47 protein-coding genes, 1 tRNA gene and 1 pseudogene (1 of these 49 running past the window's edge) are annotated in these 57671 nt (G+C 44.5%); 24 read left to right on the top strand and 25 right to left on the bottom strand.

The features are described from left to right. Both rnhA and QZT80_RS15230 read right to left on the bottom strand, forming a co-directional pair. Positions 1 to 409, bottom strand: the 5' portion of a protein-coding gene (rnhA, locus tag QZT80_RS15235) for a ribonuclease HI (RefSeq protein WP_295123581.1). It extends 62 nt beyond the left edge of the window; only the first 409 of its 471 coding nucleotides appear in the window; it begins with the start codon at positions 407 to 409; its stop codon lies off the left edge, out of view. Positions 410 to 456: 47 nt separating this feature from the next. Then, positions 457 to 2094 carry an acyl-CoA carboxylase subunit beta gene (locus tag QZT80_RS15230; RefSeq protein WP_295123579.1) on the bottom strand — a complete coding sequence of 546 codons (1638 nt, stop codon included), beginning with the start codon at positions 2092 to 2094 and terminating at the stop codon, positions 457 to 459. Positions 2095 to 2180: 86 nt separating this feature from the next. Between QZT80_RS15230 and QZT80_RS15225 the strand changes: the two genes are divergently transcribed. The 3 genes from QZT80_RS15225 (at position 2181) to QZT80_RS15215 (ending at position 4775) form a co-directional block, all read left to right on the top strand. Next, positions 2181 to 2648: a DinB family protein gene (locus QZT80_RS15225; RefSeq protein WP_295123576.1), complete on the top strand. Its 468-nt coding sequence runs from the start codon at positions 2181 to 2183 to the stop codon at positions 2646 to 2648. A gap of 14 nt (positions 2649 to 2662) precedes the next feature. Continuing rightward, the gene (locus QZT80_RS15220) at positions 2663 to 2893 is read left to right on the top strand and encodes a hypothetical protein (RefSeq protein ID WP_295123573.1); all 231 of its coding nucleotides are present in this window, start codon (positions 2663 to 2665) and stop codon (positions 2891 to 2893) included. A gap of 142 nt (positions 2894 to 3035) precedes the next feature. Further along, positions 3036 to 4775 (top strand): hypothetical protein, encoded by a 1740-nt coding sequence (locus QZT80_RS15215; protein ID WP_295123571.1) that lies wholly within the window; start codon positions 3036 to 3038, stop codon positions 4773 to 4775. Positions 4776 to 4965: 190 nt separating this feature from the next. Here the strand turns inward: QZT80_RS15215 and QZT80_RS15210 are convergent, their stop codons facing one another. Together QZT80_RS15210 and QZT80_RS15205 are read right to left on the bottom strand one after the other, a co-directional pair. Continuing rightward, a complete protein-coding gene (locus tag QZT80_RS15210) occupies positions 4966 to 5430 on the bottom strand; it encodes a hypothetical protein (RefSeq protein ID WP_295123568.1) in 465 nt (154 codons plus the stop codon). Then, positions 5421 to 5945, bottom strand: coding sequence for a sigma-70 family RNA polymerase sigma factor (locus tag QZT80_RS15205; protein ID WP_295123565.1), 525 nt, complete (start codon positions 5943 to 5945; stop codon positions 5421 to 5423). Before QZT80_RS15205 ends, QZT80_RS15210 begins: the two co-directional genes overlap by 10 nt. Before the next feature lie 220 nt (positions 5946 to 6165). On the opposite strand from QZT80_RS15205, the gene QZT80_RS15200 reads away from it, so the two are divergent. The 3 genes from QZT80_RS15200 to QZT80_RS15190 are packed head-to-tail and all read left to right on the top strand — an operon-like array spanning position 6166 to position 8950. Continuing rightward, positions 6166 to 7296 carry a sensor histidine kinase gene (locus QZT80_RS15200; RefSeq protein WP_295123562.1) on the top strand — a complete coding sequence of 377 codons (1131 nt, stop codon included), beginning with the start codon at positions 6166 to 6168 and terminating at the stop codon, positions 7294 to 7296. A 1-nt stretch (position 7297) separates the two neighbouring features. Next, positions 7298 to 7999: a LytTR family DNA-binding domain-containing protein gene (locus QZT80_RS15195; protein WP_295123559.1), complete on the top strand. Its 702-nt coding sequence runs from the start codon at positions 7298 to 7300 to the stop codon at positions 7997 to 7999. An 18-nt stretch (positions 8000 to 8017) separates the two neighbouring features. Next, the gene (locus tag QZT80_RS15190) at positions 8018 to 8950 is read left to right on the top strand and encodes a hypothetical protein (protein WP_295123556.1); all 933 of its coding nucleotides are present in this window, start codon (positions 8018 to 8020) and stop codon (positions 8948 to 8950) included. Here the strand turns inward: QZT80_RS15190 and QZT80_RS15185 are convergent. Further along, positions 8947 to 10023, bottom strand: a complete 1077-nt coding sequence (locus QZT80_RS15185; RefSeq protein WP_295123553.1) for an App1 family protein — start codon at positions 10021 to 10023, stop codon at positions 8947 to 8949. The genes QZT80_RS15190 and QZT80_RS15185 overlap by 4 nt on opposite strands. 15 nt (positions 10024 to 10038) lie before the next feature. On the opposite strand from QZT80_RS15185, the gene QZT80_RS15180 reads away from it, so the two are divergent. Genes QZT80_RS15180 through QZT80_RS15170 form a run of 3 tightly spaced genes read left to right on the top strand, consistent with a single transcriptional unit; the run spans position 10039 to position 13142 of the window. Continuing rightward, positions 10039 to 10938 carry a diacylglycerol kinase family protein gene (locus QZT80_RS15180; protein WP_295123551.1) on the top strand — a complete coding sequence of 300 codons (900 nt, stop codon included), beginning with the start codon at positions 10039 to 10041 and terminating at the stop codon, positions 10936 to 10938. Positions 10939 to 10975: 37 nt separating this feature from the next. Continuing rightward, complete coding sequence (locus QZT80_RS15175; RefSeq protein WP_295123548.1) at positions 10976 to 11959, top strand: DUF2157 domain-containing protein; 984 nt, start codon at positions 10976 to 10978, stop codon at positions 11957 to 11959. Then, positions 11946 to 13142, top strand: a complete 1197-nt coding sequence (locus tag QZT80_RS15170; protein WP_295123545.1) for a hypothetical protein — start codon at positions 11946 to 11948, stop codon at positions 13140 to 13142. The genes QZT80_RS15175 and QZT80_RS15170 overlap by 14 nt, the downstream gene beginning before the upstream one ends. A gap of 66 nt (positions 13143 to 13208) precedes the next feature. Here QZT80_RS15170 and QZT80_RS15165 read toward each other — a convergent pair whose 3' ends face one another. The 4 genes from QZT80_RS15165 to QZT80_RS15150 all read right to left on the bottom strand — a co-directional run bounded on the left by QZT80_RS15165 (position 13209) and on the right by QZT80_RS15150 (position 17900). After that, positions 13209 to 13997, bottom strand: coding sequence for an alpha/beta hydrolase (locus tag QZT80_RS15165; RefSeq protein ID WP_295123542.1), 789 nt, complete (start codon positions 13995 to 13997; stop codon positions 13209 to 13211). A 117-nt stretch (positions 13998 to 14114) separates the two neighbouring features. Further along, complete coding sequence (locus tag QZT80_RS15160) at positions 14115 to 15152, bottom strand: glycoside hydrolase family 43 protein (RefSeq protein WP_295123539.1); 1038 nt, start codon at positions 15150 to 15152, stop codon at positions 14115 to 14117. Positions 15153 to 15170: 18 nt separating this feature from the next. Next, positions 15171 to 16604: an NAD(P)/FAD-dependent oxidoreductase gene (locus tag QZT80_RS15155; protein ID WP_295123536.1), complete on the bottom strand. Its 1434-nt coding sequence runs from the start codon at positions 16602 to 16604 to the stop codon at positions 15171 to 15173. Positions 16605 to 16622: 18 nt separating this feature from the next. Continuing rightward, entirely contained in the window at positions 16623 to 17900 is a 1278-nt protein-coding gene (locus QZT80_RS15150; protein ID WP_295123533.1) for a hypothetical protein, read from the bottom strand. Positions 17901 to 18075: 175 nt separating this feature from the next. On the opposite strand from QZT80_RS15150, the gene QZT80_RS15145 reads away from it, so the two are divergent. After that, on the top strand, positions 18076 to 18891 hold the full coding sequence (locus QZT80_RS15145; protein WP_295123530.1) for an ATP-binding protein: 816 nt from the start codon (positions 18076 to 18078) through the stop codon (positions 18889 to 18891). A 68-nt stretch (positions 18892 to 18959) separates the two neighbouring features. Here the strand turns inward: QZT80_RS15145 and QZT80_RS15140 are convergent, their stop codons facing one another. The 5 genes from QZT80_RS15140 to QZT80_RS15120 all read right to left on the bottom strand — a co-directional run bounded on the left by QZT80_RS15140 (position 18960) and on the right by QZT80_RS15120 (position 27151). Continuing rightward, positions 18960 to 20915: a c-type cytochrome gene (locus tag QZT80_RS15140; protein WP_295123527.1), complete on the bottom strand. Its 1956-nt coding sequence runs from the start codon at positions 20913 to 20915 to the stop codon at positions 18960 to 18962. Between the two features lie 19 nt (positions 20916 to 20934). After that, on the bottom strand, positions 20935 to 22779 hold the full coding sequence (locus QZT80_RS15135; RefSeq protein ID WP_295123524.1) for a DUF1080 domain-containing protein: 1845 nt from the start codon (positions 22777 to 22779) through the stop codon (positions 20935 to 20937). Between the two features lie 185 nt (positions 22780 to 22964). After that, a complete protein-coding gene (locus tag QZT80_RS15130) occupies positions 22965 to 24404 on the bottom strand; it encodes a S41 family peptidase (RefSeq protein ID WP_295123521.1) in 1440 nt (479 codons plus the stop codon). 32 nt (positions 24405 to 24436) lie between these two features. After that, positions 24437 to 24940: a hypothetical protein gene (locus QZT80_RS15125; RefSeq protein WP_295123518.1), complete on the bottom strand. Its 504-nt coding sequence runs from the start codon at positions 24938 to 24940 to the stop codon at positions 24437 to 24439. A gap of 6 nt (positions 24941 to 24946) precedes the next feature. Further along, a complete protein-coding gene (locus QZT80_RS15120) occupies positions 24947 to 27151 on the bottom strand; it encodes a radical SAM protein (protein ID WP_295123516.1) in 2205 nt (734 codons plus the stop codon). A gap of 353 nt (positions 27152 to 27504) precedes the next feature. Between QZT80_RS15120 and QZT80_RS15115 the strand changes: the two genes are divergently transcribed. Continuing rightward, positions 27505 to 27588 (top strand) — tRNA-Leu (locus QZT80_RS15115). A gap of 529 nt (positions 27589 to 28117) precedes the next feature. On the opposite strand, the pseudogene QZT80_RS15110 reads toward QZT80_RS15115, so the two are convergent. Then, positions 28118 to 29173 (bottom strand): annotated as a pseudogene (locus tag QZT80_RS15110) (recombinase family protein); the annotation flags it as partial. On the opposite strand from QZT80_RS15110, the gene QZT80_RS15105 reads away from it, so the two are divergent. Together QZT80_RS15105 and QZT80_RS15100 are read left to right on the top strand one after the other, a co-directional pair. Continuing rightward, positions 29073 to 31355 carry a strawberry notch C-terminal domain-containing protein gene (locus tag QZT80_RS15105; protein ID WP_295123514.1) on the top strand — a complete coding sequence of 761 codons (2283 nt, stop codon included), beginning with the start codon at positions 29073 to 29075 and terminating at the stop codon, positions 31353 to 31355. The pseudogene QZT80_RS15110 and the gene QZT80_RS15105 sit on opposite strands and share 101 nt — an antisense overlap. Before the next feature lie 11 nt (positions 31356 to 31366). Continuing rightward, positions 31367 to 32818 (top strand): hypothetical protein, encoded by a 1452-nt coding sequence (locus tag QZT80_RS15100; RefSeq protein ID WP_295123511.1) that lies wholly within the window; start codon positions 31367 to 31369, stop codon positions 32816 to 32818. 279 nt (positions 32819 to 33097) lie between these two features. Here QZT80_RS15100 and QZT80_RS15095 read toward each other — a convergent pair whose 3' ends face one another. The 4 genes from QZT80_RS15095 to QZT80_RS15080 form a co-directional block, all read right to left on the bottom strand. Continuing rightward, positions 33098 to 35734 carry a TnsA endonuclease N-terminal domain-containing protein gene (locus QZT80_RS15095; RefSeq protein WP_295123509.1) on the bottom strand — a complete coding sequence of 879 codons (2637 nt, stop codon included), beginning with the start codon at positions 35732 to 35734 and terminating at the stop codon, positions 33098 to 33100. Positions 35735 to 35866: 132 nt separating this feature from the next. After that, entirely contained in the window at positions 35867 to 37837 is a 1971-nt protein-coding gene (locus QZT80_RS15090) for a site-specific DNA-methyltransferase (RefSeq protein WP_295123506.1), read from the bottom strand. A gap of 8 nt (positions 37838 to 37845) precedes the next feature. Further along, positions 37846 to 40764, bottom strand: coding sequence for an ATP-dependent DNA helicase (locus QZT80_RS15085; RefSeq protein ID WP_295123504.1), 2919 nt, complete (start codon positions 40762 to 40764; stop codon positions 37846 to 37848). Positions 40765 to 41271: 507 nt separating this feature from the next. Next, the gene (locus QZT80_RS15080) at positions 41272 to 42465 is read right to left on the bottom strand and encodes a putative phage abortive infection protein (protein ID WP_295123501.1); all 1194 of its coding nucleotides are present in this window, start codon (positions 42463 to 42465) and stop codon (positions 41272 to 41274) included. 160 nt (positions 42466 to 42625) lie between these two features. On the opposite strand from QZT80_RS15080, the gene QZT80_RS15075 reads away from it, so the two are divergent. The 8 genes from QZT80_RS15075 (at position 42626) to QZT80_RS15040 (ending at position 50434) form a co-directional block, all read left to right on the top strand. Beyond that, positions 42626 to 43276: a hypothetical protein gene (locus QZT80_RS15075; RefSeq protein WP_295123498.1), complete on the top strand. Its 651-nt coding sequence runs from the start codon at positions 42626 to 42628 to the stop codon at positions 43274 to 43276. A gap of 25 nt (positions 43277 to 43301) precedes the next feature. Beyond that, positions 43302 to 44363: an XRE family transcriptional regulator gene (locus QZT80_RS15070; RefSeq protein WP_295123495.1), complete on the top strand. Its 1062-nt coding sequence runs from the start codon at positions 43302 to 43304 to the stop codon at positions 44361 to 44363. Positions 44364 to 44615: 252 nt separating this feature from the next. Next, complete coding sequence (locus QZT80_RS15065) at positions 44616 to 44846, top strand: hypothetical protein (protein ID WP_295123492.1); 231 nt, start codon at positions 44616 to 44618, stop codon at positions 44844 to 44846. A 69-nt stretch (positions 44847 to 44915) separates the two neighbouring features. Further along, complete coding sequence (locus QZT80_RS15060; protein WP_295123489.1) at positions 44916 to 45854, top strand: hypothetical protein; 939 nt, start codon at positions 44916 to 44918, stop codon at positions 45852 to 45854. 178 nt (positions 45855 to 46032) lie between these two features. Further along, the gene (locus tag QZT80_RS15055) at positions 46033 to 47082 is read left to right on the top strand and encodes a DUF4238 domain-containing protein (RefSeq protein WP_295123486.1); all 1050 of its coding nucleotides are present in this window, start codon (positions 46033 to 46035) and stop codon (positions 47080 to 47082) included. A gap of 332 nt (positions 47083 to 47414) precedes the next feature. After that, on the top strand, positions 47415 to 47708 hold the full coding sequence (locus QZT80_RS15050) for a hypothetical protein (RefSeq protein WP_295123483.1): 294 nt from the start codon (positions 47415 to 47417) through the stop codon (positions 47706 to 47708). A 380-nt stretch (positions 47709 to 48088) separates the two neighbouring features. Next, positions 48089 to 48904 (top strand): HNH endonuclease, encoded by an 816-nt coding sequence (locus tag QZT80_RS15045; RefSeq protein WP_295123480.1) that lies wholly within the window; start codon positions 48089 to 48091, stop codon positions 48902 to 48904. Between the two features lie 492 nt (positions 48905 to 49396). Then, complete coding sequence (locus tag QZT80_RS15040) at positions 49397 to 50434, top strand: hypothetical protein (protein ID WP_295123477.1); 1038 nt, start codon at positions 49397 to 49399, stop codon at positions 50432 to 50434. A gap of 324 nt (positions 50435 to 50758) precedes the next feature. On the opposite strand, the gene QZT80_RS15035 is transcribed toward QZT80_RS15040, so the two are convergent. From QZT80_RS15035 to QZT80_RS15015, 6 genes are all read right to left on the bottom strand, one after another. Then, a complete protein-coding gene (locus QZT80_RS15035) occupies positions 50759 to 51658 on the bottom strand; it encodes an NAD(P)-dependent alcohol dehydrogenase (RefSeq protein ID WP_295123474.1) in 900 nt (299 codons plus the stop codon). Continuing rightward, entirely contained in the window at positions 51639 to 52718 is a 1080-nt protein-coding gene (locus QZT80_RS15030) for an alkene reductase (RefSeq protein WP_295123472.1), read from the bottom strand. Before QZT80_RS15030 ends, QZT80_RS15035 begins: the two co-directional genes overlap by 20 nt. A 79-nt stretch (positions 52719 to 52797) precedes the next feature. Continuing rightward, entirely contained in the window at positions 52798 to 53778 is a 981-nt protein-coding gene (locus QZT80_RS15025) for a helix-turn-helix transcriptional regulator (protein WP_295123469.1), read from the bottom strand. A gap of 161 nt (positions 53779 to 53939) precedes the next feature. Further along, the gene (locus tag QZT80_RS26745; protein WP_367112874.1) at positions 53940 to 54002 is read right to left on the bottom strand and encodes a two-component regulator propeller domain-containing protein; all 63 of its coding nucleotides are present in this window, start codon (positions 54000 to 54002) and stop codon (positions 53940 to 53942) included. 125 nt (positions 54003 to 54127) lie between these two features. Further along, positions 54128 to 54658 (bottom strand): hypothetical protein, encoded by a 531-nt coding sequence (locus QZT80_RS15020; protein WP_295123466.1) that lies wholly within the window; start codon positions 54656 to 54658, stop codon positions 54128 to 54130. Positions 54659 to 54940: 282 nt separating this feature from the next. Beyond that, complete coding sequence (locus QZT80_RS15015) at positions 54941 to 55228, bottom strand: hypothetical protein (RefSeq protein ID WP_295123464.1); 288 nt, start codon at positions 55226 to 55228, stop codon at positions 54941 to 54943. Positions 55229 to 55454: 226 nt separating this feature from the next. Here QZT80_RS15015 and QZT80_RS15010 point away from each other — a divergent pair, with 226 nt between their 5' ends. The 3 genes from QZT80_RS15010 to QZT80_RS15000 all read left to right on the top strand — a co-directional run. Continuing rightward, a complete protein-coding gene (locus QZT80_RS15010) occupies positions 55455 to 56315 on the top strand; it encodes an NEW3 domain-containing protein (protein WP_295123461.1) in 861 nt (286 codons plus the stop codon). A 10-nt stretch (positions 56316 to 56325) separates the two neighbouring features. Next, positions 56326 to 57342 (top strand): ABC transporter ATP-binding protein, encoded by a 1017-nt coding sequence (locus tag QZT80_RS15005; RefSeq protein ID WP_295123458.1) that lies wholly within the window; start codon positions 56326 to 56328, stop codon positions 57340 to 57342. Further along, positions 57287 to 57671, top strand: a 385-nt coding sequence (locus QZT80_RS15000; protein ID WP_295123455.1) for an ABC transporter permease subunit, incomplete at its 3' end; no start/stop codon positions are given. The genes QZT80_RS15005 and QZT80_RS15000, both read left to right, overlap by 56 nt.

Genomic DNA, 57671 nt, shown 5'->3' with positions numbered 1-57671 from the left:
CAGTGGCCAGTATATCGCAGCGATTGTTTTCTGCATTGGTAGCATGTCCTTTCACCCAAACAAAACGGATTTTGTGCTTGCGGTGTAAAGGAATATAGCGCTGCCACAAGTCTTTATTCTTTTTATCCTTAAAGCCAATTTTCACCCAGTTCCATATCCAGCCCTTTTCTACCGAGTTCACCACGTACTGACTGTCGGTATAAATCACAATGTCCTGGCCGTCTTTCTTCAACGCTTCCAGCGCCACGATAACGGCCAGCAATTCCATACGGTTGTTGGTCGTTTTGCGGTATCCCTGCGACATTTCCTTTCTGACGGAGCCCCACAACATCACTACGCCATATCCGCCTGGTCCGGGATTGCCCCTGGAGGAGCCATCTGTATAAATTACTAATTGCTGGTTTGCCAAATTTCCTGAGTTAAGCGGGCAAAAATAATAGAAAAGCGTTAAGAACCTTATACCTGAATTACGCCCGTACGGAAAGGCTCTTCCACAGGTGCCTGGTTAGCCGCTTTTAAAGATTCGGCAATGATCTTACGGGTGTCGCCCGGATCAATGATCGCATCTACCCATAACCTGGCTGCTGCATAATAAGGGGTGGTCTGAGTGTTATATTTATCTGTAATGTCTTTCAGCAGTTTGGCCTCATCTTCCGGCGTAATGATCTCGTTCTTCGCTTTCAATGACGCCACCTGTATCTGCAACAGTGTTTTCGCTGCCTGCTCCCCTCCCATTACCGCAATTTTTGCATTAGGCCATGCGTAAATAAAACGAGGGTCGTATGCCTTACCACACATTGCGTAGTTGCCCGCCCCATAAGAATTACCAACGATTACAGTAATTTTCGGCACTACCGAATTAGCCACTGCATTAACGAGTTTGGCGCCATCCTTAATGATACCCGCATGTTCGCTGCGGCTACCTACCATAAAGCCCGTTACATCCTGCAAAAATACCAGCGGAATTTTTTTCTGATTGCAGTTCATGATAAAGCGGGCGGCCTTATCGGCACTGTCGTTGTAAATCACACCGCCCATTTGCATCTCCCCTTTTTTGTTCTTTACTATTTTACGTTGATTGGCCACAATGCCCACAGCCCAGCCTTCGATACGGGCATAACCACATAAAATACTTTTTCCGTAATCTTCTTTGTATTGATCGAATTCAGAGTTATCGACCAGTCTCTGGATGACTTCCACCATATCATATGGTTTACTACCATCAACAGGTACAATGCCATAAATATCCTCTGGCGATTTTGCTGGCGGTGCGGGTGCTATGCGGTCAAAACCGGCGTCTTCCGGCTTGCCAAGTTTGCCTACTATTTTTTTGATGTGATCGAGGCATTCTTCATCCGTTTTAAAACGGTAATCGGCAATGCCCGAAATTTCTGTATGAGTAACGGCTCCGCCCAGTGTTTCCGCATCTATATCTTCACCAATAGCCGCTTTTACAAGATATGGGCCAGCCAGGAAGATTGATCCGTTGCCTTCTACCATCAGCACTTCATCACTCATGATGGGGAGATAAGCGCCCCCTGCCACGCAACTGCCCATTACCGCCGCAATTTGCGTGATGCCCATAGCGCTCATACGGGCGTTGTTACGGAAGATGCGGCCGAAGTGTTCTTTATCAGGGAATATTTCGTCCTGCATAGGCAGGTACACACCTGCGCTATCCACGAGGTAAATTACCGGCAGTTTATTTTCCATGGCTATTTCCTGCAGGCGCAGGTTCTTTTTTCCGGTTAAAGGAAACCAGGCACCGGCTTTAACGGTCATATCGTTGGCAATGATCATACACTGGCGGCCGGCAATGTAACCTAATCCGGCTACCGTACCAGCTGCGGGACAGCCACCATGTTCAGCATAAAGCTCGTAAGCCGCAAAGGCGCCTATCTCAGTAAACTGGCTTTCTTTGTCGATAAGGTACTTAATGCGTTCGCGGGCATTCAATTTGCCGCGTTGTTTCACTTTTTCGAGGTTCTTTTTCCCACCTCCCTGCTCAATTACGGCGAAGCGCTGTTTCATGGTGCTCACCAATAAACGCATGTTATCTTCGTTTTTGTTAATTTCCAGTTGCTGATGGTCCATAACGTGTTTAATTTTTCTAAAAATACGGGATTATGGCTTAATTGTTGATTTCCCGGAATAATCACCCCTACATAAAAAAACTTTGTATGTCATCACACAACATAGTACTATCTGAAGCCCTCGAACATTTATACAGCGGTCAGCCCTGGCTGGATGTAACGCTGCTCGAACACCTGGCAGACATTACGCCCGAACAGGCCCAGCGAAGGTTTAATGGTTCAAATAATATTTGGGAAATTGTAAATCACCTTATCTTCTGGCATCAGAACGTAATGCGTAAACTGCGCGGCGAAGATCCCGACCAGGAAGGTGATTTACCCGATTTTTACCTGCCCGAAAATACAAATGACGAGAACTGGCAAAATACGCTTAAACGCCTGGAACACTCCGTTCAGTTAATGACCGAAACCGTGCGCGTGTACCCTGAGGAAAAGCTCTACGGACTGGTACCCAATACCCAGCATACCTCCTATTACTATATCCAGGGCATTGTGGAACATGCTGCCTACCACATGGGGCAAATTGTGCTATTGCATAAATACGCCACGGCATAGTATATTTGCCTGCCATGGACGCATTTTTTATTACAATTGATCATAAAGGGAATGAACGCCAGTACGAAGTACAACCCGCTCTCGTAGGTTATACCGCGCATTTTTATGTGTATGTTGATGAGGTGAGAATAACTTTTGAGCCCGATGAAGAAAACAACTTACGCGTGATTGTGCCACCGGAGTATAAACATCCCGACGTTCCCCTATTGCAGAAAATTGCAGCCGGCATAGAAAAATGGCTGTAACACTGGTTATTACCGTTTATTTACACAACTATCTGCCCTGCTAACCGGGCTAAACCTTATTTTTGCATATTGTTACGATCCCCTGAACATTCCCTGTTCTCCGGCCCTTGCCTTTTATTGTTGTACTCCCAAAAATCTGCATATGAAAAAGCTACTGCTGCTTCCTGTTTTTTTATTAGGTTTCATGCTCACGGTTATCGTCGTTAAAAGGAACAAACTCATTGCTGTTCCAACTATGGAAGCCGGTTTACCCAGGACCTTCCTGCGATGTATGCCTGCCGGTAAACTGCCTATGCTGGAAATGGACAGCACCAAACCGTTTGCGCCGAGGTTAGACGGGCTGGGTAACTATCATTTTTCGGTAAGCACCAACAACAAAGATGCTCAATACTTCTTCGACCAGGGCTTGCGCCTCTACTATGGATTTAATCACATGGAAGCATACCGCGCCTTTACCGAAGTAAACCGTTTAGATCCGGGCTGTGCAATGGGTTATTGGGGACAGGCACTTACGCTGGGGCCCAACATCAATGCCCCCATGGATGCGGCCGATGTAAAAAAAGTGATGAGCGCCGTACAGCAGGCCATAGATAAATCCTCTACCGCCAGTCCAAAAGAAAAAGCGCTGATACAGGCTATCGCCCGGCGCTACAGCGACCCCGCCCCAACGGACCGCGCCGCACTGGACGCCGCATATACCGCTGGTATGAAACAGGCCTATGCCCGGTTCCCTAACGACCCCGATATCGCCTCCCTGTATGCAGAAGCTGTGATGGACCAGCACCCCTGGAATTACTGGGCCAAGGATGGCAGTGAACACGAATGGACACCGGATATCGTACTTCCGCTGGAAAAAGTACTGGCCACATTGCCCGATCACCCCGGTGCCAACCACTTTTACATTCATGCTGTAGAAGCTTCCCAAAAACCAGAACGTGGTTTGGCCGCAGCCGAAAAGCTGCAAAAACTGATGCCGGGCGCAGGGCACCTGCTGCACATGCCTTCACATATTTACATCAGGACCGGGCATTACGATAAAGGCTCCGATATGAACGAGGTGTCGATTAAGGCCGACCAGGCCTATCTCACCGCCTGCAATTCACAAGGACTCTACGCCCTTATCTATCACCCTCATAATTATCATTTCCTCTGGGCATGCGCTACCCTCGAAGGGCGCAGTGCTACCGCCATCAAAACGGCGTTTGAGTTGCGCGAAAAAGTACCTGCAGATTTATTGTTAAGTCCGTTCGGGTTTGGATTACAACACTTTTATGCCACCCCGCTGTTCGCCCAGGTACGTTTCGGCCAGTGGAATGAACTGATAAATACCCCTGCCCCGGAAAATAACCTGGTATACGTAACAGCCATGTGGAACTATGCGCGCGGTGTTGCGTTTGCCAAGACGGGCAACCTGCCGGAAGCCAAACGTTCCCTCGCCGCCCTGCAACAATTAGAGAGCGATACCACCCTTAAAAATATTTCCGCCGGTTTCCTGAACACTCCGCAAAGCCTGATGGCAATTGCCGGCAAGGTGTTAAGCGCTGCCATTGCAGAGCAACTCAAACAAACCGACCAGGCCGTTTCCCTGCTTAAGGAAGCCATCGTACTCGAAGATGCCCTGAACTACAACGAACCGGCCGACTGGCACCACCCTGTTCGCCAGGTACTTGGCCAGGTGCTGAACGATGCTGGTCAGCCCGCCGTAGCGGAACGGTACTACCGCGAAGACCTGCACAACTATCCTTCCAACGGGTGGTCGTTAGCTGGCTTATACGCCAGCCTGAAAGCGCAAAAGAAAACGGGTGAAGCCGAAAAGGTAAAGAAGATGTACGAAAAGGCATTTGTGAGGGCGGATATTAATACCGGGCGGTCGGCATTCTAGTATTGGTGAAGCGTTGGTCCCCTATTAATCAAAGGGCATTGAAAGGGCTTTCAAAGGGTATTGAAAGGGGTATGCCTGGGCAGAGAGGTGGCGGTGTAAAAACTACACGTCTCCCAATACTGTTACTGCCGCTGAAATGAGTGACACAACGGCGGCCCAACAATGTATCTGCTGATGATGTAATAAAAGGCTATTTCGTTCGCTCAACCTGTGATGGTACAGGCTGTTGGGCGCGGTGATCGCGTATCTCGCGGTAGTATTTGAGCCCCAGGATAATAGCCCCGATCAGGAAAATTTTAGAGAGGATGAAAATAACGATGAAGGCGTATTTCCAGTTTTTATGCACCGTGATCATATGATCGTCGCGCGGTTGCATGTTGATGAAGGTGTAATTGGCGCGCTCCTCTTCGGTTTTGCTGCGGTTTTCTTCTTCCCAGCGAATACGGTGGGTGATTTTGCTCCACACCTCGGCGGGAGGCATAACAGCATCGTCGAAGGCCATTTTTTCAAGCCTGCGTTCCGTCATCGCTATTTCCGAATTAAGTTCGGGGAATACCCTCCTCAATTGCTGCAATTCTACTTCTTCTTCATGAGAAGCCAACCCCAGCAGGTAACTTTCGATGATCCCACTCTCTATGTATTCCTTTATTTCCAATTACTCTTCATGAATTTTCTTAGTTCCACCATTGCCGTATTCAAAATTCTCGAAACCTCCGTTTCAGTAAGCCCTGTTACGCTGGCAGCTGCGGAATGTGACAGCCCCTTATAGTAACATAATTCAAATATACGACGGGCGTCCGGTTGCAGATTTCTGGTAAACTGCATTAACGAATGATCCTTTGGTCTTAGTATAGGGTTTATTGCATTCACTGACGTTGAACTGATCGCTGGTGGTACGGCTTGCGTTACAAATTCCCGGGTTATTTTCATCAACCAGCCAAATAATGTAAAATGGCCGGATGTTCTAAACATCTGAGTATTTTTAAATACGTGGACAAATAATTTCACCAACACTTCACTCGCCCTTTCCTCCTCCGGAATTACCTGTAGGATAACACCGTATAGAGCTGGGGAGTATTTATCGTACACGTGCTGACGGGCGCTGGTATCGCCCGCGATAAGCTGCGCTACAAGTTGATCTTCACTAATATGTACCGGTTCCTTCGTCAAAGTTGCAGGTTGTTCTTACCCGCAATGTAAATATTTTCCATGTAAAGAAATTTTTTTATTCGTTCACCCGAAAGGGCCACTGAAGAGTAATCGCAGTAAGTTTTAGTATACTTCGTATCTTCCGGTAATAGTGTAACGAGGCACTTGTTTTTGGTCGGCAAATCGGACCCGGTCACCGATACTTAAGTGCCTTTAAGGGTTTATAGCCATTACTTTGTGTATGTTCCGTATTAAAGCGTCCTCTTTTATCATTCATATTGCCGGCTGGCTGATCTTTATGAGCCTCCCGCTGCTTTTTTCGCCCAGTTCAAACAGCACTCTCGCCTGGGACTTACTTCACGACTGGAAATACTGGAAGTTTTTCCTGGTATTTATCTCCCTGTTTTATCTCAACATCTTTTTGCTGATCCCCCGGCTTTTCCTCCGGAAGAAGTTTATGGCTTATTTCGGATCGCTGGTGGTGTTGTTTGCGTTGGTATATTATATAAAGCCATTCGACCAGCTCCAGCGCCGGCCGAACAACAACCGTACTGAATTCAGGCAGCAAATGTCTGCTCCAGGTAACCATCCGGCCCCCCGGCCCTCCGGACCGGGACAGTTCCGCCAGGGCGAGCGACTTCCACAGCCAGGCGGCAATCCGGGTTTTCAGCCGCGTGGGCCGCGTACAGATGTGGTCAGTATTTTCCTGTTCCTGATGCTGGTGGCCCTCGCCATTGCGATTGAAATGAGCAAACAGTGGCGGATGACGGAGCAACGGATTACCCGGGCAGAGGCGGATAAGGCGAATGCAGAACTCTCCTTCCTGAAAGCACAGATCAATCCGCATTTTCTTTTTAATACCCTCAACAACATTTATTCGCTGGCCATTACGAAAAGCGAGAACACCGCCGATAGTATTATGAAACTAAGCAACATCATGCGGTACGTAACGGACGATGCTACGGAGGACTATGTATCGCTGGAGGAAGAGGTGGCCTGTATAAAGGACTATATTACTTTACAACGCCTGCGCCTGGGTGGTAAAGTGCAACTGGATTTTTCGGTTACAGGCAACCTGGAGCATAAAGAAATTGCACCGCTGATACTGATGACCTTTATCGAAAACGTTTTCAAATACGGCATTAGCAACCACGAAGCCACGAATATTACGATACGTATATTTGCAGAAGCACATACCGTTACCTTCTTTAGCCGCAACCGGGTATTCAGGGCGGCGGCGGAGCAACAACGTAAGGGCATTGGTATTACCAACACGAAGCAGCGGCTGGAACATTTGTATCCCAACCGTTATTTGCTGAATATCAAGGAAGAAGACGAAGTATACACCGTAGACCTCACGCTAAAGGTATAACATGACGCAATTAAAATGTGTAGCTATAGATGACGAGCCGCTATCGCTGGCCCTGATCCGGGAATATATTTCCCGTTCGCCTTCACTGCGGTTACTGCAAACATTCGAAGACGCTGTTTCCGGTGCGGAGTTCCTGCGCCATAACCCGGTAGACCTGCTGTTCGTAGACATCAACATGCCTGATATTAATGGCATGGACCTCGTACGTTCGCTGGAAGAAAAACCAACTGTTATCTTTATTACGGCCTATAAAAAGTTTGCCGTAGAAGGTTTTGAGCTGGAAGCAATGGACTACCTGTTGAAACCTGTAGACTACGACCGTTTTTCCAAAGCGGTGAAACGCGCTGTTACCTACCACGAATACAAAAACGGCACGCATGCCGGCCAGGAAGAAAGCCTCTTCGTCCGCTCAGAATACAAGATGGTGAAAATCGACCTCCGGAACATCGCTTACATCGAGGGACTTGAAGATTACATCCGCATACATCTCGCTACGGGCAAACCTATCATGACGCTCATGACCTTAAAAGCTGTGCTGGACAAGCTGCCCGGTGAACAATTCCGCCGCATCCACCGCAGTTATATTGTTCCCTTAAACCGCGTGGTATCGGTATTAAACCGCAAAGCCATGCTCGATACGGGAACTGAGTTACCCATCAGCGATAGTTATGCTTCTGTTATCGACGATTGGAAAAACCGTTAATTTATTATTTTTGGGAGGATGAGATACCTGTTGCTGATTTTCCTGCTGATAACAACGGCGCTGCATGGCCAACTAACTTATACCGAGATACCTTTACCGGCTTCGGTGGCACACCGTAATAATGAATACTCCAGCCTGGCCCAATGGAAATCACGGATCATACTCACACCACAATACCCCGCACGATATATCTATTCGCTCGACACCACCTATATCGATGCGGTGCTGAACGGCACGAAACCCAACGATACTTTATACGCCTTCGAATTTATTAACCTATACGCTATTATCGCTAAAATCGACGGCTACCAGGGCTTTGAGGCAGCGGTTGTGGTGGGCAACATGATTTTTTATACGATCGAAACCGGCATTTCCAATCCTTACGATTTCCTGGTAAGGGGCACACTCAGCGATAAGCGGATTGTAATGGACACCAGCCGGGTTGTACGACTGCCTAAAGCAGTAAAAGATCATGGCGCGCCACTGGATGAAGCCGGACATGAGAGCATTACTTATCTCGCCGAACAAAATAGACTGTTAACACTGTTCGAGTTCAATAACTTCCCCGGCCACAGCAAAGGCTGGCTGATAGATACGTCCCTTACAAAACTGGAGGAAATAGCCGTTCAGCCCATCGACTTCCGCATTACGGACATCCACGAAAAAAACGGGGAGATATACGGTATTAATTACAGCTACCATGGCGAGTTTGAAGAATATGAGCCAACAGAAAAGATTAAGAAATCTAACGGGCAGTACGCCAACTGGGCAAAAGAATGTGTAACAAGAGTGATCAAACTGGAAGTAAAAGATAAACAAGTTAACATCAAACCGATGCCTGTACTCACGTTCGACTGCGAAAACTGGGAAGGGATATTGCAATATAAAAACGGCGTGTTAATGATCACCGATCAACATCCACGCACAAAATTTATCTACCTGCCTTTTTAAACGTCTACTTTTTTTTCGGTAAGACCAATTTTATTGGAATGTGCAATCGCCTCTTCGCTGTGTTGGAAATAACAGCAATGAATGCCGCGCGACTCAATCTCCTTCACTACATCCCCAACATACCGGCGGCTTTGCTTACGCACATTGCGCAGGTATACGCAGATAATCTGTTTGCCGAAGTGTTTAGCGATCGCATTATAAATATTGGGGTCTTCCTGTGTATCGTCGCCCAGCAGCACGAAACGCATATCGGGGTAGCTTTCCAGGATACGGCTGATACGGGTAAACTTGGTGCCGTGTTTATTTTGCCCGGTTTTTAACAACTGGTACCAGTGTTTCATCTGGCTGAGCAGGTAAACCCCGTGCGGCAGTTTATGCGTGCGGGTGAATTCGGCAATATAATTAAACAGGTTCCACTCGCTGCTGCTCACATAAAAAAACGGGTTGGGCGTATGTTCATGGCTGCCGGCATAACTGAGCATACGGTAATGTTCTACCACACCTGCGAAAGGTTTGCGCGTACGGGCATTATGGGTAAACAGCACAAAAAGCCGTTTGCCAAGCCGGCGCGAATGGGAAATAAGGAATGTATCGTCGATATCGGAAATACAGCCGTATTGGGTGCGATGTGGAATAAAGATGCTACCCACTGCCGAGGCCAGTACCGTGCTGCCATTGGCCGCAATATGATCAACCCGTACTTCGTGCCAGCCAGCATCTGTTGGCGCCTCAGGCTTCCATTGGAAATGGAAGAACCCATCTGCCGCGGTTACCGCCTTAATAATTTTGTTTTGCCACACCAGTTGTACAAGTGCGTTGGGTTTGGCTTTGACCATGAACAGGCGCAGCAGTCCTACAAAGTTGCGTATAATATTACGCGAGTATCGCTTAGGAGGAACCGGACTAAAATCAAGCACATGGCCAAACAACTGTATTTGTCCGTCGCGGCCGTAACCACGATATACCCGCACGGTGGTATGGTTGGTGAGCCTGAACGCCCCCAGCAACCGATCTTTAAAAGATTTTTTTGCGGCTTTATATTTGATATTATCTGATTCGTTATTTATTTGCATAAACAAAAGCCAGCTGTGGAAACTTCAGAAAAGTTAAAGCTATTATTCGTTATTAATCCCAAATCGGGCCGTAAGAAAAATGAAGATCATCAAAATCTGATCCATAATTTCTTCATTAATAAGCCTTATGAGATACATTTCTTCAATTTACATACTGCGCGCAAACGTGGATTATCCCTGCAGCAAACGATCCTGGACATGCAGCCCAATGGCGTGGTGGCCGTGGGTGGCGATGGAACAGTTCGCAGTGTGGCCTCCCTGCTGATAGGTACCGATATCCCACTGGGTATACTGCCCGCAGGATCTTCTAATGGGATGGCCCGCGAGCTATCGCTCCCCCTCACCTTTCCCGAAGCGCTGGAGGTAATTGTGAAAAGAATTACCCAAAAGATAGACGTGGTGAGGGTAGATAAGGACCAGTACTGCATACATTTGGGTGATATTGGCCTTAATGCCCTGGTGGTGAAATACTTCGAGAAGTCGGGTATACGCGGCCAAATAGGTTATGCCCGGGTGATGCTCAGGGCGTTGTACTACCAGCAGTTGCTGGATATTGTGATCGATAATGGTAAAGAAAAGCTGGAAAGACAGGCTTTTATGGTCGTGTTCGGCAATGCACGGCAGTACGGCACCGGGGCGTTCATTAATCCCGACGGCGACCTCAGCGACGGCATCTTCGAAGTAGTGCTGGTGAAAAAGATCTCTGTACTCGAACTGCTTAAAATGCTGTTCCGCCATAAGCCATTTGATCCCGCTAAAACGGAGATCATATCCGCGCAACAGGTAACTATACAAACAAAAAAGAAAGCCCATTTTCAGCTGGATGGGGAATACCTGGGGAAAGTGTACCGCGTAAACGCCGACATCCTGCACCGCCAGCTAACCGTATTCGCCGCTACTAACGAACCTCTGTAGTTTTGTTAAAGTAAAATATTGTTCTATATTTCCCCTTATGAATATTAAACTGTTTGAAAAACTCCACGGGGAGGGCAAACTATCCCTGGAGTCGCTGGAACGGGTAAAAACCGCGGAATCGGGTAAACTTTTTTCGCTGCACTGGGAGCTTAAAACGCTGTTATACCTCGGTGTATTACTTTTCAGCGGCGGCCTCGGCACCCTTATCTATAAAAACATCGATACGATCGGGCACCAGGCTATTTTACTGGTGATAGCTGCGGTGAGTGGCGGATGTTACTTTTACTGTTTCAAACACAAACTGTCATTTTCGCGGCATAAAGTGTTGCCGCCCAACTCCTTTTTCGATTACATACTGCTGTTGGGTTGCCTCACCTTCGTTTCGTTCATCACTTACTTACAGGCGCAATACACTGTATTCGGCTACAACCTGAGTGCAGCCACCTTCATACCGATGCTGGTATTGTTCTTTTCGGCTTACTACTTCGACCACATCGGTGTATTAAGCCTTGCCATTACCAACCTGGCTGCATGGATGGGCGTAACGGTTACACCTCTGAACATACTGGCGGCGAACGACTTTGGCGACGAACGGCTCATATTTACCGGTATCATACTGGGTGCTATATTAGTAGGTGCCGCCTACCTGAGCCGCATGAAGGACTTTAAAAAACACTTTGCCTTTACCTTCAGCAACTTCGGTGTACACATCATGTATATCGCATTGATCGCTGCGCAGATCGTGTTCGATAATGTAATATGGTTCTTACCCATCGCGGCGCTTACCGTCTTTTTTATCATACAGGCCAGGAAAGAACATTCCTTTTATTTTATCCTGATTTCCGTCCTCTATTCCTACTTCTCCTTATCAGCCGCCATCATACAACTCGCCTGGCACTCCAGCTTCCTCGACGAAGGTCTGCTGATGCTGGTATGTATTTATTTCATAGGCTCCGCCATCGCGCTGATCGTATTATTGATGAGAGAACACAAAAAACTGAAAGCACATGATCGCGTATAACTCAGGTGAATTAGATAAACAGGAAATCCGGGAGGAGGTGCAATCAGCTTACCGCCAAGGCCTCATTACCGAAACAGCGTATAAGGACATTAACACATCGTACCCGGAGTATTTCTACTCCCCCAACATATTTATCCGCATCGGCCTGTTCATCCTTACACTGATCATAGCCATCTTCGGCCTTGGTTTATTATTGCTGATGGGAGCGGTCGACAGCGAACGCGGGATACGGGGATTTTCGGTATTCATTGCGGTTGTAGCCTATGCCGCCTGTGAAATGATGATTCACGGTAAAAAACATTACAAGTCGGGGGTAGATACGGCTTCAATGTGGATGTGCGGTGCTGCACTTTGTACATTCTATTTTATGATGGATTTAGTGGATACGGGCACTAGTCTGTACGCTTTCCTGTTCGTAGTCTCCGCCTACTTTACACTGCGCTTCGCGGATGTTCCGATGGCTATTATCGCGTACGGTTCTTTGATGATGGTTATTTTCGTAAACCTTGACAATTCTGGCGCACGTGCCTTTCTGCCCTTTGTTATCATGCTGCTTTCAATCGGGGCTTACTTTGGCATAAAAGCCCTGGCCCGCAAAACGATCGCCAGGCACTACAAATACTGCCTTACCTTTCTTGAGATATGCGCACTGCTTACGCTTTATATGAGCATGAATTACTTCGTGGTAAATGAATTGAATAACGAGTACGATCCGGCAGGCCCGTATATAGATGATTCCTATCCGGAAGGTACTCCGGTTCCCCCGCCAGCAAAGCCATTGGCACTGGCATGGTTGTTCTGGACTACCACTATCGCCCTCCCTCTCCTTTACATCTATTTCGGACTGCGTAAAAAAGATCGTATACTATTGGGTACTGGTTTGCTGCTCTTGGCAGCGGCTACTTTCACCGTACGTTATTACCACAGTATTATGCCGCTCGAGGGCGCTATGGTGCTGGCAGGCATTATTATGATCACGATAGCCTGGTCAGTCATCCGTTACCTGAAAGTCCCAAAACATGGCTTTACGAATGAAGATGATGATGAGAAAGGTGCGATCGAAAAACTACACCTGGAATCGCTGGTGATCACGCAAACAATGGGGCAACAGCAACAGGTGGAAACTACTAAAGGTTATGGTGGCGGCTCCGGTATTGGCGGTGGCGCTTCGGGGGATTTTTAAATCTAAAAAAAGCTAAAAGCCCGGAGCGATACTCCGGGCTTTTTTGTTCCTACCAATAATCCTCTCCTAGTGTTTCTTTATCCAATCCAGTACATACCCGGCGTCTTCCTTCCATGTGGGCAACCCGAGTACGAAGTGGTTGCGCTGCTTCAGCACAAATTCTGTAACTGAACCCGGCGTATCGTTCTTTTTATATTTCTTAAATGTTCTTTCATTCAAAGTTGGCGGTATACAATGATCTTCTGTACCAGCCAGGAACAGTAAAGGCGGGTGCGGCTTCGAGAAATCCACCGCTGCGGCACTGGTAAGCCCGTCGCGCACTACCCGTTTAGATTCCGGGATGCAAAGCGCATCGTAAGCTGCCTGCTGTTCCGCGAGTGGCATGCCGTTCGTGAAGGCAAACTGGAAGCTTGGAAAACTGCGCAGGTAAGCCTCATCGATAGACGTAAAGTATCCCAGTGCTTTGGTGTTCGACTTCAGGAAGTTCAGTTCATACGGCAATATGCCCTGTGGCGGCACCGAATGAATGGCGATAGCGCCCGCACTTAATCCCCTGTTTACCAATACCTGTGTAATGAGTCCTCCCAGCGAATGACCGATGATGATCGGCTTCTCCGGCAGGTTGCGGGCGATATTGGCATAGTGGTCTATCACCTGTGCCAACCGCAGTTCTGCAATAGCTTTGTTGGGCTGACTGGCACGCAAAGCTGCCGGCTCCCCTTCTTTGGCGGGCCAAGAAGGCAATACCGTTTTATAGCCGTTACTTTCGAAAAAAGCAGCCCAATCGTTCCAGCAATAGTGACTAACGAAGGCGCCTGTTACAAACAGGATTGTTTTTGAGCGGATACCTGACATATGGCGTTTTTGAAGGGTTTAATCAAACCGCTTGCGCGGCTCCCCTCAAAAGTACTCCAGGTCCCGGCCTCCCGCAATGACCATATAATCAGTTTAGTTGTCTAAACAATCGTGTAACTAATTACCAGATGGTATGGCCAGTGGCTGATCGCGTTTCACGGGTATTCCGAATACGGGGAAGCCCTTTTTATCCCAGGTAAAAGGCTGCATACGAGGCGAGCGTTTGCCGCCACAACCCTGCCCTGGTTCGTCGTTGGCGTGATATAAGATCCAGTCCTGTTTGCCGTCCGGCGATTTGAAAAAGGAATTGTGACCGGGGGCGTACACGCCGTTTTCCTTGCTCTGGGCAAAAAACGGTTTGGGCGATTTCTTCCAGTTAGCTGGATTCATAATGTCTTTACCGTTAAAGCTTAATACCCCCAGTGCGTAGAAGTCGGTCCAGCAGCCGCTGGCAGAAAATACCACGAACAACTTTTTGCCGTTCATAAGTGCCTGCGGGCCTTCGTTTACGTTTACATGCGAGGGGTTGGAATTCTTACCCAGGTCGCCATGTTTCTCCCAGTCGTAGGTTGGTTCAGCAATCTTTACCCGCTGGCCGGTGATGGTCCAGGGATTGCTCATTTTAGCCAGGTAAATGTTCTGCTGGTGGTTCTTATCTCCTTCCCAGCCCGACCAAATCATGTACAATTCGTTCTTCCAGGTAAATACATCCGCATCAATAGCCCATTTATTAGTAGGATCAGCCACCTTGCCTTTGAACGTCCACTCGCCCTTAAACGGATCTGCGGAAGCATTTTCGATAACGTACATACGATGGTTGTCGTTATTACCATTGTCGGCCGCGAAGTATACATACCATTTGCCTTGCAGGAACAATATTTCCGGTGCCCACAACTCCTTCGAATACTCCTTATCCGGCGGTGGTGTATAAACCGTTTTACGCTCTGCAGTCGCTAATTGCGACAGATCTTTCGTTTTCCAGATGTCGATACGATTGCCGGTCGTATGGGTGTAATAATAATAGCCGTCCTTGTAATACGAATAAGGATCGGCACCCGACTTCAATAACGGGTTGGTAAAGGTTTTTTGCGCATACAACTGGCTGGCCATGCCGAGCATCAGCATCCAACCTAAAAACAGGCTACATTTCATCATGACGTGTGTGATACAATTTTATATTGAGATATGAAAAACATCTTTAAGCGCCCGCTTCGCGGCATGATACCCGCAAAGCCCGTGTACCCCGCCACCGGGAGGCGTTGACGCGGAACAAATATATATTCCTTTAGCAGAGGTACGGTAGGGAGACATCCGCAAGGCCGGGCGGGTAAACAACTGTGTAATATCCAGCCGGCCGCCGTTAATATCGCCTCCGATGTAGTTAGGATTATAGGCCTGCATTTGCGCGGCATTCATCACATGCTTATGCAAAATCCGGTCGCGAAAGCCCGGAGCAAAACGTTCCACCTGCGCTTCAATAGCGTTCGTCATATCCTTCTCCGAGCCATTCGGCACATGGCAATAAGCCCAAACTGCCTGTTTGCCCTCCGGTACACGTCCGGTATCAAATAAACTTTGTTGTGCCAGCAGTACAAAAGGTTTTTCCGGGTGATGACCTTTTGATATGGCGTATTCCGAGGCGGCTACTTCCTCGAAAGTGTTGCCCAGGTGTACTGTACCGGCTTTACGACAGGCGTCTGCGGTAAATGGTATGGGCCCATCCAGTGCCCAGTCTATCTTAAACACGCCCATTCCATACTGGAAACGGTCAAGCTGACTTTTATAAAAAGACGAGAACTTGTGCCCTGCGATTGCTACTATTTGTTTCGGTGAAAGATCGAACAGCACGGTTTTGGACGACGGCAACTGATCCAGGTTTTTCACCTGCACACCTGTTTCTATTTTACCGCCCAATGCCAGGAAACAGGCAGCCAGTGCATCGGCAATGCTTTGTGAGCCGCCCTTTGGTATAGGCCAGCCGTAGTGATGACCTGCCAGGCTTAATACACAGCCAACAGCAGCCGTAGTGGCAGCGGACAATGGCAACATGGAATGCGCGGTAATACCCGCCCATAAAGCCCTTGCCTGCGTTGTTTTAAAACGTTTCACCACCGCTTCTGCACTACGCAAAGCAGTTAGCCCAAACCTGGCCATCTGAACCGGGTGCGACGGTATTGGGAACGGCCCTAACACATCTTTAATGATCAGCGGCCAGTATTCATACATTGCGCCGAACAAATCTTTATACGCGGCCTCATCTGCCCCCAAACCTGCCGCGGTTTCATCTATTGAACGGTAAAGCGCACCTGCCGTTCCATCGTCGAGCGGATGGGCCGCGAGTACGGGAGGATCAATAAATTCAAGTCCGTACTGCGCCAGGTTTACCTGTCTGAAAAATGGTGAACCTAACGCCAACGGGTGAACGGCCGAACAAATGTCGTGTACAAAACCAGGAAGTGTTAATTCCGCACTGCGCATACCGCCACCAACCGTATCTTTCGCCTCCAGCAACAATACCTTCAAGCCCTGCTGTTGCAGCACTATAGCGGCAGCCAGACCATTAGGCCCCGCCCCTACTACCACTGCATCATATTCGGTTGTACGCATATTGTATGTTGATGAGGCCTACCGGTGGTACGGATGTTCGTTGATCCAGTGAAATCCACGGTTCAGCAGGCGAATGGTTTTCAAATCCCTTTTTGTAAAACTAAACAATACTGAGTCATTAAAGTACTTTCCGCTCAATTCAAGTGTATCTCCTTTTACATGGTAGTTTAAAGTCGACCGGTGTGCGTTTTCCTCATAACTATAAACTCGGGCGGTTTTCCTGACTGTATCCACCTCAAAGGCGAAGTACTTTGTACTGTCGTTGGTAAGCTTTACTACTGCAGCATTCGGATACTGTATCACCAGCGTATTCCAGCGTGTATAATCCGTACGCAATGGCGGAAGCGTGTCGTTGTTACGCACAATAAGATGCGCGTCATAAATGCCGTATAACGTCGGTAACGGCCGTTCGTCGCCGTACAGTTTAACGCCATGTAACGAATTTGCAACGTTTACGTACAGGAAGTAAGCGACGATCAGAAATTTTAACACCAGTAGCAATATCCTTAACCAGCGCTTTCGGCCATGGTAGTTGGGGTAAAGTTTGGGAGATACGGCTTTATTGAACAGGAACAACCCCGTTAAACGCTTTACATCCGGTGCCAGCAGGAACACAGACATCAGCAACAACATGGAGGAGAACAGCTTCACCGGCACATCGAAACAAAAGTTGATGGCTACGATATTGATCGTAACCACGATGTTCACAATGGCCCCAATCGTTACGGTACGGCGGAATATTAACAGCAAGCCTGCTATCACCTCCGCCCAGCCTGTAATGGCGCTGAAACCGGACGAAAAACCCATATATGCCCAGGCAAGTCCCATAGGCGACTTATCGCCCAGCGGTGTAATTAAGGTGCTAAGCATGGGGGTGCCCATCTGTAAATGGAACACTTTTGCAAAGCCATACACAAACATATTGTACATCAGGAAATAACGCACCAGCACCCGCAGCCAGTAATGTAAGTGATCGTAACGGCGGCGTTTACCGTCCATCAGCGACCAAATAACAGCGGCGATAAAGGAACATACGAATTGTGTGAGTAGCAGTACGTAGTTATACGTAGTATCGCCGCTTCCATTCGGAAATATCGTGATCGGCTCCTTTAAATGCAGCACATGGGTGCCGATCCAGGGAACTATTATTTGTAGCAACTGGTTCCACCACATTTCCGGGTAACCTGCCAGGTCTAAAGGAAACGGGAATACGTAAAAGATGAATAATACCGCAAAAAAGCGAAGGGCAAATTTCTCGGTAAGGCTCCATGGTCGCAAGTTAACGGCCGGGCTCATAAGCTGTTGTTTAAATCAGGCTGATCAAAAATTCAGGACATGCGTTTCTACGCAGCGCACTCAATATAAGTTCTGCCTCCCATATTTGCAATTCCCAGGGATGAACGTTTTACATGAACGGCTTGTGCTCCAGGCCCCTATAATGTATCTTGCCGCCGAACCTCAATTATTAGTTATGAAAAAGACACTCCTGTTGTGCCTCTGCGGCTTCGCATTGAAAGCCCAGGCTCAACACAGCCTTGAGAAATTATGGGAAACAAAACCCGTTGTAGCCGTCCCCGAATCGGTGCTGGACGATGGCAAAGGCACACTTTATATTACCCTGATCGATGGCGCTCCCTGGGATATGGACGGTAAGGGCGGCGTGGCTAAATTAAGACCAGATGGCAGCGGTTACGACTCTGCGTTTATAACAGGCCTCCATTCCCCCAAAGGTATGGGCATTTACGGCAACCGTTTATATGTTGCCGATGTACAGGACGTGGCCGTTATCGACCTCAAAAAAGGGGTGATCGAGAAAAAGATCGCCTGGGATGGCGCTAAAGGCCTGAACGACCTCACCATCGATGCCAATGGTGTTGTATATGTGTCGGACTCCCACACGGGTATCGTATGGCGCATTGTGAACGACAAACCTACCTCGTACCTGGAGGGTTTTAAAGGCCTGAACGGACTGAAAGCCGTAGCACAAGACCTCATTATCGCCGCAGGCAAATCATTTGTGAAAGCCGACAAGGAAAAAAAGATCAGCAACATTGCGGAATTACCGCAAGGCGGCGATGGTATCGAACCTGTAGGCAAGGGCGATTACCTGGTAACCTCCTGGAGTGGTTATATTTTTTACGTGCATGCGAACGGTAAGGTAGAAACGCTGTTGAACACATCAGCAGAGAAAATAAACGCCGCCGACATTGGTTATGATCCGAAGAAGAAGATCGTATATGTACCTACGTTTAATGCTAAAACAGTAGCCGCTTACAGGCTGAAGTAAAATAGTTATCGAATAAAAAGCCCCGTGCGAATTGCACGGGGCTTTTTAATTTATGACAGTTGAAGTTACTATCTCAGGGAGTTGATGTAGCTCGCGATCTTCAACGCATCGGCCCTTGGCACCTGTGGCATTGGCGGCATTTCAGTTGCGTAGCCAGTCCAGTTTTCAGGTTTAGGGTTCCAGATGAGTTTTACGATATTGTCGTTAGAGTAACGGCGTTTAGCGATCTCTTTGAAAGCCGGTCCAACCTGCTTTTTGTCTGCATTATGGCAGGCAGCGCAGGTATATTTGGCCAGCAAAGGTTTCACCTCTTCGTAAGTGTACACTTTTGGTGCAGCGGCAACATCAGGTTTAGCAGTAGCAGGTTTGGTGGCTTTAACTTTCGCCGCTTCTGCTTTGGCTTTAGCCGCAGCTTCTTTCTCAGAGTTGCGGGTGCTTACACCAGTCATGGCCAGTTTAGCGCCATCAGGAATGTTATTCAGTGTGTAATAACCAGTTGGGTGTACCAGTGAATAATACATGTCCGCAGCACGTACACCATTCAGCGTTACGTTGTGGATGTAATACTGACGCAGGTTATCTACGATGATACGGGCTTTAAGACCATCTTCCGACACTTTCACACCTTTCACTTCGCACTTCTGGTTGTTAACCGTAGGGCTGCCGTATACAGGGTGATATTTGTAGATAAAGCTTTCTACTTCGTAAGAAGCCAGATCTTCTGCCGATTTTTTATCAACCGGTAAAGTGAACTCTATTTCAAAACCATCAGGCATCGCCTTGATCGTTTTCATTTCGAAAGGAATACGGTTGTTCCAGGCCAGGCGCTGCAAACCTTCGTTGGCATCACCTGCAGAACCCCAGCCACGGTTAGTTTCACCTACAAACAGGGAGCCATCAGGCGCCCATGCCATACGTAATACACCCGACTGGAAACCCTGGCGGAAGTCGAACGCTACGCCCTGGTATTCACCTTTCACCTGTTCCATAACCACACGCATGATCTTACTCTGACCCTGGTCGCCTACCAGTACCTGGCCGCCGAACGGACCAAAGTTACCTTCCGGAATAGCCAGGATTTCTGAGTTAGAGATACCCAATACACCGTGAGGCAGCCATACCGCAGGAGTACGCAGCTCAGGAATTGTTTTTTTCAGTTCGAACATGATCTGGAATTTCTCGTCAATCACGTTCTCTGGTTTAATATAACGCCCCTGCTCATTTTTCACTTTACGCTCGTCAACCTGTGCATTAAACTGCTCGGCTGTGAGTTTCAAAGGGGAATTAGGCAGGCCAGTCCATTTAAGACCCGCAGGGTGACCTACGAACGAACCTTTCTTTACATGCCATACACCGCCGGAGCCCATATAATCACCCTGGTTCTCAGAGTAAAAAAGTTCACCATTGATCATACCCAATCCGCAGGGAGAACGCATACCGGTAGCCCAGGGCTCCATGCTGCTGCCATCGGCAGAGATATGCATCATCCAGCCACGCCAGGGAACGCGGCTTTCACCACGCCACCATTCTTCGTTACCGAAAGCTACGTTACCGCTCACGAAAAATGAACCATCAGGCGCCAGTTTAGGGCCGAAGCTATATTCGTGGTAGTGACCAGACAAAGGCCATGCATATACCGTTTCGTACACGTCAGCTTTACCGTCCATGTTAGTGTCCACGAGTTTAGTTAACTCGCCGCGTTGTGCGCAGTACAGGGCACCATCTTTCCAGGCCAGGCCCAGAATTTCGTGCAGGCCGCTTGCGAACTTACGGAAGAACGGACGGTTGCTGGTCGGGTTTTCCACGATGAATACATCACCGCGGCGGGTAGATACGCCCAGGTCGCCGTTTGGCAGTACGGTTAAACCGCCTACTTCCAGCAATGTACCTTCCGGCGCACTCAGTTTCATTATCCTGAAATAGTCTTCCTCTTTGGGCGTTTCCTGCGCAAATGCCGGAAGTTGTGTGATAGTGGCAGCCAACGGTAATAAGTAACACGCTGCTTTCCTGAATATATTTTTCATGAATGTTGTCGTCTAAAAGTTAGAAAAGGATGGAATAGCTCAGTTTACCGCGTACAGGTACAATCAGTTCCTTAACGCCGGCTGCATCGCGTACAATGGGTTTAGCGCCACTTGTTTCCTGCAGTTGCAGGAAGTACGCCTTACCATCTACGAGGTACAGGTCCTTTCCTATTGATTCAATCTGCGCACCTTCGGCCAGTTTGGCGTACAGTCCACCAGGATCGTTGCTTACGCTGATCTCGCGGCTGATGCCATGACCATTTTCAGTTACACGTACTTTATCGCTAACGGTAGCACCGAATATGAAGTAGTTAAATGTTGGTCTGTCCTGCTCGTCCAGCACATAACCTTTAGGGCGGTAACCGCTGCCGGTAGAATCTGCCACCCATGTAGCCTGCTCGTTCGCCAGTTTACCCAGTGTGAAGAAGGGTTTACCCAGGCGTTGTAACGCGCCCTGCGGACGGGAAGTACCATTCCCCCTGTCGTGCCACATAGGCGTGGTTTCCAGGAAGCTACCCCTCCAAACCTGTACTACCATACCGTGATCGAGGTCGTAAGTGTAATGCACCTGTAAGGGACTGCCTACAGACACTGCATGTGTTACTTTACCATAACCCGGCACATCGCTGAAGCTACGCAGGATGGTGTTAGCCGATGCATCTACAATGATCGGGTCCGTATCGTCGGGCGTAATTACATCGCCTACATAGAACGTGCGTATACCAGGCCCGGTAATGTTAAGGCCCAGTGTCGGATTACCCCAGTCGCCGGAGCGGGAGTAAATCAAGCCTACCGGAACGTTACCGGCCGGCAGTGTAACTCTGCCCCTGTTGCTTACAGGTTTGCCATCTAACGTAATAATGCCCTGACCACCCTGTGCGTTGGTTTCAATTGTATACTCACCCGCTTCTTTTACATTCAACGTGCCTTTGTATACCAGTGTATATTCCTGGGAAAGATGAGATGCGTTGGCGGTCAGTGTTTTAACCGTACCGGCAGCTTCCGGTTTCAGTTTTGTATAGTCGTTATCCCTGTTGTAACGGCCTTTATAGGCTTTAAACTCCAGGCCAGTTAATTCCGGACGTTGTTTATCAAACTGTTTCAGGCTGATATTTTTAAACGCCACAGCACCATGGTCGCCCTGGATACGTAAAGGGCCGGAAGCCACTTCGTTACCGCCAATAGCGCCGCGGGTGGCGCCCATCAGCTCTATATTCTCATGTATTAATACCCCGTTCAGTTCTACGCGGAGCATTTTAGCGTTTTCAATTTTTTTACCGGCCACGTCGAAGCGGGGCGCCTGGAAAGATACTTTCAGGTGTTGCCACAGGCCTGGTGCTTTACTAACGTTCTGGCGCGGTGCATAACCCTGGTAGCCTTTTTTGCCTTCTGGTTTGCTGTCGTCCCAGCGTTCGTAAATACCGCCGTTATCGCCAGGTTTGGGAGAAGTTACGCCCCAGCTGTCCAGCAGCTGCAGTTCGTAACGGCCCTGGAGGTAAATGCCGGAGTTGGCACCTTCCGCCATCATGTAATCCAGTTCAAGGTCCAGATCACCATGCTCGAAGTTGGAGAACAGGTCCTGCCCGTGTACTTTTTTACCAGGTAAGTTAACCAGGATGCCTGTACCACCGGCTGTTTTAAAGGCATTGGCTTTCCCCTGCTCTGTGTTCACATCGCCCACTATCTGCCAGCTTTTGCCTACATCTTTAAAAGAAGAAAAATCCTGCAGCGGCAGCTGTTTAGCCTGGGCCATTGCCTGCTGTGGAATAGCCAGGCCGGCTCCGCATGCACATAATAAGCCGATCATCGACCGGCCAAAGAAATTACTTTTCGATCTTAGTACCATAGACAGCAAAATAGACATACTCTTCATTTAAAGGGTATTTTTCCTGATGAATGGTCATATTTTGTGATTAATTTATGACTTCCTGATCAGGTGCTAAACCGTTTTTCTACTGGGGATGACAAGAAAATGCAGTATCGGCCGGGGCTAAACAGTTGCGGCGTTTTAGCAAGTTGCTAATCTCTTCCTTTTTCATAAAAATCAGCCTAAAGTGCCTTTTGGATGAGATCATGAGCCGTTTGAAGGTCTTTATCAACGCCCATAAGTAGTTCTGCAATCGTTTTCATAGGTATATAATCCGGTTGTACGCAGTCGTCTCTATGCGGTTTGGAGGGTTCCGTCATGTACAATCGATAACGGGATATCATGCTGAGCAGGTTCGTATTAGGCAGGTAAAAATAAGCATATCCCCTGCCTGATCCGCCGTTCAAAGCGCCGGGCAGTTCTTCGCCTATCAATACTCCCCGTTTGTTGAGTTTCACCAGCGTTACAAACTGCGCGGCGGCCGATACCGTTAACCCATCCGTCAATACATACACTGCACCGGCGAAACGGTTGCCTGGCAAAGATTGCGTATTAAGGCCGAAGAAAGTACCAACATTCGTAGCCGTATCTACAGTAATGCCTTTTGTATACCGAATGCCAGTGGAAATATCCGCCTCATAAGTTGTCCTGGTTGCTTCCATGGCGTACAAAAAACGAAAGGGCTTATCGCTCAGATAACTATACAGGTAACTGGCGTTTGCACTTTCTCCGCCATCATTATTGCGGATGTCGATAATCAGGTGTTGAATACCTTCCTTATTTATCGCCGCGAACGCACTATCGATGAAAGGTTTAAAGGCTTCTCCACTACTGGCCAGCACATCGTTTTGTAACCATTTTACGGTTAATACGGCAGTGCTTTTTTCTTTTTCAAGGGATAAGGAAAGATAAGGTGGCTGCGGGAATAAAGGCTTCAGCAGCGGACATGTTTTACGTGTATTGGCCCTTCTGGCATTGAAGACGGAATAAGGTTGCGGGGCAACAGTTTTCAGATGCCTGGCATCTCCATCAACATATTCGATTTTAAACTTTTTACAATCACCGTAAACAAAGTAATACTGGAATGCGAAACGCTGCTCCACTCTTCTGATCTTAAGCGTTTGATTGGCGCCTTCACCCGAAAAAGTACTACCTAATTTATGCAGCAGTTTTGCTACCGGTTGATCATTGATTTTTATGATCTTACTCCCCACGCTGATCGTACTATCGTCGCTGTTATTACTGGCAATAAATACATCCTGGCCGATAATACGCACATCGAAAGGAAACAGCTTTTTATTGGCAGCCACCCAGCTATGGTAGTCGTCCGGCAGTTCGATGCTGGTATGAATATCACCAGCCATGGTGGCTAACGGCGCTACCAGCGTATAAAACTGCGCAGCGTCCATCGGTTTGTTCAGCCTGCGCTCCGTGTCCCGGAAGGCAGCATCGATAACAGGCTTTTTAAAGTAGCGGTATAGCGCGGGATGTACGACCTCCAGGCTGTCTTTCAGCACCTGCAGGTCTTGTTTCAACTGTTGTGGGGTAAACGGTTTGGGCGACTGTGCATATACAGCCGACACCAACAGACAAAGGAGCAACGACAAAAAGGATTTGAACATATCAGATAGCGTTAGCTAAATATAATGCTTTCTCAGAACTTGGGCTGCTCGCCTGGCTGTAAAGCCTTGCCCCTCTGTTTCTGTGCTACCTCAAATGCTTCGTCGTTCAACGGCCTGAAGCCCTTTGGCTTTTTAGCAGCGGAACCCTTGTAAATCCCCACAAAAGGTTTTGAGTAACGGCGGCGGGTAACGGGGTCGGTCATTTTGAAGAACTGAATGTACCAGCCCTGCACTGTTTTATTTTCTGCTGGCTGCATCTCCTTTTTACGGTTGGCGAGAATAGCGTCGAGCGATAGTTTTTCCAGTTGATCTTTAGCAAAAAAATATACCCTGCGGCCTTTCAGTGAGTTACCGCTTTTGAACACGCCTGCATGGTGCCATTCTTTCGCGAACACTTCTATCTCTTTTGCATAGATTTTCGTGTTGAACTGCCTGGATAAAATAGCGGCAGCCTCCCCTGCTTTTAAAAGACCTCTGTCTTCGGCAGCCTGGTAGTTTTCGGATTTACCTTCCTGTACGTACTTACTGATCTTCATAAAGAGTTACAACTTTAATAAGCCAAACTTGTGCAGGGTGTTCACCGGTTTGTTGTCCCAGAACAGTTCGAAATCGTCGAAGCCTGCGGCGGCGTAACTGTCCATTACTTCCTGCAGCGTGTAGGTTTTAGGGTTACTGACTGATAATTTCTCCAGCATGTCTGCCAGCCACAAACCTTCGGGCTGGTTAACGCTAATGCTGGCCTTTGTTTTACGGTCCTGGAATGTAAGAGAGGTTACTTCCCAGGTATTGCCTTTTTTCGACTTGGTGATCGTTTCCACTAAAGGTTTTTTGCCCAGCCACACCACTTTACTGGTAGGTTTGGAGGAAGCGTACATATCTTCCGTTAAACACTTTTCAATATGGTCGGGCGCCACGCGCGTTTTGGGCACTTTAAACTCAAACCACTTCTGTAAAGGATCGTCCAGGCAAAGGCCGTGCATGTAGTTGAACAGCGACTTCTTCAACCCGAAACCAAACGTTTCGTGATCACCACCTTCTTCATCGATATGTACGATGTCGTTATTGGCAAAAGTGCCTATCACTTCCGATTCCTTCTTCACCTTGTATTTCGCAGGGTCCATACCCACAGGGCTGTGTGCTGTCATGGTAAAAAGATGCCAGAAAGCGGACTGCAGGATGCCTGTTTTAAACATCTGCCTGACCATCTCCATGGAATCAATTGTTTCCTGCGCTGTTTGGGTGGGAAAGCCGTACATAAGATAGGCATGCACCATAATACCGGCTTCTGTAAAGTTACGGTTCACTTGTGCAACCTGCGCAACAGTGATCCCTTTTTGTATCAGTTCCAGCAACCTGTCCGACGCTACTTCCAGTCCGCCCGATACCGCAATGCAGCCCGACGTTTTCAGCAAAAGGCAGAGGTCGCGGGTGAAGCTTTTTTCGAAACGAACGTTCGTCCACCAGCTTACATTCAGTTTACGGCGGATGATCTCCAAGGCCAAAGCACGCATCAATGCGGGCGGTGCGGCTTCATCCACGAAGTGGAAACCATTCTGCCCTGTTTGTGCGATAATTTCCTCCATGCGGTCGCAAAGCAGCGAAGCCGCTATGGGCTCATACAGGCGAATGTAATCGAGTGAGATATCGCAAAAAGTACACTTGCCCCAGTAGCAGCCGTGGGCCATGGTCAGTTTATTCCATCGGCCATCGCTCCACATGCGGTGCATGGGGTTTACGACTTCTATCGCGGAGATGTATTTATCCAGCAGCAGGTCGCTGTAATCGGGCGTACCTACCTGGCCCTGTTTATAATCGGCGCATGATTTATTGTTAAAGTAAGTCACCTGGCCGTCTACCAGTGTGAAGGTGCGCTTCAGCTGGTCCTGCCCAATTTGTCCCTGTATGTATTTCAGCAGGTTTTCGATCGGCGCTTCGCCATCATCCAGTGTAATGAAATCGTAGAACTCGAATACCCGTGGGTCCGATAACGACCGCAGTTCCGTATTGGCGAAACCTCCACCCATAACCACCTTCGTGTTTGGATAATGTTTTTTCACCCATTGCCCGCAACGCAAGCTGGTATACAGGTTGCCCGGGAAAGGCACGGAGATAGCCACCATATCGGGTTGCACCATTTCCATTCTATCTTTTAATAACTGGATGAGCAGTTCGTCGATGAAAGTATATTCCTTTTGCAGTGCCCCGTATAACTCGTCGAAACTATTGGCTGAACGCGCCAGTTTTTCGGCATAACGACTAAAACCGAAGTGTTCGTCCACACACTCCATGATGAGGTCAGACAGGTCCTCGAGGTACATTGTAGCCAGGTGTTTACCTTTATCCTGTGTACCCATCGAGCCAAAAGCCCAGTCCAGGTCTTCCAGCTGCGCAAAGCGCGAGGCTTCCGGCAGAAAATCGCGTTTACAGATACGGTGCGCCAGCGTAGGGTTCTTCCCCTGCAGAAACAGCACTACATCATCTACCGAGTGTATATAATCATCCTGGAGCGCCAGGATGCGGGCAGCGTTGTCGGACAGGCCTTCCCTGTTGCCGATGCGGGCAAACAGGGTTTCAAGGCCCTTTTTTGAAAAAAGGGCCAGCGTTACCTCAATACCGAGGTCTGCCTGGAAGGAAGAGATATTTTTGGTATTCAGGAAGCCTTTCAGGTACGCTGTAGCCGGGTAAGGCGTGTTCAGCTGCGTGAAGGGCGGAGTAATCATGAAAACAGACGCACTCAAATCGTTCATATTTATCCCGCAAAATTAGCCCTAATTAATGGAAAGCCCTATTCCTGTCGAAAATGTTGTGCGAACAAGGAATATGTTGTTAATACTCTTAATTCACCGTATAAAACCAGGCGGTGAACTATCGCGTAAACAATCCCTTCCGCGCCCACAGTTTCTGCAAGCGGTTTATACCTTAGTTCCGGGCAGTCTACGGACGATCCAAAAAACCTTAAACCGGCGACATTGCCGATCAGTTACGAAGAACATTCACAGCTAAAACCTACCGGTTTCGCCTTGCTGCCGGGGATTTCAAAAATTTCTTGCAAAATATTATTTGATTACATACATTTGCATCCCACAATGCGAAAGGCATTGCCCAGATGGCGGAATTGGTAGACGCGCTAGACTCAAAATCTTGTATTCGAAAGGGTGTGCAGGTTCGATTCCTGTTCTGGGCACACTAGCGGAAAGGTTGGAGATTTCTCCAACCTTTTCCTTTTTAGACCCGTCCAAATCCTTTCCCATCCTGCCTATCAGCTCTAGTATCACATTCGGCTCCGTGGTTCGAACTTTATTTTCCTGGAAAATCAACTTTCCCGGAAAGATCGAACCAATGATCTTTTTTTTACCCTCCGAATTTGCTGCGGCGAAGCGGGTCGCTATGTTCGCCAGGATATCGCCCCCCGCTTTCATATAATCTTCTGTTATTTTGGGCTTTTGCTGAAGGTTATGCTTACGAGCAGTAAGTGCCTGCTGCTCCCCCAAAAGGTTTGTCTTAATTTCATTATAGTCAGTCATTGACAATTCCCCATCCAGCAATAATGTTCGGGCATTTTGGAGCCGATTGCCTATTTTGGAGATTGCATCATCGATTGTGACTATTTCACTTTTATCGCTGGTCTGCCCTTTTTCCAGGGCTTTGTGAACTTTTGCCGCGTAGGCGCACAAAACATCCCCATTTACCGCGATCGTCTGTAGCACCCTAATGAAAGCCTCATTCGCCTCGGAGGCACGGAACCGCTCGTTACATTTTCTAGCGGTCATACAATGATAATAATAGTATACTCCGCCATTTCCCTTTGATCCGCTTCCGGTAAGAGGCTGACCGCAATTTTTGCAAATTAGAAATCCGCGTAGAGGAAGATTCTCAGTAATATGGTGTTTCGCATCAATTCTAACTTTCCGGCGCCTACCCCTTAGCACATCCTGAACTTCGTTGAAAAGATGCTCGCTTATAATAGGCGGGTGAATTCCCGCAACACAATGCGCTGGTTCATTTTTGTAGGCGGCTATAAAAACCTTACCACAGTACACGGGATTGCGTAACATGCTCCAAAATTGACTTTTTTGAACTTTTAGACCCTTCTGGCGCGCCATTCGCCACAACGTCTGAATATCAAAAATCTCCCTGGACATTTCTTCAAAACACCATTTTACCGTTGCCATGTCTTTATTAGGAACCAAAATTGGTTTGTTTTCCGCGTCACGTCCATTGGAATAGCCGCGAGGGGCAATCCCAAGATATCGCCCCTCTTTCTTGGCTCGCCTCATGCCATGGAGGGTATTAAGTGCGCGACGGTCATTTTCCACCTCAGGTGCGGTAAGGTAGATTGCCAACATAATTTTGCTTTCGGGTATTTCCATATCCAACGGCTGCTCAATCGCCTGTACCTCTACTCCCAGCTTTTTGAGTACTCCTATCATTCGGTATGCTTCTGCAAAGTTTCTGGAGAACCTGTCCCATTTTGTAATCAAAAATAAATCAACAGTATTACGCTGTTTCTTAATGATTGAGAGCATCCTATTAAACTCTGGTCGTTCAAATGTTTTAGCTGAATAATCTTCATGAAAAACGCCCTTAACGATTATATTTTCTTTTACACAATGACGCTGTAAAGCATCCTCCTGGTGAGCTGGACTATATCCGTCTGCCTGATCATCTGTGCTTACCCTAGGGTATAGAAAAGCGGCCCGTTGCTTTACGCAAGGGACTTTCCAGCTGGCGGAATTGGGGCCGGAAGCTACGGAAGAATACCACCGCATCACTTCCAGTATCGTAAATATATCGACGGGAATTACCATTTCGCCTATCGATGTTATCATCAAAATATTACAGGACGCTGGCTACCGGGTCGCGGAGGTCACAGGGCGAAAGTATGAAGTTCAGCTAAACCTGGAAACAAACATGGGCCTTGTTGTCGGGCGCAAAAAGTTGAATCCGAATGACGCTTTCCGGCGTTTTAACAATGATGAGGTAGATGTATTGATGATTAACCAGTCCGGCAGCACTGGAGCTTCTGCCCATGCCATACCGACAGGAAAAGTACCTCGCGAGAAGGTGCGTCAACGTGTGATGATTGTACTGCAGGCCGAACTGGACATCAATACCGAGGTGCAGAAACGGGGCCGAATCAACAGAACTGGCCAAATCTATAAGCCAATTTATGATTACATCACGAGCGCTATCCCAGCTGAGGTTCGCCTCATGATGATGTTGCAGAAAAAACTAAAGTCGCTTGACGCTAATACCACTTCTAATCAAAAGCAGTCAAGCGCTATACTTGATGTGCCGGATTTCCTGAATAAATATGGCGATAAACTTGTCGTGGAGTACCTAGCAGACAATCGCGAGGTCAACGTGCTGCTGGGTGATCCACTGCATCTTCTTGAGGCCGGAAATAGTGAGGCTTCCACTGGAGAAGATGCCGCCCATCGAGTATCGGGCCGCGTTGCCGTGTTATCTACCCATATGCAGGAGGAGTTTTATAATGAAATGGCTCAACGCTACGTAGAGAAAGTTGATTATCTACGCCAGGTTGGCGAATATGACTTAGAAGTGGAAGCTATGAACCTCGAAGCGGAAACCACCGGAACGCAGGTTGTTAAGATGGGGACAGGGAACGACAGTGCCTTTGGTACCGATAGTGTGCTAGAAACTGTTACCGCAAACGTGCTGCGAAAGCCTTTCACACGCGAGCAGCTCCACCAACTTCTAAACGAATCGTTAGCCGGTGTTACTCCTGATGTTTATACCGCGAACATTATCCACGATTTTGAGGGCCATCACCAGGCGCGACTATCCCAAGAACTTGATGAAACGCGTTCGCATTACGAAATTCTGATCGAAAGCATTGGCCGGGAAAAGAAAATGAAGAAGTTGGAAGCCGATTTGGATGAATGGCAAGCTGCGTATAAAATGCGAAAAAGCGAGTTAGAAACCGCCCGTAATAAAAAAGATGTTACGATAAAAGAAAAGGCCGAAAACAATAAGCGTTATCTATTACAGTTATTCCGCTTCTTCTATCCGGGGCGTTTATTGCGGTACCCTATTACGACATTTGCTGGTGGACATGAAAGTGTAACCGCCGTTTTTATCGGGCTTCAGATTGATAACAGGAAGTCAAACCCATTTGCTCCGTCGCAGGTGAAGTTGCGATTTGCACTCGCAAATGGACGCAAATATTTGGTCGTTCCAGCTTCAATGTCTGCTGATTTATTAGCGACGTTGGGACAAAGTACCGGCATGCCTGAACTTACGATTAATGATGTCTTGACCGAATGGGAAGCTGCTGTAAAGGCTAAAAACGTGGATCGGAGTACCCGGTATATCGTGACGGGAAACATTCTACAGGCATTTGCAGATTTTCCTGGAAAGCTGGTAAGTTATACCACTGTAGATCAGCAGATAAAAAAAGGCATTTTATTACCAGAGGAATGGAATATGTCTAAGGAGGTCGATGGATCGGTCACGATCCCTATAGCCTCCGCGTTACCTTTTATTAAGTCGTTACAGCCTAATAAAGGGTTTACGGCAGACGGTGATTTGTCAATTTTCCGGGGAAAGAATTCATTTAAAATTATTTTACCCGACAGCCGAAGTAAAGGCGGTGCCGTTTACCTGGACAAAGACTTGCTGGCACTGGTAGTTGGCAATAACTTCCAGAAGACGGCCGACAAGATGGTGGCAGATGTGCGGGCGGACGATATTTCAAATTTCGTAACCGTGCTGGAACGTAACCATAATTTATCTGTAGTGGTTACAGCGGAACAATTCCGCCAGGTTGATCGGTCTAAACGGGTCGCCGCATCCCGAAAAGCCATTATGCTGCCACCTCCCGAAAACCCGGCTCCTGAAACCTCGGCCCGTATAGTTGACTTTGACCGCCGCCGTCGCCTAGTAATGAAGGCCAAGGCGCTTAAACTTCGGTTCCGCTTCGCAGCCTAAAAAATACTCCTATGAATATTACTCCCGAAAACTATTTTGAAGTAGCCGCCGGCCTTAACTTTTCCGAAATGCCTAAAAACATTCAGGAAGGACATGAGTACGTAAAAGAACTAACGTCTGGCGGAACAGACTGGCGAGATTATGATGAGGAACCAGAAATTGCCGAAACTGTGCGTCTGTACTTCCTGGCACTGGCGGCCTTGTTACTTGATAAGCAGCCGCCTGGAGTTGAAGCATCCGCACCAATGCGCACACGAAAAGCAGCCGCCAAGGCTAATAAGCCGAATGGCCCTGTTAGGTTAAGTCAGTACGCAAACACGCCGAAGCCCGTAACGCCGGCTCCGGTTGAAATTATTCGACCGGAACTCCAATTTATAAAACGCTTCTTGAAACTCCATAATACGGATAAGGAGCGCGACCAGGTATTGCGATTTCTCAATGCTTTACAAAAAGCCATGCTGGAAAAGAAGATTCGTAAAACCTCTCCGTATGCAGCGCAGATTCTTTATATCCAAGACACGCTTATAAAGGCCGTGAATACCATGCCCGATAGCGGTACGATCGTTATTAGCGATGACATGCTAAAAAATTTACAGGCCAGTGTGGGACAAGAAGATATAATGCCAGAGGTGCAGTTGATAAAGAGATACATCGGACTGCACGGAAAAACAGGTGTGCATGAAAAAGCAAAGAGCTTGCTTGCCGCGATAGACAAATCAATAGAGCGCGGTATTATTACTGATAAGTCCCCATACTACAGTAACATTCATCAAATTCAGAAGAACCTGCGCCGATACCTTGCTGCCGGTTCGAAGAACGTACTTAATATTGATGATGCCGAGCTAAATGGTTTACAGGGAGTGCTTGACGGATGTAACTGTGAAATGCCGGCTACTACTTCGCCAATTATGAGTAGCATGGATTTTTCTGGTGTCCACTTTGAAACGTTGGGATTTACAGGTAAGTACCGTGACTTGATAGGCGATCCTTCACCAAATTTTAGCATGATGATTTCCGCCTTACCTAAATATGGAAAATCGACATTCGCCTGCGAATTTGCCGGTTATCTCGCACACAATCATGGGTGTGTTCTTTTCGTGGCGAAGGAGGAGAAATTTGGCAAAACGCTTCAAGATAAATTTTTGCGGGTAAAGCACCCTCGCCTTTATATTGCGGATGATTTGCCTTCAACCATTGATGGGTATGATTTTGTTGTCCTGGATAGTGTTAATAGTTTAGGGTTTTCGCCAGCCGATTTGCGATTATTGAGGGAGAATAACCAGGGCAAAGCATTCATTTTTATTTTTCAGTCTACAAAAGCAGGAAAATTCCGCGGTGACAACACATTCCAGCACGATGTGGATTCGGTAGTCACGTTGCCGGAGCCAGGAAAAGTAGTTCAGATGGGGCGCTACAACCAGGGAGGAGAAATGCAGCTATGGGAGTCACCCCTAGCTGCATAATCCTTATTGTCAATCAATTGACTGTTTTTCGATAAATGATGTTTGTTTTTTATTGGAACCTTTTCATCCTTAATAAAAATAAAGTTGTGATTCATCATTAGGTTAATCTTCCTTAAGTGGTGATTTTATCATCTGGCATTATATTACCCCGAGAGGATCAATAAAATCTGACATAAACCGTCATCGTCAACGCGGAAAATAAGTTTTTCCAATCTAGTAAGCGGCCCTAATATTTGAGATTCATAAAGCCTTTGGTCAATTCATCAATTAATAAGTTTTTCAAATACTTAAACCTGCCAATGCATCACTACCTTTTATTAACTTGTAAGACATTCCACTCGCTCCAGCTATTTGGCTAGCATACTCCGATTTCGCCTTGACAATTGCATCATCAATCTTATTATCCCCTTTCACTTCAAGAATAACATACTCATCAATTCCGTTAGAAGCCTTTAACTTTAACAGGAAATCAGGGTAATACCCTCTAACTGTATGAGATTCTGGATCGATATAATTGATAACGAAATCGGATTGCCCATGAGTAAGCATCCCTGTGAACCACACCTTTTCTATTCTTTCGTCTTCGAGCAACGTCTCGAACATTTTACTTTCGGGTATGCTGTCAAAGCAATAATTGTCAAGATGGAAAGATTTACCCTTATATTTTAGAAACGTCTCTGAGTAGACACTGGCAATTAGTTCCTTGTTCTTCGTATTTACTCTATAACAATCTCCTTCTTTAGGCTTCTTTACTAGTTCTATTTCAATTTCTTCTGTGTCCGTAAACTCTTTAATAGTATAAAGCTCAGTAAATAATTTGGGAACAACCCAGTCGTAGAGAATTTCATTGTATGAATTTACAGTGTCTAGCAATACGTCAATACCTTCAACAGTAGTTTGAAGAATAGATTTAATTCGAACTGGGGATTCATTTAAATATCTTGAAATTTCAGCGACGAGAGTTAAAATTGAGTAATCTCTCCGTTCTTTAATATGAGAGAAGTCCTTTTCATGTCCGATCTTTTTGGAAAGATCTGTTATCTTTCTTTCCGATCTGATAATCTTGTATTTGTCAGTGTCAATGTCTTTTAACTGAAGATTTATTTGTTCTGTCAATTTTTTAGGCAAGAGTTGATGTAATTTGGTTATCTTCTTGAGCTTCACTTTAACAGGAGGTGGTACAAGCCTAACCTCTACTAACTGAGATATAGCTCCAGCGTTATTAAGATCATCGACTGATAACTTGAAATTTTCCTCCAGTTCATCGTTTAAGATTTTAACATTTTCATCAGAAAGAAAAACAAGTCCGGTTTCCTGCTCGTCACCGATCTGCCGTAAACAGCGCATCGTTGCTTGCAGAACAAAGATTTTTGATTTGGGTTGACGATGAAGTGCAACACCGAAAAGAGAACGGCAATTCCACCCTTCTTTGCCTTTATTAACTAGTAGGATAAACTGCTTTTCGGAAATTGGACTATCTAAGTTTTTGAATTCTCTGAGTTCATCATTTGATGTCAGCTTTGGATCACCCACATTAACAAGTATCTTATTAGTAGGTATACGTAGTTCACTTAATATGTCTTCAACAGCAGGACGAAGCTCTTTTTCTAACTCATCAATTGTAGATGCAAAGAAAACCATTTTGGGCAAGCATCCCTCATATTTATAACCGTCGAAAGTATTCCAAAATTCGCTAATCGCAGTACGTACAAAGGCGTTAGTTTGATCCTTTATATTTGTAAATCCGCTTATACTAACTTTCTTTAAATACTTATTGTCTATAGCATCTTTTAGTCCATATGCATACACTACTTCAGGTAGTAATCTGCTACCTACGTAAGGCGTACCGGTATAGTTGTAGCAGCCTACAACAAAAGTTCCTGCCTCCTTTAGATTCTCAGCTAACTCATTGATTGTAACTCTCAAGCTCGTTGAAGATTTTTTTAAGCCAAAATCCATCGCCAACTGATTGCCAAATACATGATGAGCTTCGTCAACATAAATTCCCAACTGCCTCATTCGTGTAAGCTTGGCGAAACGTTGATTCGTTATCAGATCCTGATCCGTATCAATATCAAAGCCATACAAATCTTCAAAATCCTTATTGAGGCTTTTTGCCTTATAGGACTTAGAATGATCTTCAAACAGTTCCTCCGAGGCCGTCTTCTCCTTATGTTGCTTTTTAAGTATAATCTTCTGGGAATTTGAGATGATAATGTTGAATTTGGATTGCTCTATTGCATTGAGCGCGTCCCCGCTTTCATCAAGGAAATAAAACTTAAGATTCGTTTCAAGCCAATTAATATATTCAGGTGGTACGACTTTCGATTTATCAAATGTTTGGATCTCTTTAAGTGACTGAAGTACTGTTTTGTCGGGAGCGAACACTAGGGCATTATGACAATATCTTTCGGATTTCGGGTACTTATTAGCTAACAAGAACTCATAAAAAATCGAAGTTGCCATTAGTACAGTTTTACCTAGCCCCATGGTAAGTGCAAAGATAAAATTGGGATAAATTTGTTCGAACATTTTTATTTGTTCGAATACGGCTTTGAAGGCTCTCTTTTCATCAGAGTCTTTAGTTTCTAGAGGACCAAAAAGTGTTGTTTGTCCGAATCTTGTGATGCCAGCGTCTGATCTATTTTCAAATTTGCCAGTTTTATAGTACCATTCTTCAAATACGGTATGCAAATGTTTGTTTTCACAAAATTCTTTAAGAAATATATAAATTTCCAGTGCTTCAAATTGCGGCTTTCTAAGAAACGCTGTCGAAGACTCGGGGTCATTGAAGCTTAAAAATTTTCTAGTAAGGGTGTTATAGGATGAAAGAATTTTTTTCCGTTCCTGATCGTAAAATACTTTCAGGTATACATAGAAGGGGAATTCTATATCGTTCTTGTTCTTTTGAGCCATTTATCAATCATTGATTGTGTAGATAAGATTTCTCATATTTTATAGTTATTTCGATTTTGCCTGCATAGCGTGGGCAAATCGTCATCGTCCTAAAATATAAGTACAATTCTATTTGTTGTTAAATAGTAATTGCTATATATTAACGTCAATTTCAAGAGACTCACTCAGCAAATCTGTTATTTTGACTCTTATAGTTCCAGCGTTTTCGGGGATTTTGTAAACTCCCTTTACTACTTCATCCTTTGGAGGAACATCTACTTCCTGTGGTTCAAAAATAGCTCCGTCGTAGTTGAAATCAATCATTACCGATTCAGTTAGTTCTTTCCAATCTTCTACATTTTCTTTCATGAGTGAAAGTTTTTGAAGCAAGTTCATTGGATAGAACTGTTCAATTATAAGATCCCCATCTTTTATTTTGAAGTCTGCTTCAGAGTCTCTTTTAAACTCAAGATTGGATTTATCTCTGAGTATATCAACTACTTCTATATCCAATTTGTATGGCATTTGTTTTTGAAGAATGGCGGCCAGGTCTGGCTCATGTCCCATGCAAACTAACTGCAAATGCTCGACTGCCTTCCCAGGACTTACTTCATTCCTCTTTTCAAAAACCTTATAATCAAATCCAGTTATTAATTCATTTAAATCAGCACGGGTTGCTATCCGATTAATCGGCATTATTTTTACCATTCTGCCGTCTTTTTCCCCGTCATACAAGGCGTTGTTGGGAAGAGGTTGAATTTCAAGCGCTTTAATAAGAAGCTCTTTAGCTTGTAAAGGATTTCTAAATACATCATAATGATTTACATTGTATACCTGAAATCCAGTGTAAAATTTATCAACTTTCATCAAGCCTTCTCCTTCCGAATTTTCTGACTCGAACATTATCTCGGGCGCCTTTTCATTTATGTCTTTTGAAGTATTAATTAACCTTTTGGATGTCGTTTGAATAGATGCCAAATTTATATCAGCTCCAAGGAATCTTCGTCCCATTTTCAGAGCAGAAACTTGTGTTGTTCCTGATCCCATAAAACAGTCAAGAACCAGATCTCCAGGATTGGAACTTATTTTTATAATTCTTTCTAATAATGTTTCAGGTTTCTGGGTTGGATAATCCGTTCTTTCTTTGGCTTGGGAATTTACTTGAAAAATATCTGCCCAAATATTTTGAATTATTTGACCCCGATATTCATCCAAGTACTGCCTTCTTTGCAGCCTTCCACCTTCTTTCTTGGGAAATTCTAGACGCTCTTCCGCGTCCATTTTTTTCATTCGTTCTAGTGAAACAGCCCAGCCATTTGGCGGTGGCTTGCAGCCCTTGTATTCATATATCAAATTTGGACGATATTCTGGGTTCCCTAAATTATCTAACTTATATACTCTACCTGCTGGTGTTTTTAAAGTGTATCGTTCTTTTATGTATTTTTTCGTAGTTTCATCATCAAGAGAATAAATTGGGTTGTATGTATAATTATTAGATTTTACCATCCAGAAAATAGTGTCATTTGCAATCCCGAGTTGTTTACCTGCATAAGATGTCGCTGATTTTCTTTTCCAAATAATTTCATTTACGAAATTTGAGGCGCCAAAAACCTCTTCTAATATCATTCTTAGAAGATGGCTTTTATGCCAATCACAGTGTAGAAAAAGAGAGCCTTTTTCCGAAAGTAATTCTCTCAAAAGAATGATCCTTTCATACATAAACTGCAGATAGTCATCGTTTGACCATATATCAGTATATTGCTTTTCTTCAAAGGTGGAGTGATCATTACTTATATTTTTTCCTTTGAGTGTTATATTCTTCTTATAGTCGGCCTTACTATCAAAGGGAGGGTCGATATATATTAAATCTACCTGCCCCCTGTACATCTTTAAAAGATGACTCATTACCTGAAGATTGTCGCCCCAGAAAATCTTGTTTATCCATCCATCGAGCTCTTGCCCATGTTGTTCTTTTAGTTGTGCTGGATAATATTGAGTTGAAGTAAATGGCCTTTTACCTTTCCAATGTAGCATTGGATAACCTTTGATGGGCTCGAACTTATATTCTTCTATAGACTCTACTTTTTGCTCGACTTTCAAGCCTAGCGATTCTTGCTTTGCCATATTTAATTTTACTGGTATTGTTTAGGATTACAATGATATCTCATATCGCAGTCTCCACATTGCTTCTCTGATTTTCTAACGTTAGCCATGTCAAAATCTTTCCTTTCAATTTTATTAACGACTCCGTCAAAATTAGCTATTGTTTGATTAATTCTCGATGATTCATAAGAAAAAGTGATGTAAGGGCTTCCTTCATCCTCTTTCGGGTAATATAAATGCATTTTCGAAACCCTATACCCAGTTCTTTCTTCGACTAAGTAGGCGTAAACTTCTAATTGTCGCTGGTACTGGTTTAGCCGCTGCTTGTCTTTAGGGTCATTAGTGTTCACATCAGGTTTGTTCCCCGATTTAAAATCAATTAGCTCTACCGTATTGTTGTCCCCTTTAATAAGATCTATAGTGCCTTTGATTATGTAGCTGTCCTTTACTAGTGACACGTCTACCTCGGCTTCCTTAATCCTATCCCATTGATGTTGATTCCTATCTCTATATCTAAGAACCTGATGCAAGAGTGCAGCTAACTGCCCTTGTTGTAGATATGATCGCTGTTGTTTTGATAGTAAAATATAGTTGTTATTATACCAGTCCGTTATATTTTCATCTGTCAGAGTGTCTTCTTGATTACGCAAAACTGCCTTATGAATGTCTTCGATTGTTTGGTGAAGTAAGCTACCTCCCAGTACGCCGCCAGTTCTTACTTCCACAAATTCAAGTTCTTTATAAAATTTATATTGAAGTGGGCAATTTTCAAACAGAAGGATATGAGAGGTAAAAGAATACTCATGTCTAATATTTGCAGATTTAACAGTTTCTAATGATAATTTCGAGCCATCAAATTGCTTAGTATTCCATGATGACAAAGACGAGTATATCTTTTCGAAATATTTGGATGGATTTTTACCTTGGCCATTCTTCTCTTTCGCTGTGAGGACTAGCAAGTTTTGTGGTCTGGAGAATGCTGTATAAAAAAGACGATAAAAATCGAAATCCTTTGTGCGTTCTAGCGGTTCAAACGGGGCCTTCTTGTAAAATTCATTTTGCAATATTTCATCTGTCTTATCGTATTGTTTCCTCGGGCTGAGATTCAGAGATCCCACTATTGCTATCGGAAATTCTAATCCTTTTGATTGATGAATAGTCATGAATGATACGCAATCAGAAGGAGCAAATTCATCAAAGTCTTCATACTCTTCTATTCCTCCTTCTATAATAAAGCGAAGGAATTGGTTAAATAAATTTTGAAGGCTTTTTTGAAGATTTTCGGGTCCCAGTGTATTTAAGTTATACAAATACTCGAATTTGTACAACAATTTTGATAGCATAGCAATATTGTAAGCGGCTCTGAGGCTTGTCTTATCATTACTCAAACCAGTCTGAAGACTATCAGCGAACATGGGAAATTCGAGCAGTTGATATAGCAGACCAGAAAAGCCATAGTTGGTGCTCTTGGAAAGAGTTAAATGTTCTTTGGCCTTTTTTTGGCAGTACTTCAAAAGCGGCTCGTGCTTTTTTAAATCTTTTCTAATCTCATTTGCAAATCGGTTTTTGTAAGAGAGGTAAGTGTCCCAAATGGAGAGATTCGCTTCTTCATTCCACTTGAGGTCTTCAAAGAGGTTTGGAAAGATAAAAATGATTGCCCCAAGCAGCAGTTGTATTTCAGTACGTTCAAAAAAAAGCGCAGACCTCGGAGAGAAAACTGGTATACCTCTTTCTTCCAGATATTGAGCAAGGGCAATTACGTTGTCATTTTTTACTGATTTAAATAAAAAAGCAATTTGGTTATAGTTAGATAGGCCACCAGACTTTTTCAAAGCGTCGATAAACTTATAAACATTATTAAAATAATCCTCCCAGTCACCTTCGCTTCCCAGTTTAACAACGGCAGGCATTTCTGAAAATAGTCCCTCACGGGGTTTAATAACTTTATCAAATCTAAATGATTTTGATCCTTCTCTCCAATCACATTCAGCAATCCAGTTATTATATAAATTTATTATGTCAGGATGTGAGCGATAATTTATGTCTAAAATAACTTTTTCACAAATTTGCGACTTGAAATTTGACGGGAATTCTAGTATATTTCTAATTGTGGCACCTCTGAAACGATAAAGTCCTTGATCGTCATCACCAACGACGCAAAGGTTATTATTTACATTCGATAGAAGGAGGATAATTTTTTCCTGAATGGTGTTTGTATCTTGGTATTCATCTACCATGAAATATTGAAGGGAATGGTGAAGTTTCTTTAAAACTGTCGGCTGATTTTCAAGCAGGAAAAGTGTCTCTGACTGGAGAGTGCTAAAATCGCAAGCATTCTCATCAGATAGTTGTTGCAGATATATCTCGTAGAATTTACCAAGAACTTGTATACCTTGATCTCTTGCATTTTTTAATGCTTCAATTTCTAAACATTCATCACTTATCTTATTGATATAATTAATTATCTTTTGAGCTTTATCCCAGCGGTTCGCCTTATGACCACCCAAAAGAATTTCAGCACTATCAACTTTGAGATAAGAGTTAATATTTCTAAAAATGAAATATTTTTGATCGAAGCTGTCTAATAATCTAAAATTCCTTCGTAACCGTGTAAACTCCCTGTTTTCTTCTAAAATTCTTAGAAATATCGAATGAAGAGTGCCAATGTACATTTCATTCAGATTTACTTTCAGGTCAATTTCTAAAAGGCGATTAGATACCCGCGTAATTAGCTCTTTGGCTGCTTTTTCAGTGAAAGTGGCAATAAAGATTTTTTCGGGTATAATTCCATTCAAAATCAGATAAATTATTCGTTCTACTAAGGTGAACGTCTTGCCAGATCCGGGACCGGCAATAATAAGTTGTGGCCCTTCTGTATTTGTAATTGCGCGGAGTTGCGCTTTGTTTGCTTTACTTAGCCTGATATATTCATTTAGGGAAATCGTCATTTTCTAAATCTTAGTTTTCACGTGTTGCTTACTAATTCAACCCGCGGTTGAGGTGGCTACTATAATCTATCAAACAAAACAATCCGCCTAATTTGGTGCAAATAAATGTACCGTCTAATCTTAATTACAGCAAGGTTCCGTTTGAAATTCCCAATAATTCGCACACTTGATTTTAGACATCGTTTTGTGACGGGCTTATCAGGAAGTGTTTTGCGCCACATCTTTTTATCTCAACCAGCTATTAATTTTTGAGATTTCCAAGTCTTCAATTGTAACCATTTGAAGGCGATTTGCTTTATTTATAATAACTAATTTAATATAAATATTTTTTATTATAGTATAGTTTCCAAAATATTGAGTGAACCATACTTGTTTTACTTTGCTATATATTTTTTATAATCAATATATGATAGCAAGTATTTCTTTGTGTCATAGTTAAAGAACAAGTTCTTTGATTACCGACTGAATGGGCATAGAGTAAGCAAAGCCTCTGTTTACATCTTAAATCTATTCGTCAATTTCAAATAATTCGTCTTTTTCATTTTCCTTATATCTAGCTCTGAGAAAGTCAACTTTTCGCGATATAAAGTCATTTTCAAATAGAAATGTGTGCGGCAGGTTATGGATTATTTTGTACTTCGTGAAATATTTATGAGTATCGTCCTCCCACGCGTCGCCAAAGCCACTAATCCAGTTGTAAAAAAGCATGATCTGCTCAAAATTTGATAGTTGCGCTCGTACGACTTTTAAATAGCGCATTTTCTCATCGTGTGTTGAGACTACTTTACTGTCAACTACGAAAGTCACCAATAGATAAAGGTGCCTAAAATAGTGGCCCAACAACCATGAATGCCCTTTAAAACTCTCAATAGAAAAGTTCAGATCGTTCGCACGAATTGCGTTAAAATCATCACTTCCCTTATATTGATATTTTTGGATATTCTGGATATCCTCTATCGCATGTTCGGTCAACTTGTAATTATTAGCAGCATGAAATCCCCAAAAGAAAATTTTATAACATTCATTGAATGTCTCACTAGACAGCGAATAATAGCGTGAGCGAAAATTTGGATTTTCCAAATCTTGAAGTCTATTATTTCTATTGATAGACGCCAGTTCTAACAAAGTTTCAAACTCCCTTTGCATTTCCTGAAACACTTTACGCTTAGTGATAGAAAGAGGAATCCAACTATCTTCTATCAATTGTTTTCCATTCAATTCCATCTCATTTACATTCTCTTTGTGTAATTTAAGCATCTCATAAAACTGAGCTTCAAATTGTTGGTAGTTCAGTTGCTTTTGGAACTGCTCGTTACTAGCTTTTTGACCTTCCGCAAATAATACTCTTTGCAACTCATTAGCTTTATATTGCATGTAAAAAGCCAAACCTGTAACAATCACCCCCGCCAACGCAATAAATGGATTCATGATTCCACCAATGGTGTCGCCTATTTCACCCTTCCCCTTAAAACTCAGTTCAGGGGTGAGAGCGTTCATCGTTAACGTTACTGGTGCCAAGAACGAGAAGATGATGAGTATTAAGGCTATAAGAATTAGAAAAATTGAGAACCATCCGAGTTTAGCGACCTCTCCATTCTGATCTTTAATGTATTTTTTAACATAAACTCTTGTAAATTTTGCCAGATACCCTAATGATAGGGCGAGTAAGGTTCCGCAAACTAAAAAGATTAGAATTGTCATAAGAGAATTAATTAGGTATAAAACGATAAACAGTTCGTCGGCGATTTAATTAGTATCTGTCAAATTGAGTGTTGGTAACTGACCTTTAGGTTTCGCTCACAAACTTAGGAATAAAAAAAAGACATTTGGAAGAATATTTTTTGGAATAAAAAAAGTACTTTTGGAAAACCTTGCCCAACAAACCCTTAAAAATAGTTATATGGCCTTTTTAAGTCAACAGGAGGTTGAACAAATAGTTAGGAAGTACTTCCCTGTAATAGCGGAAGTTATAAATAGTTCTTTTCGAGAATATTTGGACGTTCGCACGGAGCGTTCGCGATACGGTGTAGTTGATCTTAAACCAAGAACTTGTGGCTCCTTGATTAATGATTTTATTAAATTGCGTTTGGCGAAGGCATTTGCCGGTAACAGTGAAGTTGTTGTCGGAGAGTTTAAGGGAATAGTGGGGATTTTAATACGCGGTGAGGTCTTTATCAGGTTCAAGAAGTTGGACGACGAGTTGAAGGGATCAAACGCGCAGACTTTACAAACAGAAAAATATTATAAGCAAATTGACTTTGCAGGTTTCGGTGTAGAGCCGACCTTGCTCGTTGCTGGTTTCTTGCCGGATTCTTCCTGGACGCAGTTAATTAAGATTGTTCTTGTCTGCCGCGAAGGCGACACTGTTGTGTGGTTCAAAGATTTAACTACGGAAGTAAAACAATCAGCTATATTTGAGGTGGCGAAAATCAATAACGTACCTGCTGCAGAGAGTGTACCGCGTGTACGAGCGAAGAAACAGGACGGGAAGACTGGTACGGACAACAAGTAGCCTGTTCATATTTAAATAATAAATTATGTCAGCCATTAACTCAGACATGATTAAGTTAGCGAGGGAATCTCGGGGGCTTAGTCAAAGTGACCTATGCAATTTATTGGGTGTGGCTCAAGGAACTGTTTCGAAAATTGAAAACGGCCTAATGCAGCCATCATCCGAAATTGTAGAAAACCTTAGCATTAAATTAGATTATCCTGTTAATTTCTTTTTACAGGCGGACAAAGTTTATTCCACCAGCTACATCTATTATCGAAGGAAAATAAGTATGGCCAGGAAAAACTTATCCACTTCCGAAGCAAAAATGAATGTGTTGAGGTTGGGTTTGCAGAAGTTGCTGGATGGTATCGATCTGCCAGAAACCAATTTATTTAGCTGGAATGTTGAAGATCACGGTACTCCCGAAGATGCCGCAAGGTTACTTCGTGACAGGTGGAAGGTGCCACGAGGTAAAATTGAAAATCTTACGAAGCTTATAGAGGACAACGGTATTATAATAGTCCCGTTTGATTTTGGAGCCGAAAAGATCGACGGTATAAGTATGTACACTGAAAAAAATCAGCCGGTCATCTACATCAACAGGAAGTTACCCACTGATCGCTTTAGACTAACTATAGCGCACGAGCTTGGTCATCTGGTTATGCACTTTAAAAATCCGATTTCCGAACGTCGTGATGTTGAAAGGGAAGCTTTTGCTTTTGGTAGCGAGTTTCTGGTTCCAGCTGAGGAATTTACGGCACAGGTGTCTTATCTTGATTTCAAAATGCTTACGAACCTAAAGCTTTACTGGAGAGTATCGATGGCCTCTTTGGTGATGAAAGCTAAGCTGCTGGCTATTATAACCGATAACCAAGCAAAATATCTCTGGGCGCAACTTTCGGCAATGGGGTTTCGTTTACAGGAGCCACCTGAGTTAAGCCCACCCAGGGAGGATGTGGGTATAATTAAGGAAATCCTTCAGGTTTACAAATCGGATTATAACTATACCGATGAAGATTTATGTAAGATAGTGCAGTTAAATTCATCGGATTTTTATAACTATTATATTAGTCAAGAGGGGTGTCGCCTTCGGGTTGTTAAGTAAGTTTTTGAAAGGATCAGATTATTCTGATCCTTTTTTGTACTTACTCGATATTCCCGGGGTTGAAACTGGTCGGAAAAATCGTTTTGTGGAACAGTGCTGAGGCTGAAAAGAAATTTTTGGCCTCCGCTCTGTGCCTCACTTTCATCGTTCCTATAGGCTCATTGTACGCAGCCAATATTTTTGCCTGAATTAATCTGAAAAGGATTATATTATATAATTATTCAAAAAATCACTTTTAATCACCACTTTATTATGACTTACCAAGAAAAACACGACGAATTATTGATGAATGCTGATAAAGCCTGGAAGCAACTGTTGGAAACAGATAGAAATATGGTGTCTACCACTAGATTTGGAGACATGGATTCAGTATCAAAGTACAATCAGGCTTACACGCGTTGGCAAGAGGCGGCAAACGAGTACAATAAATTTATTTCTTTCATTAATGGAAAGGCCATCAATCCGAATGACGAAGCGCATTGAGTATTCCTATGTTTTGCGATTAGTAGGCCAAAATAAAATTATCCTTATTCAGTTATTGAAATTTTAATAATGGATCTAATACTTGATACCAATATCTACAGAAATTTAGTCAGAAATCTTGCAGACGATGAAGTGATTCATTTGTCCCGTAAAATAAAACAAAAATGTAAACAAGATAATATCAGGTTGCTGTTTCCTATTAATTCGGCGATGGAGTTAATTAGTCACTTCGATGATGCATCTGATGTCGATAGAATAGAATGCAAGAGTGCTCTGAGACTACTTGTTGACCTATCTACGACCTATTCATCAACACATATTCATGTTGATTTCATACCACCGCTTAATGCAATTCTAGAACGGTTTTTTATTGGAGTCGGAGACAAAAATGCTAGAATGTATGCTAAAGTGATCAATTTGGCTCAAATGCTAGTAGGTAATATTGAAGACCTGGGACAAGCTGAGATGACAAGGCATGTGCAAACTGTTAGAGGCCAGATTGAATTTGAAAAAAGGGAAATCAGAGACAACTATGAGGGATATTTAAAGTCAATAAACAATGGAGATGCTGATTGGAAATACTATAAGGATAAAAAGGAACTTCGTAGCGATTATTTTAAGAGTTTACGAATTGGAAGATTATCGTTTCTAGTGGCGCAGGGATTTATTGATAGAGCACATAGTATTGCTGGGAAGTCACCAGTTAAGAATGAGGAATATTACAATACAGTAATAGAATTCATGAAGAAATTTTGCCCTGCATTAATTATGAATGAGCGCTTATTGGAAAATGTGGGGAATAGTGTTGAGGCCATAAAAGATGTTGCTGATCGGCGATGGAATACTGTGATAGATATATCCATAATATTCGGCGCTTTGTATAATCCAACAAATTTAGATAAGCGACTAGTGACAGAGGAAAAAAATATTCATGCTGCCTTCAACGAATGCGGTTTCCAAGATAAGATATTAGATCTGGCGCAATTTAAAGTGTTGATGGGCTTATAAGAAGCAGTTCCTCCATCTAACTCGACTACCGGTAAGTTGAAAATGTCTAAGTTCGAGCGGGTAAAAATGCTGCTAGTCGAGGAATAGGTTAGATTCAAAAATACGCAAAACAGGGCGGAAGCTCCCTTTGCACATTTTACTATTTCGCCGCCTATCTTCACCAAGCAAGAATAAGTATATGAGTTTTGAAAGTACTAAAGATACCAAATCTGAAGCAAAACGACACCATTATGTGCCTAAATGCTACCTCAAAAACTTCTGTTCTGGAGACAAATTATACTATCTAAATTTAGAAAACATACAGCGAAAGGGATTTCGTTCCTTCGCAAAAAAATGCCATCCTAGAACCATATGTACAGAAGACTATTATTACAAAATTCCGTCGGAAGATGTGCAAATGACTTCATTTTCATTGAACCAGTGGGATAGCCTATTTGTAGAGAATGAGGTTCTGCAATCAACTGAAAGAGAATATGGCAGATTATTTACGCTAATAACCTCTGGGCAAGAAATTTCCATTGATGATGCCAATCTTTTCTGTGACTTCTTGGTACAGCTGAAGATGAGAAATCCTTATCACGCTAAGACATACACAATTGAAACTTTGGAGAATGTAATGGAAATATTACTAACCGAGCTTGATCATCCTGGAGCACCCTTTGCAAATATGGATAAAGAAATTAAGAAGGCTGTGGCCAAACAGATGTTAGATGAAAACAGAGAGGATCCCGATTTGAAAAAAAAATTACAATTGCAGAGCCTAATCCACTCTTACGAAAACATTAATAGAAGGATTAAGTTTAGAAATGCACTATGCAAGTTGCGATGGCATGTATTGCGTGCACCTGAGAATGGAACACGCTACATCACATCGGACAATCCGGGTTTTGTTTTTCTGAACGACCAAACTTTCTACAACCTAAAGCTCACAGGTGAAGGATTTCTATTTTTACCACTGTCCAGTACTTATTGCTTAGCTATAGATTTGACAGAACAGGAAATCGTTGATGTTGCTAAAGTGACTTCAAAACGGATATTGCATTCGAGCAACTCATCAAAAGCTGTGGAGTACGTGAACGCAAGATCTTGTCAATTAATTAATAATGTGGTTATATCTTCCGACCAAGCCTTATTAAATAAGTTATCTGAGAAGTTACAGAAGTATGTTAAGCGAGACGGCGATAATTGGTTGAATAGTTTTTTTACGGTAAATCAAACCGGCAATTAGACCTCTAAATGTGTAGTAATTCTGTGGATTCTGCTGGGGCATTGCGAGATATCAGTAGATTAGTCAATCGCTGCCATTTCATGCAGATTATAAAATTATGAAATGCAAGATCCAAACACTTTACTTCCACAACTCTTAAGACTTCCCGTTTATGCAGGAAGTCCTTTTTTGTTTATATCAGAGATATTAAATGGCTTATAGGTACGGATGGCAAAGAAATTTGGTATAGGATTCGTAACTAATCGGCTAACAAAACCCTGGTCGAACATTTTTTTGGGGGGGGGGATAAAAATTTCTTTGTAATATTTTGCAGATAAGTAAAACAAAATCCGATGAAAAAAAGCCGAAACATCTTTGAAATGTATGTGGATAACGGGTGTCGTTTAGGTTTTTACGTGCATCGTGAGTCCTGGAGATCCGACAGGTACGCAAAAGTGATTGGCATCGACGGGGTCAAAGATGGCGAGCCCATAGAGGGGACACCACCTTACTATAACCGAATATATCCCGCAGATCACCCTAACGCTGGTAAGACCTGGGGGCGCACCATATATCTGCAGGCCCCGTGGTTTGATACCGGACATTATCAAACGGAAAGCGGTGGAACTGGTGGCTGGACCAAGTAAATCCAGCAGACATCTAAAAATTGCCACGGCGGTAATGCGGTTGCCATTTTTTGTTGAATGGACCTGGCCATGATTGGGGCTGGGAAACAAGTCAATGCCGCCAAAACCTTAATCAATCGCTAACTTATAAGAGATACGCATCCTTGAATAATGGCCGGGATATTTTTCGAAGCCGCTTTACCGCTTTGCTGATAAGCAGTATTTACTTTAGCGGCCATGTTATTCCGCGGCTAGCACGCATACGCAGCGGCTGGCGACATCACTGATAGCGACTTTGAGCGTGTTGCTTGCCCATCCGGACTTTGACGGACGCAAAGGCGAATTTTTTTGCAACGAGAACGCATCATAGATGGCCGGATAACATTTAATTTAAAAAGAAAATGAGATGCATTTTTTGTAAGGAAGATAGTTCAAAGTCCAAATCGATTGAGCATATAGTGCCTGAAAGCCTTGGGAACAAACAGCATACGTTACCAAAAGGAGTAGTTTGTGATGCATGCAATAACTATTTGGCCATCAAGATTGAAAAGCGAGTACTGGAACTCGCATATTTTCAGTCGTTGAGAGGACGACATCATATCGAGAATAAAAAAGGGAAAATTCCCGGGCTTCCCGGATTTTTTAGAAACATGAATGATAAAGTGAGTATTTTTCCGGATGACAGTAGTGTTCTCGAGGTCGTTATCGAAAATAAAGAATTATTCGATTCTATTAGTAGTTACAAAGAATTATATATCCCAATAATACCTGAGCCACCTAAAGACAACCTCAATTTATCTAAATTAATTGGAAAAATAGCGCTTGAAGCATTAGCATTAAGATTGTCTAACCTAGAAGGCTGGCAAGATGAATTTGTAAAAAACGAAGGACTTAATCAGCTTCGTAATTTCGTCAGATACGGACAGGGAGAATTCAAAATATGGCCTTATAATACACGGAGGATTTATGACGAGGTTAAAATAAAATTTGATGCAGAAAAAAAGATTCATTACCAGTTAATGAACGAATTTGACTTCTTGATACCTGATGAGCCGACTTTGGTCGGAGAGCAGCGCATAGTAACTAATTTATACTTTGTTATTGCGATAATGGGCATTGAGTATACTATTAACATGACCAACGCCGGCCTAGACAGATATTTAAGCTGGATACTCGATAATAAAAATCAATCAATCCTTTATAAAGAAGGGAAATAGATCGAAAATAATTGCTCCTTATATGTTTAAGAATATGAGATGCTTCTGGCAACAGAATCACGATCAGTTTGTGAGTAGGTCACTGATTATCTGTACAAACTGGTTCGAAAACATTCCGCTACTGGGCACCAACGAAGTAAAACCCGCTCTAAGAGCGGGTTTTGTTATTTCAGCGTGTTTATTCTAATTTTTGCACCCATTCATTAGTTTCCTGGAACTTAGATTCAAATGAAGACGCCGTAGGCCATGCTGCTGTATTAAGCAAATGGAGAGAAAATTGGAAGAGTGCGAAGACCAGGCTTATCCCCAAAGGCTCAATGCAGTTATCGCCCACATGTTATATAGTGTTCGTTTTAAACCCTGCGGAGCATTTAATTCCTGGCATGCTGTACAACTACGCTTTCGAGATTGATTTTAAAGGTAATGAAATTTTACGCTTTCGTCCGTATAGTGGCTTTATCTTCCCTTTGCAAAACTTATAATACATATAAAATGGAGCACCAATATAGAATACAAAAATTGTTTTCTCTTCTCTATTCGTCTTATAAATTTGAACGCAGGCACATTGTAGTGTTTAGTATCCTTGAAATAATTTTTCTTTTGGCTGTAGGCGGATTTTTTGGCGGTATATTCGGCGAAAATGCGCGTTGGATGGTATTGCTTTTTGCAGTTACACTTTTAATTGGAGGCTATTTTGCGTATGTCCGGCTCACCCGGGAGGCTTCATTCACTATATCAGGGCTGGGAGAGCTTGAAGCGCTCACCAGAGTTAGCATTTTAACAAGAGAGTTAAAACGAAAAAAGATACTGGATACGTATATTGACGAGGCTGTGATTTCGCTTAACTCTAACACCTGTACGATACAAGGGGCCGACGATACCGCACTGTGCGATAAAAATATTGAAGACGGGATGGCATCCGTATACAAGCCTTTTATACAGAATCCGCAGTATCTCCTTGAAACTCCGAACGCACGGTTCACTGTAGGGATACATTTGGATGAATTCTTAAAGCTCCCTACTTCCTTTCCTCCCAATTACTTGAATGCCTCGGAAGTAAACGGAGCCAAAACATTCATTGCCCGCGATGATTTTAATTTACGCCAGTGGTTTCCAGATAACATAATGGAGGACGACGACATGATTGACTTGCAGTTTAGGTTTCAAACGCAATTTAAAGACACATTTAAGCATAGCAAGGTAATTTCAAACCCATTCATATTCTCTGATACTAATTTAACATTAATTACCTGTCCGATTCCATTAGTCTGCGAAATTCCAGAAGATACAGAATTTTATATGCGGAATAACGGGGTTTTGTTTATTGTTTGCGAGGAAATTGCGCTTCCCGATGATTTTTCAAACGTGGCCATCATTTTTAATAGGTTGTTTTCCAACTGGCTTTCGAAATATGACGATTGTGTGGGCAAGCGATTGGAAAGGCATAATTTAAAGTACCCGCTTCCAGAAATCAAATCAGTGCCATCGGCTGAAGAAATCAAAATTGACGTTGGAAGTACCAGTAATTAATATAGCATTTATAAAGCGCCATATACGTTATTTTATGAGCCTAAAACTATTTAAATCATTGATTATCTGTACAAACTGGTTCGAAAACATTCCGGTGCTGGGCACCAACAAAGCAAAACCCGCTCTAAGAGCGGGTTTTGCCGTTTTATACATCCTGATCAACGAGTTGACAAGCTGATTTCAGCAGTCTTTGGTTGGATACAATGATTCAATTTTATCGACAGCCACGACGTAGACCTGTGTACCCGCAGGAAACCGGCAGCCGGCAACATCGGAAACTGATTCACGAAACCAGACCCGGTTCCCGTATGGATTGTGACGATTTCATAGCAGTATCACTGCTTTGCCAACTACACCTCCCTTTTTGACCTCTTCGAAAGCTTGCCGGAAATTTTCAAAACTATATCGGCCGCCTATGATGGTCTCCAGGTTCAGCTTCACCAGCTTTTCGAGATACTCCGTTGAGGGTTTAAGAAACAGTAATTTATACCGGCCGCCTGAAAATAACGAGGCTATCATTTCTATCAGACCTGGAGAGGTATTTATATAAATCCCTTTTCTCTTCAGCAGCGGTTTGGCATGGCGATAGTCCATCTTACCAGAAAGGTCGATCACGGCGTCGAATATCTGCCCACCATTTAGTATACGCTCATCCCGATAATTGATGACTTTATCGCTGCCTAACCGGGCAGCTACTTCCATGGCAGCTGGCCCCACCACCGCCGTAACAACGGCACCTGCCTTTTTCGCAAGTTGAATAGCAAACAAACCGATGCCGCCGCCAGCTCCGTTTATCAAAATCTGCATACCGGGTTTTATAGTAAGCAATTTATCAAAGATTTGTAATGCCGCTAAACCTACAACCGGCATGGCAGCTGCTTCGGCGAAGGTAATGGCCGCCGGCTTATGAACTATGTCAACGTCTTTCACTGCCAGGTACTCTGCAAGCGAGCTGCCTTTAAAAATTGATGAGATACCTAACACTTCGTCCCCTGGCTTAAACCTCCCATTGCCTTGCACAACAATACCTGAAAAATCGATACCAACCGATTTAGGGAATGTTCGCCCGCTCATCATCTTCATTTCTCCCTGCCATAACTTCCAATCGAGGGGATTGATGGACACGGCTTTTACCTGTACAATAATATCGCCTGTTGGCATGGGAGCATCAACTAACTGCAGTACTTCTATACCACCGAAGCGGTTAAACGTGACTTTCTTCATAAAGAGGGTAGTCCGTATAGCCCAACGAACCAGGGGTATAGAGGGTGGTGTAATCGGTTTCGTTTAATGCTGCGCCGGTCGCAATGCGCAGGTCGAGATCAGGGTTGGCAAGAAACGCCCTCCCAAATGCCACCAGATCTGCAAAGCCTGCATTTAAGGCTGTTTCGCCGGTTTCAGGTGTAAGGCCATTACATAAGATGATCGTGCCTGTAAAACCTCCGCGAATAGCGTCGTATGTTCGTTGCGGGATAATCGCGGAAACACCGATGTGCAGGTAAGCGATGCCCATGTTGTCCATTTCCCTGGCCAGCAAAGCGTAGGTGTCATGCACTTCCTGTTCGGAATAAGGAGCCAAATCGCCTAATGTCGAAAACGGCGACAAACGTATGCCCACTCTATGCGCCCCAATCGCTGCGGCCATCTCTTTTACAATCCGGATAGCCAGCCTTGCTCTGTTATATACGGTTCCCCCGTAGTCGTCCGTCCGATTATTCACTTGGGGGTTCAGGAATTGTTCTATCAGGTAGCCGTTGGCACCATGTAATTCAACACCGTCGAAGCCCGCCGCTATCGCATTGCGGGCAGCGTTAACATGTTCGGCCACTACATTTTCGATTCCTTCTGCTGTTAGCGCCGCCGGCTCAGGATAAGGCTGTTTACCCAGGGTGTCTGTCCAGATCTCTCCCTCGGCTTTGATATTAGAAGGCCCCACCAGTCGGCCCTCTTCCGGAAGGTTGGCCGGATGACCGATACGTCCGGTATGCATGAGCTGCACGAATATTTTACTTCCCTGGGCGTGTACGGCGTCTGTAACGGTTTTCCAGGCTGCTGTTTGTTGCGGCGAGAAAAGGCCCGGGATCCTGGCATAACCCAGTGCATCGGCCGAAGGAGCGGTTCCCTCTGTGATGATCAGGCCAGCACCGCTTCTTTGCAAATAGTACGCGGTCATCAGGTCGTTGGGCATGTTATTGATTGCACGGCTTCTGGTCATAGGGGCCATAACCAGATGATTCTTGAGTTGTACAGCGCCTTTTGCGTAAGGCATTAATAGCTTTTTCATGTTGTTATCATTTATATGACAACACGAAGTTGCTTCAATAAAAAGCGGCAAAATAGCCATTTACGACTGGAAAATAGTCCTATCCGCCGGTAGCGTATTTTTTGGGCTTGGCGCCATGGTATTTTTCGAAAAGACGTCCAAAATGACTGAGGTTAGCGAATCCAAGCTGGTAGCCGGTTTCGGACACAGACAGTCCGCCATGTTTGAGTAGAAAGGCCGCTTCTTCCATCCGGGCATGCTGGTAGTAATTGTATATAGTGTCGCCAAACACTTGCCTGAATAAGTCTTTCATTTTTGTTTCGCCAAGGCTAACCATCTTTGCCAGGTCTGGTAAACTGGGTGGAGTTGACAGGTCGGACAGGATGGCTGTTCTAATCAAAAAAAGCCTTTCCACATCATCTTTATGGATGGTGCTGTGGTGCTGCATGTCTCGCTGCTGTAATTTTTCGAATACGAGATAAAGCATTTCCTGCACCTTAAGCCGGTAATAAAAATCAGCCAACGTATTGCTTTCCCGCGCATCCGTTATCTGCTTCACCAGTTTGTGTACTTCAACGCTCATGGTTTCGTAAAACAGAAATCCGGGATCTGCATTAAGTATAGTTTGAACAACCCTGCTGGGTTTATCAATGGCCAGCAAATTCCCCAGGGCATTTTTCATAATGCCAACAACAAGAAAACGGATGTCTGTATTGGCGGGAAAACGGATTTGTGAATTTAGGTCTGTTGATGCTATCTGAATGGCAAATGCGCTGTTCCGGGAAAGCGGGTCGGCTATTTCACCCGTCTTAACGCTGGCTGGTGCCTCGTTACTATGAAAGATGACACTTACCAGGTCGTTCGGCTCGTCATTGCCGACCCGGTTGAGGATGAAATCCTGGTTCAACCTGTAACTATGCACGATCATTTTCAAACCGTCCGACAATAATATCCGTCTGATACTGCCGGTTCCCATGACCGGCGGAATGACCAAACGGTCGCCTTCTACCGGGACATTGAATTTTTTAGCAAAACTCGTCAGGAAATCAAAATGAGGGTTTGGTACGAATTCGAAAAACATTCATAAATATAAAGAAACGTACAAATAATTCATGGGTAGTATCAATGAAGGTTACCTGGTGATATTGCTCTATCTTCATAAATACGCAATGCTGTATTACTGCAAGCCCATCCTTTGTTGTAAAATGCTGAAAGGAGCTCCCATTGTAATAAATAAGCACCCTAATCTTTGGTAGCGAACCAAAGATTGCCTTTTCGATCTTCCAGGACATCCCCCCGCTTTATGTTGAAATTCCCTTACTGATATTATCTTGTGGTACGTTTGTCTGGTTTTTTGTCCGCAGGAGGCGTGAAAAACAAGCATCAGCAACAACTATACAAGTGAATGTATTTCATAATTTATTTAATCCTTAGCAACCACCTTTGCGGGGAGTATGCTTATAAATTATTTTACCGTCCCGTTCCACATATTCGCCCGATACTATTGGATATGCATACTTGGGCGCGTGCGATACGCTATGGCTTTTTATAATTATTTTGTCGTTAACCTTCAGGCTGCGTAGCTGCTGAGGGTCATTATCAAACCTAAGAATATAATCGTCACCGTTAATGCTGGCCATCACTCCGAAACCTAATAATGAGCCTGGCGGAAGAGAAAGAGAGGTTACAACAGCTTCCATACCGGTATAATCCCTAATATTCTTCCTTATTTTAGCAGCACCGGCATACACTTTTTTTCCTTCGGGAGACGCTTCCCATTTTTTGTACTTTATACCCTCGGGAGTTGCCTCCCATATTTTCCTTGCTTCCCTCTTCTCAGCATCAGTAAGCGGTTTTGGAGATACCTTTTTAGAGGGTTCTTTCTTAATTTCGCTATTGGCAAATACAAGTCCGCTTACCACAACCAGGGATAAGATCAGTGCATAAATCACTTTTTTCATAATTTGTGTTTGTTAATTAGATAATATATAGATGCCGTGATTAAGTCAAACTTTCATAGACATTTATATCTATCAAAGTTGATCCAGCGAAATTACCTTATAGCGTTCATAATGAGGATTTTGGATTGTAAATAAAAGTGTAAACTTTGTAAATAATATCTTGACATCAACGCAAATGCCGACTGGCGATGAAGTATTGTCAGTTTTGCGAAAAACTGGCATTTATTCCATGCTTCCCGGCGTCAAAATTGCACGCAGCCGCCCTACCGGCATCATTACACCCTACGATTTCAGGTTAGCCAGCTGAAAAACTTCCTTGCTGATAAGCCGGCAATTGTACGCTACTTCGTCGAGCGTACAACTGATCAACTGCAGGTTAAAGGGCAGTCCGTCCACCGTTTCCATCAGCTCCATAAACAGATAGTTTGCGTCGCCGATAACTGAGTTGCCTTTGAGTTGCCCGAAAAGATTAACTGCTGCTGCGCGTTTGTCGCCAATGTGAAACCGGCCATAACTTTCCAGCCCCTCTGCTGTTTTTATACTCAGCTGAATGTAAAAACGAGTTTTCATTGTGCTGTTTTATAAGTGCCCCTCAAGTAAAATGCCAGCCTGCTTAACCGGAAAAAATGACGCACTTTTACCTGTCCGGCGAATGATGTTATCATTATATGAATCAGGTTTTTAAAAAAAATCCCTCTGTGATTTGGAATTTTTTTTTGAGCTATTTAAATTAGCACTGCCTTTTTGCGAGGCGCTTTATTCTATTGATAAATACTTAAAATCTATTTGTTGATTTATGTTAGCGCAACATTGCCACCGCCGGCAAAAGCAAGGCCGGCATCAGTATTTTACCCTGCCATTTCTGGCCACCCTGTTCCTCTTTCTTTTTCATGCTGCCTATGGCGAACGAGTGCGCAGCACACCATCCACATTTACGGCAAGATTCATTAACCTGGAAGCAACATCCAAAGAAACCTTCCGGTTTAGTGCCACCCTGCACAACGGTGCGCCCCGGCCTGTTATTTACAATCTGGCTGCCGGAGCTCCTGCAGGATGGAACCTGGCATTCCGCGTGGATGGGATGCAGGTAACTTCGTTCAGGGCCGACTCTGGCCGCACACAGGAGGTAGCTATCGAGCTTACACCTGCGCCTGAAACCAAACCGGGCAAGTATGTAGTACCAGTAAAAGCCACCAGCGATGCAGGATCGCTGGAACTCACCCTCGAAGCAGTGGTTAAAGGCGCTTATGGGCTGGAATTAACCACGCCCACCGGGCTGCTCAGCGACGAGATTACTGAAGGATCACAGAAAAAAATACACCTGACGGTGCGTAACACTGGCTCGCTGCCACTGGACGCTATAGAACTTTCTGCACAATCGCCCGCTAAATGGGACGCCACTTTTGAACCCTCAAAAGTGGACCGGCTGGAACCTGGAAAAACGCTGGATATTGTGGCGAATGTTAAAGTGCCCGACAAAACAATTGCGGGCGATTACGTTACCACTTTTACGGCCCGCAACAGTAATGTAAACAGCAGCGCGGTATTCCGTATGACGGTCACTACTTCGTGGCTGGCAGGCTGGATAGGCGTGCTGGTTATCCTCGCTGCTATCGGTGTTATTTACACACTCATTAAAAAATACGGTAGAAGATAAGTCACCATTTATGCAAAATGCAATCATTGAACTGGAGGGACTTTCAAAAAGTTACGGTTCACTGAAGGCCGTCGACAATCTAAACCTCAGCATAACCCGGGGGGAAGTTTACGGCCTGCTTGGACCCAATGGAGCAGGTAAAACAACCACGATCCTGATGATGCTGGGACTGACCGAGCCAACCTCCGGAACGGCCACTGTGTGCGGGATCAACGCGACTACCCGTCCCATAGAAGTCAAACGCAGAGTGGGATACATGCCAGACAGTGTGGGTTTTTATGAAAGCATGTCCGCGCTGGATAACCTTGTGTATATTGCCCGCCTTAGCGGCATACCCGAAACGCAGGTAAAAGGGCGCGCCATGGAAATGATGGAACTCGTAGGCCTGCAGGATGCCATGCACAAAAAGACGGCAGCCTATTCACGCGGCATGAAGCAAAGGCTCGGCCTGGCAGACGTACTGATACGTCAGCCGGAAGTCATCATCCTGGATGAACCTACGCTGGGCATCGATCCCACCGGTGTAAAAGATTTCCTGGCATTGATCCGGGAACTGAGCCGTCAACAAGGGATTACCGTGCTGCTATCGTCTCACCACCTGCACCAGGTACAACAGGTATGCGACCGGGTAGGTATTTTCGTTGGCGGAAAACTACTCGCCAACGGAGATGTAGCCTCGCTGGGGCGTAGCCTCTCACCCGGCGGCAATATCATCGTAACTATTCAACTCGCGGCACCGCTTCCTCCCGCATGGAACGGCATGAGTTCCTTCAGCGCTATCGAAGGTGTTGCCAACGTTACCCTGCTGGAGCAGGGCCTGGAGGTAGCATGTACACACAACGTCACACCGGCGCTTGTAAGGTGCTGCGTGCAGGAGAACCTGGAGGTAATGAGTGTGCAACAAGAGGCGCACGGACTTGAAGATATCTACCACCGTTATTTTGAAAACAGTATAAATTCTGATAAAAAACATGGAAAATCCACTGGTTTATTTCAACGGACTTTTTCCAGGAAAACAAAGGCGTAAGGGGCTAACCACAAATGCACAGCGCGATGTACAGGCATCTCCCCTTGCCATCATGGTACGCAAAGAGATTGCAGACCATATCCGGTCATGGCGCTTCCTGGTGATGGCCATACTAATCCTGCTTACCTTCGCCGGGGCTATGTATATTTCCATCACTAACCTGAAGGCCGCAGTTGCCAGCGAGAATGACCCGGACCGGTTGTTCCTGTATCTGAAGCTGCTTACCATTTCCGATGGCTCACTGCCAACGTTCCATATTTTCATCAGTTTCCTGGGTGCCCTCCTGGGTATTAGCCTGGGGTTTGATGCGATCAACTCAGAAAAAAATG

This window comes from uncultured Chitinophaga sp. (assembly GCF_902168175.1).
GTDB lineage: Bacteria > Bacteroidota > Bacteroidia > Chitinophagales > Chitinophagaceae > Chitinophaga.
Note: the sequence above shows the minus strand (reverse complement) of the source record. Positions and strands in the feature narration are given on the sequence as shown.

Bases quoted from the DNA above. Each gene is read 5' to 3' on its own strand.
- QZT80_RS15230 (WP_295123579.1), bottom strand. From the start codon at position 2,094: ATGGACCATCAGCAACTGGAAATTAACAAAAACGAAGATAACATGCGT.
- QZT80_RS15225 (WP_295123576.1), top strand. From the start codon at position 2,181: ATGTCATCACACAACATAGTACTATCTGAAGCCCTCGAACATTTATAC.
- QZT80_RS15220 (WP_295123573.1), top strand. From the start codon at position 2,663: ATGGACGCATTTTTTATTACAATTGATCATAAAGGGAATGAACGCCAG.
- QZT80_RS15215 (WP_295123571.1), top strand. From the start codon at position 3,036: ATGAAAAAGCTACTGCTGCTTCCTGTTTTTTTATTAGGTTTCATGCTC.
- QZT80_RS15200 (WP_295123562.1), top strand. From the start codon at position 6,166: ATGTTCCGTATTAAAGCGTCCTCTTTTATCATTCATATTGCCGGCTGG.
- QZT80_RS15195 (WP_295123559.1), top strand. From the start codon at position 7,298: ATGACGCAATTAAAATGTGTAGCTATAGATGACGAGCCGCTATCGCTG.
- QZT80_RS15190 (WP_295123556.1), top strand. From the start codon at position 8,018: ATGAGATACCTGTTGCTGATTTTCCTGCTGATAACAACGGCGCTGCAT.
- QZT80_RS15185 (WP_295123553.1), bottom strand. From the start codon at position 10,023: ATGCAAATAAATAACGAATCAGATAATATCAAATATAAAGCCGCAAAA.
- QZT80_RS15175 (WP_295123548.1), top strand. From the start codon at position 10,976: ATGAATATTAAACTGTTTGAAAAACTCCACGGGGAGGGCAAACTATCC.
- QZT80_RS15170 (WP_295123545.1), top strand. From the start codon at position 11,946: ATGATCGCGTATAACTCAGGTGAATTAGATAAACAGGAAATCCGGGAG.
- QZT80_RS15165 (WP_295123542.1), bottom strand. From the start codon at position 13,997: ATGTCAGGTATCCGCTCAAAAACAATCCTGTTTGTAACAGGCGCCTTC.
- QZT80_RS15160 (WP_295123539.1), bottom strand. From the start codon at position 15,152: ATGATGAAATGTAGCCTGTTTTTAGGTTGGATGCTGATGCTCGGCATG.
- QZT80_RS15155 (WP_295123536.1), bottom strand. From the start codon at position 16,604: ATGCGTACAACCGAATATGATGCAGTGGTAGTAGGGGCGGGGCCTAAT.
- QZT80_RS15150 (WP_295123533.1), bottom strand. From the start codon at position 17,900: ATGAGCCCGGCCGTTAACTTGCGACCATGGAGCCTTACCGAGAAATTT.
- QZT80_RS15145 (WP_295123530.1), top strand. From the start codon at position 18,076: ATGAAAAAGACACTCCTGTTGTGCCTCTGCGGCTTCGCATTGAAAGCC.
- QZT80_RS15140 (WP_295123527.1), bottom strand. From the start codon at position 20,915: ATGAAAAATATATTCAGGAAAGCAGCGTGTTACTTATTACCGTTGGCT.
- QZT80_RS15135 (WP_295123524.1), bottom strand. From the start codon at position 22,779: ATGTCTATTTTGCTGTCTATGGTACTAAGATCGAAAAGTAATTTCTTT.
- QZT80_RS15130 (WP_295123521.1), bottom strand. From the start codon at position 24,404: ATGTTCAAATCCTTTTTGTCGTTGCTCCTTTGTCTGTTGGTGTCGGCT.
- QZT80_RS15125 (WP_295123518.1), bottom strand. From the start codon at position 24,940: ATGAAGATCAGTAAGTACGTACAGGAAGGTAAATCCGAAAACTACCAG.
- QZT80_RS15120 (WP_295123516.1), bottom strand. From the start codon at position 27,151: ATGAACGATTTGAGTGCGTCTGTTTTCATGATTACTCCGCCCTTCACG.
- QZT80_RS15100 (WP_295123511.1), top strand. From the start codon at position 31,367: ATGAATATTACTCCCGAAAACTATTTTGAAGTAGCCGCCGGCCTTAAC.
- QZT80_RS15095 (WP_295123509.1), bottom strand. From the start codon at position 35,734: ATGGCTCAAAAGAACAAGAACGATATAGAATTCCCCTTCTATGTATAC.
- QZT80_RS15090 (WP_295123506.1), bottom strand. From the start codon at position 37,837: ATGGCAAAGCAAGAATCGCTAGGCTTGAAAGTCGAGCAAAAAGTAGAG.
- QZT80_RS15085 (WP_295123504.1), bottom strand. From the start codon at position 40,764: ATGACGATTTCCCTAAATGAATATATCAGGCTAAGTAAAGCAAACAAA.
- QZT80_RS15080 (WP_295123501.1), bottom strand. From the start codon at position 42,465: ATGACAATTCTAATCTTTTTAGTTTGCGGAACCTTACTCGCCCTATCA.
- QZT80_RS15070 (WP_295123495.1), top strand. From the start codon at position 43,302: ATGTCAGCCATTAACTCAGACATGATTAAGTTAGCGAGGGAATCTCGG.
- QZT80_RS15065 (WP_295123492.1), top strand. From the start codon at position 44,616: ATGACTTACCAAGAAAAACACGACGAATTATTGATGAATGCTGATAAA.
- QZT80_RS15060 (WP_295123489.1), top strand. From the start codon at position 44,916: ATGGATCTAATACTTGATACCAATATCTACAGAAATTTAGTCAGAAAT.
- QZT80_RS15055 (WP_295123486.1), top strand. From the start codon at position 46,033: ATGAGTTTTGAAAGTACTAAAGATACCAAATCTGAAGCAAAACGACAC.
- QZT80_RS15050 (WP_295123483.1), top strand. From the start codon at position 47,415: ATGAAAAAAAGCCGAAACATCTTTGAAATGTATGTGGATAACGGGTGT.
- QZT80_RS15045 (WP_295123480.1), top strand. From the start codon at position 48,089: ATGAGATGCATTTTTTGTAAGGAAGATAGTTCAAAGTCCAAATCGATT.
- QZT80_RS15040 (WP_295123477.1), top strand. From the start codon at position 49,397: ATGGAGCACCAATATAGAATACAAAAATTGTTTTCTCTTCTCTATTCG.
- QZT80_RS15035 (WP_295123474.1), bottom strand. From the start codon at position 51,658: ATGAAGAAAGTCACGTTTAACCGCTTCGGTGGTATAGAAGTACTGCAG.
- QZT80_RS15030 (WP_295123472.1), bottom strand. From the start codon at position 52,718: ATGAAAAAGCTATTAATGCCTTACGCAAAAGGCGCTGTACAACTCAAG.
- QZT80_RS15025 (WP_295123469.1), bottom strand. From the start codon at position 53,778: ATGTTTTTCGAATTCGTACCAAACCCTCATTTTGATTTCCTGACGAGT.
- QZT80_RS15020 (WP_295123466.1), bottom strand. From the start codon at position 54,658: ATGAAAAAAGTGATTTATGCACTGATCTTATCCCTGGTTGTGGTAAGC.
- QZT80_RS15015 (WP_295123464.1), bottom strand. From the start codon at position 55,228: ATGAAAACTCGTTTTTACATTCAGCTGAGTATAAAAACAGCAGAGGGG.
- QZT80_RS15010 (WP_295123461.1), top strand. From the start codon at position 55,455: ATGTTAGCGCAACATTGCCACCGCCGGCAAAAGCAAGGCCGGCATCAG.
- QZT80_RS15005 (WP_295123458.1), top strand. From the start codon at position 56,326: ATGCAAAATGCAATCATTGAACTGGAGGGACTTTCAAAAAGTTACGGT.